The 57,671-nt window shown below is 70.8% G+C and carries 46 protein-coding genes and 1 pseudogene (1 of these 47 running past the window's edge); 31 read left to right on the top strand and 16 right to left on the bottom strand.

The window, feature by feature from the left end; translation table 11 throughout:
* From D7X96_RS05955 to D7X96_RS05925, 7 genes are all read left to right on the top strand, one after another.
* Positions 1-754 carry the 3' portion of a CPBP family intramembrane glutamic endopeptidase gene (locus tag D7X96_RS05955; protein WP_121769215.1) on the top strand. It extends 20 nt beyond the left edge of the window, so 754 of the gene's 774 nt are visible here — the last part of the coding sequence; the start codon falls outside the window, past its left edge; it ends in the stop codon at positions 752-754.
* Positions 755-804: 50 nt separating this feature from the next.
* Positions 805-2,469 carry a DUF262 domain-containing protein gene (locus tag D7X96_RS05950; RefSeq protein ID WP_120551179.1) on the top strand — a complete coding sequence of 555 codons (1,665 nt, stop codon included), beginning with the start codon at positions 805-807 and terminating at the stop codon, positions 2,467-2,469.
* Position 2,470: 1 nt separating this feature from the next.
* Positions 2,471-4,468 (top strand): HipA domain-containing protein, encoded by a 1,998-nt coding sequence (locus D7X96_RS40770; protein ID WP_244219461.1) that lies wholly within the window; start codon positions 2,471-2,473, stop codon positions 4,466-4,468.
* Positions 4,469-4,518: 50 nt separating this feature from the next.
* Entirely contained in the window at positions 4,519-6,369 is a 1,851-nt protein-coding gene (locus tag D7X96_RS05940; protein WP_121769214.1) for an OPT family oligopeptide transporter, read from the top strand.
* A 15-nt stretch (positions 6,370-6,384) separates the two neighbouring features.
* Positions 6,385-10,218 (top strand): serine/threonine-protein kinase, encoded by a 3,834-nt coding sequence (locus D7X96_RS05935; protein ID WP_121769213.1) that lies wholly within the window; start codon positions 6,385-6,387, stop codon positions 10,216-10,218.
* 118 nt (positions 10,219-10,336) lie between these two features.
* Positions 10,337-11,908, top strand: coding sequence for a hypothetical protein (locus tag D7X96_RS05930; RefSeq protein ID WP_121769212.1), 1,572 nt, complete (start codon positions 10,337-10,339; stop codon positions 11,906-11,908).
* Positions 11,909-11,911: 3 nt separating this feature from the next.
* Positions 11,912-13,327, top strand: coding sequence for a serine/threonine-protein kinase (locus D7X96_RS05925; RefSeq protein WP_121769211.1), 1,416 nt, complete (start codon positions 11,912-11,914; stop codon positions 13,325-13,327).
* Positions 13,328-13,334: 7 nt separating this feature from the next.
* On the opposite strand, the gene D7X96_RS05920 is transcribed toward D7X96_RS05925, so the two are convergent.
* From D7X96_RS05920 to D7X96_RS05900, 5 genes are all read right to left on the bottom strand, one after another.
* Complete coding sequence (locus D7X96_RS05920; RefSeq protein ID WP_244219460.1) at positions 13,335-14,750, bottom strand: sigma 54-interacting transcriptional regulator; 1,416 nt, start codon at positions 14,748-14,750, stop codon at positions 13,335-13,337.
* A 93-nt stretch (positions 14,751-14,843) separates the two neighbouring features.
* Positions 14,844-15,641: a ZIP family metal transporter gene (locus D7X96_RS05915; RefSeq protein WP_121723708.1), complete on the bottom strand. Its 798-nt coding sequence runs from the start codon at positions 15,639-15,641 to the stop codon at positions 14,844-14,846.
* An 84-nt stretch (positions 15,642-15,725) separates the two neighbouring features.
* Positions 15,726-16,691 carry a HEAT repeat domain-containing protein gene (locus D7X96_RS05910; RefSeq protein ID WP_121769209.1) on the bottom strand — a complete coding sequence of 322 codons (966 nt, stop codon included), beginning with the start codon at positions 16,689-16,691 and terminating at the stop codon, positions 15,726-15,728.
* The gene (locus D7X96_RS05905; RefSeq protein WP_121769208.1) at positions 16,691-17,848 is read right to left on the bottom strand and encodes a HEAT repeat domain-containing protein; all 1,158 of its coding nucleotides are present in this window, start codon (positions 17,846-17,848) and stop codon (positions 16,691-16,693) included. Before D7X96_RS05905 ends, D7X96_RS05910 begins: the two co-directional genes overlap by 1 nt.
* A 77-nt stretch (positions 17,849-17,925) precedes the next feature.
* Positions 17,926-18,471 carry a M23 family metallopeptidase gene (locus D7X96_RS05900; RefSeq protein ID WP_121769207.1) on the bottom strand — a complete coding sequence of 182 codons (546 nt, stop codon included), beginning with the start codon at positions 18,469-18,471 and terminating at the stop codon, positions 17,926-17,928.
* A 278-nt stretch (positions 18,472-18,749) separates the two neighbouring features.
* Between D7X96_RS05900 and D7X96_RS05895 the strand changes: the two genes are divergently transcribed.
* The 5 genes from D7X96_RS05895 (at position 18,750) to D7X96_RS05875 (ending at position 24,809) form a co-directional block, all read left to right on the top strand.
* A complete protein-coding gene (locus D7X96_RS05895; RefSeq protein WP_121769206.1) occupies positions 18,750-20,264 on the top strand; it encodes a M91 family zinc metallopeptidase in 1,515 nt (504 codons plus the stop codon).
* 10 nt (positions 20,265-20,274) lie between these two features.
* Positions 20,275-20,931 carry a hypothetical protein gene (locus tag D7X96_RS05890; RefSeq protein WP_120548640.1) on the top strand — a complete coding sequence of 219 codons (657 nt, stop codon included), beginning with the start codon at positions 20,275-20,277 and terminating at the stop codon, positions 20,929-20,931.
* Between the two features lie 120 nt (positions 20,932-21,051).
* Complete coding sequence (locus tag D7X96_RS05885; protein ID WP_233609911.1) at positions 21,052-21,771, top strand: spermidine synthase; 720 nt, start codon at positions 21,052-21,054, stop codon at positions 21,769-21,771.
* Between the two features lie 109 nt (positions 21,772-21,880).
* Positions 21,881-23,080 (top strand): NAD(P)H-dependent flavin oxidoreductase, encoded by a 1,200-nt coding sequence (locus D7X96_RS05880; protein WP_121769205.1) that lies wholly within the window; start codon positions 21,881-21,883, stop codon positions 23,078-23,080.
* A gap of 1,015 nt (positions 23,081-24,095) precedes the next feature.
* Entirely contained in the window at positions 24,096-24,809 is a 714-nt protein-coding gene (locus D7X96_RS05875; protein WP_147468248.1) for a hypothetical protein, read from the top strand.
* Between the two features lie 229 nt (positions 24,810-25,038).
* On the opposite strand, the gene D7X96_RS05870 is transcribed toward D7X96_RS05875, so the two are convergent.
* Entirely contained in the window at positions 25,039-26,790 is a 1,752-nt protein-coding gene (locus D7X96_RS05870) for a serine/threonine-protein kinase (protein ID WP_244219459.1), read from the bottom strand.
* A 310-nt stretch (positions 26,791-27,100) separates the two neighbouring features.
* Here D7X96_RS05870 and D7X96_RS05865 point away from each other — a divergent pair, with 310 nt between their 5' ends.
* The 4 genes from D7X96_RS05865 to D7X96_RS05850 all read left to right on the top strand — a co-directional run bounded on the left by D7X96_RS05865 (position 27,101) and on the right by D7X96_RS05850 (position 33,138).
* Complete coding sequence (locus tag D7X96_RS05865; RefSeq protein WP_121769202.1) at positions 27,101-29,461, top strand: GMC oxidoreductase; 2,361 nt, start codon at positions 27,101-27,103, stop codon at positions 29,459-29,461.
* Positions 29,462-29,475: 14 nt separating this feature from the next.
* Positions 29,476-31,023, top strand: a complete 1,548-nt coding sequence (locus D7X96_RS05860; RefSeq protein WP_199747197.1) for a GMC family oxidoreductase N-terminal domain-containing protein — start codon at positions 29,476-29,478, stop codon at positions 31,021-31,023.
* A complete protein-coding gene (locus D7X96_RS05855; protein WP_121769201.1) occupies positions 31,013-32,119 on the top strand; it encodes an alpha/beta fold hydrolase in 1,107 nt (368 codons plus the stop codon). The genes D7X96_RS05860 and D7X96_RS05855 overlap by 11 nt, the downstream gene beginning before the upstream one ends.
* 113 nt (positions 32,120-32,232) lie before the next feature.
* On the top strand, positions 32,233-33,138 hold the full coding sequence (locus D7X96_RS05850) for an NADP-dependent oxidoreductase (protein WP_120548620.1): 906 nt from the start codon (positions 32,233-32,235) through the stop codon (positions 33,136-33,138).
* A 9-nt stretch (positions 33,139-33,147) separates the two neighbouring features.
* Here the strand turns inward: D7X96_RS05850 and D7X96_RS05845 are convergent, their stop codons facing one another.
* Complete coding sequence (locus tag D7X96_RS05845; RefSeq protein WP_244219458.1) at positions 33,148-34,629, bottom strand: RluA family pseudouridine synthase; 1,482 nt, start codon at positions 34,627-34,629, stop codon at positions 33,148-33,150.
* Between the two features lie 276 nt (positions 34,630-34,905).
* Between D7X96_RS05845 and D7X96_RS05840 the strand changes: the two genes are divergently transcribed.
* Together D7X96_RS05840 and D7X96_RS05835 are read left to right on the top strand one after the other, a co-directional pair.
* Entirely contained in the window at positions 34,906-36,522 is a 1,617-nt protein-coding gene (locus D7X96_RS05840; protein WP_121769199.1) for an LVIVD repeat-containing protein, read from the top strand.
* 70 nt (positions 36,523-36,592) lie between these two features.
* The gene (locus tag D7X96_RS05835) at positions 36,593-37,420 is read left to right on the top strand and encodes a hypothetical protein (RefSeq protein WP_147468247.1); all 828 of its coding nucleotides are present in this window, start codon (positions 36,593-36,595) and stop codon (positions 37,418-37,420) included.
* Here the strand turns inward: D7X96_RS05835 and D7X96_RS41395 are convergent.
* Complete coding sequence (locus tag D7X96_RS41395; protein WP_255425037.1) at positions 37,417-37,542, bottom strand: hypothetical protein; 126 nt, start codon at positions 37,540-37,542, stop codon at positions 37,417-37,419. The genes D7X96_RS05835 and D7X96_RS41395 overlap by 4 nt on opposite strands.
* 34 nt (positions 37,543-37,576) lie before the next feature.
* On the opposite strand from D7X96_RS41395, the gene D7X96_RS05830 reads away from it, so the two are divergent.
* The 3 genes from D7X96_RS05830 (at position 37,577) to D7X96_RS05820 (ending at position 39,668) form a co-directional block, all read left to right on the top strand.
* Complete coding sequence (locus tag D7X96_RS05830) at positions 37,577-37,777, top strand: hypothetical protein (protein ID WP_121769198.1); 201 nt, start codon at positions 37,577-37,579, stop codon at positions 37,775-37,777.
* 19 nt (positions 37,778-37,796) lie between these two features.
* On the top strand, positions 37,797-38,495 hold the full coding sequence (locus D7X96_RS05825; RefSeq protein ID WP_120548615.1) for a hypothetical protein: 699 nt from the start codon (positions 37,797-37,799) through the stop codon (positions 38,493-38,495).
* Positions 38,496-38,636: 141 nt separating this feature from the next.
* Positions 38,637-39,668: a hypothetical protein gene (locus D7X96_RS05820; protein WP_120548614.1), complete on the top strand. Its 1,032-nt coding sequence runs from the start codon at positions 38,637-38,639 to the stop codon at positions 39,666-39,668.
* On the opposite strand, the gene D7X96_RS05815 is transcribed toward D7X96_RS05820, so the two are convergent.
* The 3 genes from D7X96_RS05815 to D7X96_RS05805 all read right to left on the bottom strand — a co-directional run bounded on the left by D7X96_RS05815 (position 39,643) and on the right by D7X96_RS05805 (position 43,662).
* Positions 39,643-41,823, bottom strand: a complete 2,181-nt coding sequence (locus D7X96_RS05815) for an FUSC family protein (RefSeq protein ID WP_244219457.1) — start codon at positions 41,821-41,823, stop codon at positions 39,643-39,645. The two genes, D7X96_RS05820 and D7X96_RS05815, sit on opposite strands and share 26 nt — an antisense overlap.
* A 62-nt stretch (positions 41,824-41,885) precedes the next feature.
* Entirely contained in the window at positions 41,886-42,965 is a 1,080-nt protein-coding gene (locus D7X96_RS05810; protein WP_120548613.1) for a hypothetical protein, read from the bottom strand.
* 136 nt (positions 42,966-43,101) lie between these two features.
* On the bottom strand, positions 43,102-43,662 hold the full coding sequence (locus tag D7X96_RS05805) for a DUF2378 family protein (protein ID WP_120548636.1): 561 nt from the start codon (positions 43,660-43,662) through the stop codon (positions 43,102-43,104).
* A 236-nt stretch (positions 43,663-43,898) separates the two neighbouring features.
* On the opposite strand from D7X96_RS05805, the gene D7X96_RS05800 reads away from it, so the two are divergent.
* The 3 genes from D7X96_RS05800 (at position 43,899) to D7X96_RS05790 (ending at position 47,128) form a co-directional block, all read left to right on the top strand.
* Positions 43,899-45,341 carry a hypothetical protein gene (locus tag D7X96_RS05800; RefSeq protein ID WP_120548612.1) on the top strand — a complete coding sequence of 481 codons (1,443 nt, stop codon included), beginning with the start codon at positions 43,899-43,901 and terminating at the stop codon, positions 45,339-45,341.
* 24 nt (positions 45,342-45,365) lie between these two features.
* Positions 45,366-46,250: an ATP adenylyltransferase family protein gene (locus tag D7X96_RS05795; protein ID WP_120548611.1), complete on the top strand. Its 885-nt coding sequence runs from the start codon at positions 45,366-45,368 to the stop codon at positions 46,248-46,250.
* A 65-nt stretch (positions 46,251-46,315) separates the two neighbouring features.
* On the top strand, positions 46,316-47,128 hold the full coding sequence (locus tag D7X96_RS05790; RefSeq protein WP_121725061.1) for an SAM-dependent methyltransferase: 813 nt from the start codon (positions 46,316-46,318) through the stop codon (positions 47,126-47,128).
* On the opposite strand, the gene D7X96_RS05785 is transcribed toward D7X96_RS05790, so the two are convergent.
* Both D7X96_RS05785 and D7X96_RS05780 read right to left on the bottom strand, forming a co-directional pair.
* Positions 47,109-48,323 carry an MFS transporter gene (locus D7X96_RS05785; RefSeq protein WP_121725060.1) on the bottom strand — a complete coding sequence of 405 codons (1,215 nt, stop codon included), beginning with the start codon at positions 48,321-48,323 and terminating at the stop codon, positions 47,109-47,111. The genes D7X96_RS05790 and D7X96_RS05785 overlap by 20 nt on opposite strands.
* A 13-nt stretch (positions 48,324-48,336) precedes the next feature.
* Positions 48,337-48,864: a hypothetical protein gene (locus D7X96_RS05780; protein WP_121725059.1), complete on the bottom strand. Its 528-nt coding sequence runs from the start codon at positions 48,862-48,864 to the stop codon at positions 48,337-48,339.
* 146 nt (positions 48,865-49,010) lie between these two features.
* Here D7X96_RS05780 and D7X96_RS05775 point away from each other — a divergent pair, with 146 nt between their 5' ends.
* From D7X96_RS05775 to D7X96_RS05760, 4 genes are all read left to right on the top strand, one after another.
* Entirely contained in the window at positions 49,011-49,523 is a 513-nt protein-coding gene (locus D7X96_RS05775; protein ID WP_121769197.1) for a sigma-70 family RNA polymerase sigma factor, read from the top strand.
* Entirely contained in the window at positions 49,516-50,235 is a 720-nt protein-coding gene (locus D7X96_RS05770; protein ID WP_120548607.1) for a hypothetical protein, read from the top strand. Before D7X96_RS05775 ends, D7X96_RS05770 begins: the two co-directional genes overlap by 8 nt.
* Positions 50,232-51,770 (top strand): caspase family protein, encoded by a 1,539-nt coding sequence (locus tag D7X96_RS05765; protein ID WP_121769196.1) that lies wholly within the window; start codon positions 50,232-50,234, stop codon positions 51,768-51,770. Before D7X96_RS05770 ends, D7X96_RS05765 begins: the two co-directional genes overlap by 4 nt.
* A 147-nt stretch (positions 51,771-51,917) precedes the next feature.
* Entirely contained in the window at positions 51,918-52,415 is a 498-nt protein-coding gene (locus tag D7X96_RS05760; protein ID WP_121769195.1) for an FmdE family protein, read from the top strand.
* On the opposite strand, the gene D7X96_RS05755 is transcribed toward D7X96_RS05760, so the two are convergent.
* Complete coding sequence (locus tag D7X96_RS05755) at positions 52,416-52,793, bottom strand: DUF1304 domain-containing protein (protein ID WP_121769194.1); 378 nt, start codon at positions 52,791-52,793, stop codon at positions 52,416-52,418.
* A gap of 92 nt (positions 52,794-52,885) precedes the next feature.
* On the opposite strand from D7X96_RS05755, the gene D7X96_RS05750 reads away from it, so the two are divergent.
* The 3 genes from D7X96_RS05750 to D7X96_RS05740 all read left to right on the top strand — a co-directional run bounded on the left by D7X96_RS05750 (position 52,886) and on the right by D7X96_RS05740 (position 56,350).
* Positions 52,886-53,479, top strand: coding sequence for a TetR/AcrR family transcriptional regulator (locus tag D7X96_RS05750; RefSeq protein ID WP_121769193.1), 594 nt, complete (start codon positions 52,886-52,888; stop codon positions 53,477-53,479).
* 88 nt (positions 53,480-53,567) lie between these two features.
* Complete coding sequence (dbpA, locus tag D7X96_RS05745) at positions 53,568-54,953, top strand: ATP-dependent RNA helicase DbpA (protein ID WP_120548602.1); 1,386 nt, start codon at positions 53,568-53,570, stop codon at positions 54,951-54,953.
* Positions 54,954-55,003: 50 nt separating this feature from the next.
* Positions 55,004-56,350 (top strand): Fic family protein, encoded by a 1,347-nt coding sequence (locus D7X96_RS05740; protein ID WP_120548601.1) that lies wholly within the window; start codon positions 55,004-55,006, stop codon positions 56,348-56,350.
* A gap of 6 nt (positions 56,351-56,356) precedes the next feature.
* On the opposite strand, the gene D7X96_RS05735 is transcribed toward D7X96_RS05740, so the two are convergent.
* Entirely contained in the window at positions 56,357-57,040 is a 684-nt protein-coding gene (locus D7X96_RS05735; protein ID WP_233610292.1) for an abortive infection system antitoxin AbiGi family protein, read from the bottom strand.
* Positions 57,041-57,168: 128 nt separating this feature from the next.
* A pseudogene (locus D7X96_RS05730) lies at positions 57,169-57,671 on the bottom strand (APC family permease); the annotation flags it as partial.

Raw genomic sequence — 57,671 nt, 5'->3', positions numbered from 1 at the left:
GTTGTCGCCCCCGCGTGTCGCGCTGCACTGCGCGCTCGCGTTCGCCGTGCTGTACGCCTGCTACGAAGCGCCGGAGGGCATTGGCGGGCGGCTGTTGGGGAGCTTCGCGGTGACGGCGGTGCTGATGATCCTCTTCCACGCGGTGGCCTGGGGCGTGGGGCGGTGGCTGGGCTATCGCAATGGCTTCCATGCGTATGCGTTGGAGTGGCGTGGCTCCGCGCTCGCGCGGGCATTGGCGCTGATGCTGGTGCTCAAGCCGGTGTCCGTGCTGGCCGGTGTGGCATTGGGTTGGATGCGCGTGCAGCCTTTGACGAATCCCCAGATGGGGACGGCGCTGCTGGTGGCGGTGCTGGGCGCGGCGGTGTCCACGTTCGTGCCGTCGGTGGCGGAGGACATCGTCGCGCGGGGCTTCTGGTACCGGGCGTGGCCGGTGGCGGGGCAGGGCGCGGGCTACGTGGTCCTGTCCGCGGGCGTGTTCGTGCTCACGCACGTGTACCGGTTGGGCAATGGTCCACTGGAGTGGCTGATGTTGTTCTGCACGGGCCTGGCGTATGCGGCGGCGGTGGCTCGCACGGGCTCGCTGTGGGGCGCCGTGGGGCTGCACTGGGGATGGAACCTGGCGAACGCGCTGCTGGACCTGCAACTGGACGTCAACGCGGTGGGGCAGGGGGGCCGCGTGCTGTCCGCCGTGACGGGGTTGGTGGCGCTGGGGTTGGTGGTGCTGCTGCCGAAGCGACGGGCCGCCTCCGTGTAGGTGGCGGGTTGCCGGGCTTCGGGTTACAGACCACGGGGAGGAGGCTCGCGATGCCCGCTCCCCTGACGCGGCGCCCGGAGACGAAGTCGTTCAGCATCGAGGACCTGCTCGACCGCGTGCGGCGCGGCGAGGTGCGCATCCCCGACTTCCAGCGCCCGCTGCGGTGGACCGCCGAGGACGTGCGCGACCTGCTGGACAGCGTGTACCGGGGCTATCCCATCGGGACTTTGTTGTTCTGGCGCCGGGAGGCTCCTGCCGCCAACGTCAGCTTCGGCCCCGTGCGCATCGACGCGCCCTCCACGAGTCAGGGTCTGTGGGCCGTGGATGGACAGCAGCGCGTGACGGCGCTCGCGGGCGTGCTGCTGCATCCGTCCTATGGCGACGAGGCCGGACGCGATGACTTCCATCTGTATTTCGACCTGGAGACGGAGGAGCTGCATGCGCCTCCCGCGACGGGTGCGCCTCCTCCGCACTGGCTGCCCATGAACGAGGTGCTGGACAGCGAGTCGCTGCTCCACTGGCTCAACCGCTACCCGGGCCGCGAGGCGCACCCGGAGCACCTGCGCGCCGCCATCCGCCTGGGCAAGGCCATCCGCGAGTACCAGGTGCCCGCGTACGTCGTGGACACGGAGGACGAGAAGGTCCTGCGCATCATCTTCAAGCGTCTCAACACCGCAGGCCGGCCGCTCACGGATGAAGAGGTATTCAACGCGCTGTACGTGGGCTCGCGCTCGCTCAGCCTGGAGTCGGTGACGGAAGGGCTGCGGGAGCTGGGCTTCGGCGGCATCCCGGAGCCGCTGCTGCTGCGCGCCGTGCTGGCCGTGCGCGGGCTGGACTTCACCCGGGGCTATCAGGAACAGCTCAGCCAGGACGACGAGCTCACGGAGACCGTCCGCCGCACGGACCGGGCGCTCCGGGACGCCATCGTGTTCCTCAAGCGCGATGCGTTCATCCCGCACCTCAAGCTCCTGCCCGCTCCGGAGAACTCGCTGGTCCTGCTGACCCGGTTCTTCCAGCTGCACCCTGAACCGTCACCGCGTTCGCGCGAGCTGTTGTCCCGCTGGTTCTGGCGCCACATCGTCTTCGGCGGCTGGGAGCTCAAGCCGCCGGAGGCCCTTCAGGTCTTCGCCGCCATCCGCTCCGACGAGGAGCGCTCCATCCAGGCGCTGTTGGGGCAGGTGCCACCGCCGCTCATCCGCTGGTGGATGGAGACGGGGATGCCCGTCATCCCCAATGCCCCCGTGGGCATCCCGCTGGTCCTGCGCATCGCGATGCTGTCCCTCCAACCGCGCCACCTGCTGACAGGCGCGGTGCTGGACCCCGCCGAGTTGCTGGAGCAGCCGGGCGAGGGCTTCCATCCCATCCTCCCCCCTGGGGACATGCGATGGTTCATGCCTGGAATCGTGGACCGCCGCATGGTCCGACGCGTGGTGGAGGGGACCTTCGGCTTCCTCTTCCACCCCCCGGTGCCGGGACGCCCGTTCTTCCAGGTGCTCGGAGCCCAGCCGCCGCTGGCGGAGGAGATCCTCCACAGCCACGGGCTCACCTCGCAGGCCGTGGACGCACTGAGGCGCACGGACGGGTTCGGCTTCCTCTCCCTGCGCCAGGCGGTGCTGGAGCCCGTGCTGCGCCAGTTCATGGAGGCCCGCACGCGCTGGGACGACTCGGACCGGCCTTCGCTCCAGTCGATGATCATCGACGACGATGAGGACTGACATGGAACCCACGCTGCCCGTGTCCACCACCGGCATCCTCGACGTCCTCATTGGTGACGTGCACGTCGGCACGCTCACGCTGCTCGCGGACGAGCGCATCGAGTTCAGCCTCTCCGAGGACTACCGCCAGCGCTACCCGCGCCCCGTGCTGGGACAGTTCTTCGAGGACGACCTGTCGCGCCGCCACACCAGCCGCATGCGGCTGCCGCCGTTCTTCTCCAACCTGCTGCCCGAAGGCCCGCTGCGAGACCTCATCTCCGAGCGTCAGCACATCGCCCGGCAGCGCGAGTTCTTCTTCATCGCCCACCTGGGCGCGGACCTCTCCGGCGCCGTCATCGTCCGCCCCGCGGGCGAGCTCGCCGGCCACGACGCCCCGCTCGTGGACGTCCCCGCTGAACCCGTGTCGGACGGAGAGCCGCTGCGCTTCTCGCTCGCGGGCGTGCAGCTCAAGTTCTCCATGCTCCGGCGCGACCGGGGCATGACGCTGCCCATGGGCGGCCTGGGCGGTGACTGGATCGTCAAGCTCCCGGACAACCGCTACGACCGCGTCCCGGAGAACGAGCTGTCCGTGATGACGTGGGCGCGCGCCACCGGCATCGACGTGCCGGAGCTTCAATTGCTCCCGGTCGCGGACCTGCACGGACTCCCGGAGGGCATCACCCTGCGCGAGGACATGGCGTACGCCATCCGCCGCTTCGACCGGCCGTCCCCCGGCCGCCGCGTGCACATGGAGGACCTGGCGCAGGTGCTGGGGCTGTACTCCGATGAGAAGTACAAGAAGTACAACTACGAGACCATCGCCAACGTGCTGCTGAAGGTCTCGGGGCTGGACGCGCTCCAGGAGTTCCTGCGGCGGCTGGTGTTCATCATCGCGTGCGGCAACGGCGACGCGCACCACAAGAACTGGTCGCTCTACTACCCGGACGGCACGCGCCCCACGCTGTCCCCCGCGTACGACTTCGTCTCCACCATCCAGTACATGCCGCAGGACCAGCTCGCGCTGAACCTGGCGAAGTCCAAGCGCTTCGAGGACGTGTCGCTCCAGAGCTTCGAGCGGCTGGCGAGCAAGCTGGGCCTGGGCGACGAGGACGTCCTCCCGGTGGTGAAGGGCGCCGTGGAGGTCGCGCTCGATACGTGGACCACGCTGCGCGCGGACCTGCCCATGCCGGAGCTCTTCAAGCAGCGCATCGAGGAGCACTGGAAGCGCGTCCCGCTGCTCCAGGGCAACGTGAAGCGCAGCTCCGGCGAGCTGCGCCAGACGGTCAACGCCTTCTTCACCCTCTACAACGAGCTGCCCCGCCTGGGGCCCGGCAGCGACGCCTGCACCCGCGAGGCCCTGCGGCGCCTGTCCCCGCTGCCGCCCTCGCCGCGCGTGCTGGACCTGGGCGCGGGCACCGGACGGCAGTCGCTGGTGCTCGCGCGGAAGCTGGGCACGCGCGTCACCGCCGTGGACCTGCACCGGCCCTATCTCGACCGGCTGGAGCGCGAGGCCCGCGAGCAGGGACTGGCGGACGCCATCGTCACGCGCCAGGAGGACATGAGCGCGCTGTCGCTGCCGCCGGCCTCCGTGGACCTGCTCTGGTCCGAAGGCGCCATCTACGTCGTGGGCTTCGAGCAGGGCCTGCGCCAGTGGCGGCCGCTGCTCGCGCCCGGGGGCTTGATGGCCGTCACCGAGTGCACCTGGCTCACCGACGTCCGTCCTCCGGAGGCCGTGCGCTTCTGGTCCTCCGGATATCCGTCCATGGGCAACCTCGCCCAGAACCGCGCCACCGCGGAGGCCGCGGGCTTCACGGTGCTGGACACCTTCACGCTGCCCGCGTCCGCGTGGTGGGACGACTACTACACGCCGCTCCTCCAGCGCATCGAGCGGCTGCGCCCCACGGCGGACGCGGCGCTGCGCGAGGTCATCGCGGCGGCGGAACAGGAAATCAACCTGTACCGCCGCCACGGGGACAGCTACGGCTACGTCTTCTACCTGCTGCGTTCGCGCGGGGCGTGACGCCTCCCGTGGTGGCGCGGAAGGGGACGAACGGGGAGGATGGGCGGCCCATGTCGGCCCCCGCTTCCCGTGCCGTCCCCGCCGGGGACTCGCCCACCGACGCCTCGCTGACGCTGCTGAGCATCCCCGGCACGACGCAGGCGGAGGTGGACACCTACTGGCTCACGCACGTGTACCAGGGGGACCGGTTGCCCCAGCTCACCCTGCGCGCGGTGGCGCTGGGCGCGGGGCTGGGCGTGCTCACCTGTGCCACCAACCTCTACGCGGGGTTGAAGACGGGCGTGGCGTTCGGCGTGGCCGTCACCGCCGCGCTGCTCGCGTCCGCGGCGCATGGGGCGCTGCGGCGCCTGGGCCCTCGTGCCGCCGGAGAGCCGCTGTCCCTTCTGGAGCTGGGGTGCGCGCAGACGGTGGCGTCGTCGGCGGGGTACGCGACGGGTGGGGCGCTCGTGTCGGTGCAGGGGGCGTGGCTGTTGACGACGGGGCACCACCTGCCCGGGGTGACGCTGCTGGCGTGGACGTTCCTGCTGTCCGCGCTGGGGGTGATGTTCGCGGTGCCGCTCAAGCGGCAGCTGGTGGACCGGGAGCAGCTTCCGTTCGCGTCCGGGACGGCGGCGGCGGCGACGGCGCGTGCGCTGCACTCGGGCGGTGAGGCGGCGGGGCCCCGGCTGCGGATGCTGGGATTGGGCGGGATGATCGCGGGGGCGCTGACGCTCGCGCGTGATGGCTTCGGGCGCTTGCCTTATGCGTTCGCGTTTCCCGGGTCGCTGGGTGGGGTGTCGCTGGAGCGGCTGGGGTTCGCGCTGGAGACGGGGTTGATGCCGGTGGGCGGCGGCGCGCTCCTGGGCGTGCGGGTGACGGCGTCCATGTGGCTGGGAGCGCTCGTCGTCCATGGCGTCGTCGCGCCCCGGTTGATGGCGGCGGGCGTGGTGGCTCCGGAGGGGGATTTCCTCGCGTGGGCGCTGTGGCCGGGCGCCGCGGCGCTCACCACCGCGTCGCTGTTGCAGTTCGCGCTCCAGGCCCGCGTGTGGGGCCGGGCGCTGCGAGGGCTTCGCGGGCCTCGCCAGGCGCCGCATCCCATTGAAGCGCTCCAGGTGCCGGGGCGGTGGTGGGTGGCGGGGATGCTGGTGTTGACGCCCGCGACGGTGGCGCTGGCGCGAGTGGGCTTCGACGTGCCGGTGCCGCACGCGCTGCTCGCGGTGGCGTTGTCGTTCGTGCTGTGCCTCATCTCCTGTCGAGTCACCGGGGAGACGGACGTGAGCCCCGTGGGCGCGTTGGGGCAGGTGACGCAGCTCACGTATGGCGTGCTGCTGCCCGGGGACGTGCGGGCGAACCTGGCGACGGCGGGCATCACGGTCAACGCGGCGTCGTCGTCCGCGGATCTGCTCACGGACCTGAAGGCGGGGCACCTGTTGGGCGCGAATCCTCGCCGCGTGTTCGTGGCGCAGCTGGTGGGGTGTGTCGTGGGGGCGCTGGTGGTGGTGCCGCTGTTCTACCTGCTGGTGCCGGAGCCGTCGGTGCTGGGCTCGGAGCGCTTTCCGGCACCGGCCGCGACGGTGACGGCGGGCGTGGCGCGGGTGCTGGCGTCGGGGCTGGATGCCGTCTCCGCGGACTTGCGCCTGGCGATGGCGTGGGCCGCTGGAGCGGCGGCGATCCTCACGCTGGGGGAGCAGGCGTTGCCGGAGCGCTTCCGCCGCTGGATGCCCTCCGCGGTGGGCATGGGGCTCGCTTGTCTGCTGCCGGCCTCCACGTGCCTGGGGTTCTTCCTGGGCGGGCTGGGGTGGGAGCTGGCGCGGCGGTGGCGGCCCTCGTCGGAAGGGCCGGGTGTGACGCTGGCGGCCGGGCTCATCGCGGGCGAGGGGCTGGTGGGGGTGGGCATCGTCCTGGCGCGAGCGCTCTGGTAGCCTTCGGGGCTCCCCATGCGCTGTCCGGTCTGTCACCGCCGCCTCGCTCCCGGCGTGGCGTGTCCCGTGAATGGCGTCGTCGCCGGGGCCGGTTTCCCCCTGGAGCCGCTGGCGATCCCCGACGTCCCCGGCCTGTCCGGTGCCGCGCTGCTGGGCGTGGGAGGGTTCGCCCACGTCTTCACCGCGGTGAGGGAGGCGGATGGGCGTGAGGTCGCGCTCAAGGTGGGGCTGGGCGCGCACCATGCGCGCTTCGCCCACGAGGCGGAGGCGCTCCGGCGCGTAGGGCCGCCCACGGTGCCCGAGGTGCTGGAGGAGGGGCGCGTCGGGGGCAGGCCGTTCCTGGTGCAGGAGCTGCTGCGAGGGCAGACGCTCGCGGCGTGGATGGCGGCGCTGCCGGGTTCAGGCGCGGCGTCCGTGGCGCGGGTGCGGGAACTGCTGACGGGGCTGTGTCCGGCGGTAGCGCGCGTGCACGCGGCCGGTGTCGCGCACCGGGACCTCAAGCCGGAGAACATCTTCCTGCGCGAAGGTGGCGCGCTGAGCCTGCTGGACTTCGGGCTCGCGCGGTGGGGGGACGCGGGGCCGGCGGAGGAGGCGGGGAACCGCGCGGGCACGACGGTCTACATGGCGCCGGAGCAGTGCCTGGACGCGCGCGAGGCGGGCCCGGCGGCGGACATCTACGCGCTGGGTGTCCTGCTGTTCGAATTGCTCACGGGCACGCCGCCGTTCCATGGCACGCCGGACGAGGTGCGTGAAGGTCACGTGAGCCAGCGTCCGCCGCGCGTATCGGAACGGGCGCGGGTGCCTGCGGCGCTGGACGCGGTGGTGGCGCGGTGTCTGGCCAAGGCGCCTGCGGAGCGGTACGCGAGCGCGGCGGAGGTGTTGGCTGCTTTCGAGGCCGCGTGCGCGGAAGGGCCCGCGCTACCGGTGGTGGGGGCGAAGGACGCGCGGCCTGCGCAGGCGCTGGCGACGTTCGCGGGCTCGAGGCCGGTGGCGCTGCTGGGACTGCGCACGGCCGCGTCGGTGGAGGGACTGGCGGCCACGCTGGAGCCGTTCGGCGGGGTGCTGGCGCGTGTCGCGGCAGGGGGCTACCTGCTCGTCTTCTGTGAGTCGTTGTCCGCGGAAGCGAACGTGCGCGCGGGCGCGCTCGCGGCACGGCGGTTGGTGGAGTCGGGAGAGGCCTCGGCGGTGCTGCACGTCGCGGTGTTGTACGTGCATCCCGGCACCACGTTGCCGCGCATCGCGGGTGCCGCGCTGGAGCGGCCGGAGACATGGTGGGGAAGGGGGCTCGCGCAAGGCGAAGTGCGGGTGACACCGGAGGCGGTCGTACGGCTTGAGCCCGGGTGGATCGAGCCTGCTCCCCGGCAGGACGACAGTGTGGCCGCAGAGGATGCACGTCCGGCGTCACCCCAATCCGTGGACGACGCGCTTGAGCCTGGTGCGTTCTTCCGGCTGCGCCTCCAGGACGAGGAGGGCTCGCGAGCCGACGGCGCGCCTCCTCCGTTCGTGGGCCGCGAGGCGCTGCTGGATGCACTGGTCGCGGACGCGGCGCGGAGCCTGTCGTCGCTGGAGCCGGGCCTGGGTGTGCTCACCGGCGAGGTGGGCCATGGCAAGACGCGGCTCCTCAAGGGGCTCGCGTTCCGGTTGGAGTCCGCGGGCCATGCCCGGGTCGTCCGCCTGCGCGCTCCGCCTCCGGATGCGTCGGTGTCCAACTCCCTCCTGGATGCACTGCGCGCCGTCGTGGGCCGTCCTTCCGCGGAGCCGCGCATCCTGGCCGACGCGCTGCTCGCCCAGGCCCGGGAAGCTCCGCTCGTGCTGTTGCTGGACGATGCGCACCTCGCGGATCCCTTGAGCCTGGACGTGCTGGAGCGCGCCACGCTCGCGGGGCCTCGGGCTCCTCTGTGGATCTGCGTCGCTGGACGCCCGTCGCTGCTGGGCCTGCGCCCCCACCTGGGCGAGCGCAGCGCCCAGGCCTCGCGCCACCTGTTGCCGCCCCTGCCTCCAGAGGCCAGCCGCGCGGTGCTGATCCACCTGCTGCGCCCGGCGGAGCACATCCCGGAGCCCGTGCTCGCGCGCCTGGAACTGCTGGCGCAGGGCGTGCCCCTGTCCCTCGTCGAACTGGCTCGCGCGCTCCGTGCCGCAGGCGCCCTGCGTTCATCGCCGGGTGGCGGGTGGTACGTCGCACCGGATGCGCTGCTGGACGTCTCCGTCACGCCGCTCTTTGAACGGCTGGCCCCACGCGTGCTCGCGGGCCTTCCAGAAGCCCACCGCGTGCTCGCGAGGCTGTGCGCGGTGCTCGGCACGGAGGTGGACGTGGCTCGGGTGGACTCGGCCCTGCGCCACCTGGCCTCCGGACCGGAGCTGTCACGCGCCGCGGCCCTGGACGCGGGCGCCGGCCTGCAACGCCTGGCTCGCGCGGGCCTCCTGCGTCCCACCAGCCCGGGCCGCTTCGCCTTCCGGCACCCGCTCCTGCGCGAGGCCCTGGAGGCCCTGCTGCCCTCCGCGCCCCGCCGCGCGCTGCACGCCGCCGCGCTCAAGGCCAGCGTGGGCGACGACGTGGCCGAACGCCGCCGCCGGGCCCACCACGCGGCCGTGTGTGGCGCCCACCAGGAGGCCTCGCGCGACTACCTGGCGCTGGCGGAGGAGGCCCGCGCCGGTCACCTGCCCGTCGAAGCCGAACAGCACTACACGCGCGCGCTCGCGCTGTTGCCGGAGTCCGACGACGCGCGCCGGGCCCAGGCGCTCGCGGGACGGGGCAAGGTGCGCCACCGACTCCAGCGCTTCAGGGAAAGCCTCGCGGACCTGTCCGCCGCGCGCGCCCTGGCCCGCACCCGGGGCGACGCGGCCCTCGAAGTGGACCTGCTCCTGGAAGAAGCCACCGCGCGCGACTGGATGGAGGATTCGGACGGCTCCGCCGCCTGCACCCGCGAAGCGCTCGACGCCATCGAGTCCCTGGACGCGCCGCGCCTGTCCATCCGCTGTGGCCTGGCCCGGGGCCGTCTGCACGTGCGCCAGGGCGAATGGGCCGCCGCGGCCCGCGTGCTCACCTCCACCGCCGAAGGCGCCGAGCGCGCCCGGGACCACGAGACGCTGGTCGTGTCACTGGCGCTGCTCGGCTCCGCGCTCACGTTCCTGGACCGCGCCCCGGAGGCCGCCGCGCGCTTCGACGAAGCGCTGGAGCGCTGCGAGGCCGCGGGCGACGGACTGCACAAGGCCGCTGTGCTGAGCAACCGCGTCCTGCTGTGGCTCCGCCAGGGCGACGTGTCCCGCATGGAAGCGGACCTGCGCCGCGCCATGGCCCTGGGCCGCGAGCTGGCCCACGCGCAGATGGAGCGCTGGGCCACGTTCAACCTGGCCGAAGTGCTCTACATGCAGGGCCGCCTGGACGAAGCGCTCCCGCTCGCGCAGCGCGCGCATGAGCTGGGCGTGCGCTTCTTCCGCGAACACCCCGTGCCCGTGGATGCGCTGCTCCTCGCCCGCATCCAGGCCGCCGCGGGAGACGAGGCCGCGGCCGCACGGCAGCTCGCCTGGATCTCCGAGCGCTGCCCGCCGGAGTCCCTGCCGCCCACCGCCATCATGCGGCGCCTGGTGGAGCTCCAGGTCCGTCAGCAGGTCACGGGCGCGTTCGAAGCGACGGACTGGGTCGCGCTCCATGCGGAAGCGGACGCGCTGGCGTCGCCGGACGAGAAGGCGGAGATCCTCCTGCAGGCCACCGGCATCGCGCGCCGCACCGGCGCGATGGACGAAGCGCGCGCGTGGCTCGAACGCGCCGCACCCGTCGTGGCGGAGGCGCCACTGTGGTCTACGCGTTTCCACGCACTGCGTGCCGCGCTCACACGCTCCGCGCTGTAACGGGAAACGCTACTCGGCGCCGCGCCCGTAACCTTTCGCGCTACAGGGAGACAAGAAGGCCACGCCTGGGGTTTCCTTTCCTCCCATTTCCAAATCCTGCCCAAGGAGTGTTCGCGCGATGGCCTCCTCCCTCCTCCGAGTCCCCTGGTGTTTCCTCTTGCTGGCGCTGACCGGCTGCGAGTCCGCGCTCCCCGACGACACCCGCGCCGACCCCAGCGCCGACGTGGTGCTCGGAACGAGTGAGTCGGACATCCGCATCGCCAACTCGCTCACGACGCGCGAGCTGGTGCTCAACGCCATCGCCGCGAACCACGACGCCAACGAGGCCCTGGCCACGAACTCGCTGGAGTCGCTCTTCGACCCCGACGTGATGGAGAGCGGCCCGCAGAGCGCGCTCGTCAACCACCAGCTCCGCGACCCGTACGCGCAGCGCTTCATGGCGTACCTGGTGGGCTGTGCGCTGGACCCAGGGGAGAAGCTCGCATGGGTCAATCCCTTGCAGCCGGCCGGTTCTCAGGACAGCGAATGGGAGGGCTCCGCGGGCCTCTGCCCGTGGTGGCGCACGGGCACGCCGGGCGATGAGTGCCTCAAGCGCGTGACGGCGTGCCTCCTGGCGCGCAACAACCTGCTGGGCTACCGCGTGGAGCTGTCGATGCGCGGCGAGCTCCACGATGCCGAGCACGCCATCGCGCAGCCGTTCGCGCTGGACTCGTGGACGGTGCCGCTGGACCACGTGCCGCCCTCGCAAGGGCCGCTGAGCAGCGCGGTGGAGTGCGGCAGCCAGACGGTGGGCTCGGGACGGGACTGCGGCTGGACGATGCACTCGGTGGGCTGGTGCCCCGCGGGTCAGACCGTCAGCGTGGGCGCGGGGGGGCCGCCAGGCTGCTCCTCCGGGGCGCCGCTGGGCTCCAGCTCGGGCGCGCGCATGATGCTGCGCGTGTGCCGGGGCATCGCCGGGTGTGACGCGGGCGACGCGCGGCACGTGGACTCCAGCCAGGGCTGCGCGCTCGGCTCCACGTACCCGCTGCCCTCGCTGGGGACGGACCCCACCGTGACGTTCGCCTGCCCGGCGAACGGCGGGTACTTCACGGTGATGACCGCGCCCTGGGACAGCAGCGCGGAGGGCACGGCGAACGTGGCCTGGTCCTCGGCGGTGCAGGCGCCCCTCTCCGAGCGCGCCGTGTACCGCGTCCGCGAAGGCGCCTTCTACGGCAACCTCTTCGGCCGCGACGCGCTCCGCGACGACATCAACGTGACGGTGACGCTGGCGACGGGGTCGAAGGACCGCTACGTCGTCAACCGGCCGCGCACCCGCCAGGCGAAGCCCATCTTCAAGGACCTCTACGCCTGCTACGACCCGGGTTGGGTGCACGGCATGGCGTACGCGACCTACCGCGTGTGCGCGCTGCCCGGCACGAACGAGGACTGCGCGGCGCAGGTGACCGGACCCTGCTGGGACACGAATCCGCAGGCCACGCACCAGTGCGAGACGCAGGACGGGCCGCTGTTGAACGGCGACGGCGACTTCGAGCGGTGCCGCGACCTGAACAACACCGTCTGGGGCGAGCCTGTCACCGTCTACCTCAACGGCGCGTGCGACCTGGTGGATGAGCAGCACCGCGACCTGTGCAAGCGCTACTCGGAGCCTCCGCCGCCGCAGGACACCGGCCGGGGCAAGGAAAAGCGCTAGTCCATGGCGGGCAACGGAGAAGAAGCCCTCTACGGCGAGGAGCTGCGCCCCGGCGCGCTCGTGGGCGAGTGGGTCGTGGACCACGTCCAGGTGCACGGCCCCGTCTCCGCGTTGTACCGGGCGCGCCACGCGCGCTCGGGAGTGCCCGCCGCGCTGAAGGTGCTGCACCCGCAGGTGGCCGCGGCGGCGGTGGCGCTCAGGCGCTTTCGTCGCGAGGCGGCCACGCTGCAGCGGCTGCACCACCCGCACATCGTCACGGTGCTGGGGTACGGCGAGCTTGCGGACGGCCGGCCCTTCATCGCCATGGAGTGGCTGGAGGGGCAGGACCTGGCGGCGGAGCTGGCCACGCGAGGCCCGCTGTCTCCGCGCGAGGTGCTGGAGGTGATGGAGCAGGTGGGCGCGGCGCTGCGGGTGGCGCACGCGGCGGGCGTGGTGCACCGCGACCTGAAGGTGCAGAACGTGGTGCGGCTCGCGCCCGGCCGGGGGGGCCCCGCCGTGAAGCTGGTGGACTTCGGCGTGGCGAAGGGGCTGGTGCCGGGAACTCCGGGAAGCTCCTCCCTCACGCACACCGGCGTGGTGCTGGGCACGCCGCTGTCCATGGCGCCGGAGCAGATCCGCGGCGAGGTGCCCGACGCGCGCACCGACCTGTACGCCGCGGGCGTGCTCCTCTTCCAGCTGCTCACGGGGATGCCCCCGTTCCAGGGCACCACGCGCCACGAGGTGGAGCAGCAGCACCTGCACGCGCCGCCGCCGCGCCCGGGCGAACACGCGCCGGTGTCCGCCGCATTGGACGCGGTGGTGCTCCGGTGTCTGCGCAAGGCGCGCGAGGACCGCTACCCGGACGTGGACGCGCTCCTGGAGGACCTGCGGGGCGCGGTGCTGGGCGGCGCGGCGCCGGTGGAGGTGCCGCGCGCGGTGGGGCTCTACGTGGAGGCGCGGCTGCCGGGAGAGCCCAACCCGGAGGCGATGGAGGACCTGGACGCGGGCCTGGAGCGCGCGAGCACCCTGGCGCGCGAGGCCGGCCTGGAGGTGCGGCTGATGGGCGGCGCGTGCCTGCTCGCCGTGGCCAGCCTGCCGGATGACGTGCGCCGCGAACGCGAGCTGCGCGCGCGCGTGCTGGACGTGGGGCTCGCGCTGACGGGGAAGGACCCTGCCGCCGTGCACCTCCACGTCACCGTGCACGTGGACCGGCTGACGTCACGCGAGGAGCCCCACGGCTGGACGGACGGCGCGGCCTCCGCGTGGGACGCGGCGGGCGGGGAAGGGGGCCTGCTGCACCTGTCCGGCTGGGTGCGCGACGGGGGCGAAGACGCCACGCCCGTCGTCACCGGCCCGGCGCTGCGGGGACTGGAGGCGGACTTCGCCGCCAGCCCCGTACCGGACGCGCCGGGGCGCTGGCGGCTCTCCTCCCGGCGCTGAAAACCGCCTACGGCTTGATGCCGTGCCTGCGCAGCAGCCGGTAGAAGTGCACGCGGTCCATGCCGGCGGTGACGGCGGCCTGGGCCACCTTGCCCTGGTGCTTCTCCAGGAGCGCCCGCAGGTACCTGCGCTCGAAGTCGTCCACCACGCGCCGGCGCTGCTCCGCGTACGGCCGGGACAGATCCAGTTCCAGCGGGCTGCCCTCCGGACGCGAGTCCTCCTCCGCCAGCGGCAGCGCGTCCTCGAACACCAGGCAGCGCTCCAGGTGATTGCGCAATTCGCGCACGTTGCCCGGCCACGCCGCGTGCCTCAGCCGCGACAGGAACTCCGGCGTGCGCAGCGCGCCCGTGCGCTCCGGATCCGCGCCCAGGGACCCCAGGATGCCCGACACCAGCATGGACAGGTCCTCCGGCCGCTGGCGCAGCGAAGGCATGGCGATCCGGAGCACCGCGAGCCGGAAGAACAGGTCGGAGCGGAAGCGGCCCGCGTTCACCTCCGCGCGCAGGTCGCGGTGCGTGGCCGCGATGAGCCGCACGTCCACGGGCTGGTACGTGTTGCTGCCCACCCGGCGGATCTCCCGGTTCTCCAGCACGCGCAGCAGCTTCGGCTGCAGCTCCGGGGGCAGCTCGCCAATCTCGTCCAGGAAGACGGTGCCGCCGTCGGCCTCCTCGAAGACGCCCGCGCGCCGGCTCACCGCGCCGGTGAAGGAGCCCTTCTCATGGCCGAACAGCTCGCTCTCCAGGATGTGCGCGGGGATGGCGCCGCAGTCCACCACCAGGAACGCCGCGTCCTTGCGCCGGCTGGCCTGGTGGATGGCGAGCGCCGCCTGGCTCTTGCCCGTGCCCGTCTCGCCCTCCAGGAGCACCGTGACGTCGCGCGCGGAGGCCCGCTCCATCATCGCGAAGCAGCCGCGCATGGCCACGGACGTGCCCACCAGCGTGCCGAAGCGCGTCAGCTCCGACAGGGGCAGCCGGTTGCTCTCCGCGCTGAAGTCGAACCGCAGCACCACGCGGCCCAGGCGCAGCAGGCTGCCGCTGCGCAGAATGCCCTCCACCACCTGCACGCCGTCCACGATGACGCCGTTGAGGCTGTCCAGGTCCTTCACCTGCGGGCCCTTGGGCCCGATTCGCACCTCGCAGTGGAAGCGCGACACGGTGGAGTCCTCCACCGCGAAGTCGTTGAGCGGATGCGAGCCCACCGAACAGGTGTCCGCCGTGGACTCCCACACCGTGCCCGCGCCCGGGCCCTCCACCACGGACAGGCGGAAGCGGCGCACCGTGGGCAGGTCCCCCGGACGGCGGGCCTGCTCGTACGGCAGCGTCACGTGGAGCGCGGCATCCGCCCCGTCTTCGTCCGGGCGGGCGCCCTTGTCCTTCGACTCCCCGGGGGGCCCGTCGATGCGGGTTCGATCCGACACAGACATGCCCCTGAAACTACCACGTCCGGGCCACCCGGGGCTGCGGCAGCCGGGTGTCCTCCAGGACACAGACGCGGCACGCACGCATCCGGAGGGACGTCAGCTCAGCGTCACGTCCAGGAACATCATCAGCACGAAGCCCACCATCAGCCCGGCGGTGGCCTCCTTCGCGTACTCCTGGCGGTGGCTTTCGGGGATCATCTCGTCGCTGACGACGTACAGCATGGAGCCGCCCGCGAACGCGAGCGCCCACGGCAGCACGCCTGACGCGAACGACGTGGCGAAGAAGCCCACCAGCGCGGCCACGCCCTCCACCAGCCCGGTGTAGAGCGCCACCAGCACCGCCTGCTTGCGGCTGTACGCCACGCCCATCAGCGCCAGCGCGACGACGAAGCCCTCCGGGATGTCCTGCAGCCCGATGCCCACGAGGATGGGCGCGGCGATGGCCATGGAGCGGCTGCCCACGCCGGTGCCCACCGCCAGCCCCTCCGGGAAGTTGTGCAGCGCGATGGCCAGCACGAACAGCCAGATGCGCTTCAAGTTCGCCGCCTGCGCGTTGCCCTCCTGGCCCTTGATGAAGTGCTCGTGCGGGATGAAGCGGTTGCACAGGTGCAGGAACAGGCCGCCCACCAGCATGCTGCCGCCCACCACCAGCGCGGGGAAGAAGCGCGACGTGGAGCGCTCCTCGGCCAGGTGGATGGCGGGCACGACGAGCGAGAAGGCCGTGGCCGCGAGCATCACGCCCGCGCTGAAGCCCATCAGCACGTCCTTGGTGCGCTGGGTGATGCCGCCCATGGCCAGGGCGGGCACGGCGCCCAGGCTGGTGGAGAGGACGGTGACGGCGCTGCCAACGAGCGCCAGGGCGAGGGTGGACGAGCCGAAACCGCTGTCGGACATGGCCCCCCCAACCTGTCCCACTCCCCACCGCCCGGCCACCTTTTTGGGCGAAGCCGGGCGCGAGGGCTGCCCGCCAGCACGCACTCAGGGCGACAGGCGCTGCTTCTCCCGCAGGATGAGGTGCCACTCCTGGAGGTTCTTCTGGAGCGCGGACAGCCACGCGTCGAGCTCCGGATCCAGGCGCTTGTCCACGCCGCGCAGCGACTCCAGGACCGGGCGGGACTGGGCCTGGCCCAGCCGCGCGATGCCCTCCAGCGACGCCTTGCGCACCGCCAGGTCGCTGTCGCTCCGGTACAGCGAGGTGAGCGAGCGGCGCGCGCCCGCGGACTCGGAGCCCGGCACGCCGCCCAGCGCCTTGGCCGCCGCCGCGCGCAGGCCCGCGTCCTCCGAGCGCAGCTGCCCGGTGAGCTTGCGCACCACCTCCGGGCTCGCGGCCTCCATGGAGACCTCACCCAGCAGGCGCGACGCCACCGCCGGGTCGCCCGAGGCCGCGGCGACCTTCACCGCCGCTTCGGCCAGCTCCGGGTTGTGGCCGAAGTAGATGCCGGAGCTCTCCGTCACCAGGTTCTCCACCACGGCCTTGCGGACCTCCGGGGAGCTGTCGCGCACCAGCTGCTCGTAGGTGACGACGTCGCCGTTCTTCGCCATGAACTCCACGGACGGCGAACCCTGGAGCGCGCGCACGGCGGCGGCGCGCAGGCCGGGGTCCGCGTCCTGGCTCGCGCGGGAGAGCAGCGGCTGGAGCAGCTCCGGCTTCTGCGCGTTGCTCGCCTTGGTGGCCAGCGCGGCGCCCACGGCCTCCAGCACGGCGGGGTCGCGCTCCTCGCTCACCGCGCGGCCCAGGGCCTCCGGCGGCATCGCGATGGCGGCCTCCTTCAGGCGCAGCCGCGCGTACTTCCGGTACGCGGGCGAGCCCGTCTTCATGGCCACGCGCACCTCGTCCAGCATGCCCTCCACCGTGCAGGCCGTCTTGGTGGGGACGGGGAGGGGGGCGCCCTGCGCCAGCGCCAGGCCGGGCAGCAGTGACAGCCAAAGCAATCGCGGGCCCATCAGTGCGGCGCTCCTTCCTCGACCACGCAGTCGTGGTGTTCCTTCTTGCCCATCCAGATGCGCGCGAAGTCCGTCGTGCCGCTGGCGTACAGCGCCTTGAAGTCCAGGTAGTCCTGCCGCAGGCGCGGGTCCTTGCGCGCGAACTCCTCCACCAGGGGCAGCGCATCCGCGCCGGCCGCGCGCACCGCGAAGCGCAGGAAGGCCCAGCGCACGCACAAATCGTGTTCGCCATCGAAGGCGGCGCGGTACGCGGCCAGGGCCTTCTGAGGGTCTTCCGTGACGGCGAGCCGGAAGGCGGCCATCTCGCGCACGTCGCGCTCCTTGTCGGTGCGCATCACCTTCGCCAGCGTGTCGATGGAGTCCGAGTCGAGCAGCGGGTTGGAGTACGACGGCATCTCCAGCGCGAGCAGCCGCACCGCCGTGTCGTCCGACGTGGTGCCGATGTCCAGCAGGTCCTTCCAGTACGGCGCATAGGTGCCGGTGCGCTCGTAGTCCTCCTTCATGACCCGGCCCAGCGTGCGCGTGGCCACCCACGCGGCGGAGTCCGCGGACTCATCCAGCGCGATGGCCTTGATGCGGCCGCGCGTCTCCGGCGTGAAGTGGTGCTGCGTCTCCAGCGCGTCCAGGACGGCCGCGCGGTCCTGCGTGAACAGCGACTTGTTCTCCGCCACCGCCAGCAGCTTCTCCGTCACGCGCGGATGGCGCACGGCGGGCGCGGCCTTCAGGGCCTCCAGGTAGATGGCCGGCTCCGGAGGCGCGGCGTTCACCGCCCACGCCACCAGTTGCAGCGCCCGGTCCGGATCCTTGCCCACGAGCTCCGTCAGGCGCTCCTGGAGGTAGGCCACCAGCGCGGTGTCACGCGCCTGGATGGCGGAGGCCACGGCGGCGTGCAGGGACTCCAGCGTCGCGGATTGGTCCAGCGCGGCCAGGCCGTCCCAGCAGCCGGGGAGGGGAATCTCCTCGCGCGGTCCGGCATGCGCGGCCGGCGGAGGCGCGACGGCCGCGTTGCTTGCCGTGGCCGTGGAGGGAGTCGCCGCGACGGGCGGCGGAGGACCGGCGTCATCGGCCCTGTCCGCGCCTCGCCACCACACGACGCCCAGGGCGACGAGGAGGACGAGGCCGGCGAGCGCGACCTTGAAGAGGGGACGGGAGGTCATGTCGAAAGAAGGCTCACGCGGGAGAGGAAAGGCCGGGCGGGGCACGCACGGCCCCCGCCCGGAAGGACACGCACGGGCTACAGCGTGGGAACGCCCAGCCGGTTGTTGCAGTAGGCGTTGGTGCCGCAAGTGGTGCCGACGCTGGTGTACCAGGCCGACTTGCGCGTGCCGTACTGGCGGTTGTCCGCGTGCACGTGCGGGCCGGTGGCGTTGCCCGTGCCGCCCACCAGGCCCAGCGCGCAGCGGTCACACGTCTTCGTGCCGGCGCTGACGTTGGCGTAGATGTGCAGCTGGCGGAAGTCCCAGCCGTTCGCGCCGGACACCACGTAGTAGTTGCCCGCGCCGCCGTTGCAGGTGGAGCCGTAGCAGGCCGCCGCGCAGCCGCCGTAGTAGTAATAGGAGTAGTTGCCCACCAGCATGCCGCGGTGGTTCCACTCGCCGCAGGTGCCGTTCCCGATATCCAGCGCCGTGTGGCTGCTCCCGGTGCAGCCGTAATACGTGGTCGAGTTCACGTAGGCCGCCGTGTCGCAGATGGGGCCGTTCGCCGTGGCCGCCACTCCCGGTCCAGCCCACGCCGCGGCGGCCAGCGCCACCCCGGCGGACAGCAACGTCTTCAGCTTCATGCGGTGCTCCCTCCCGTCATCCGCCTCCGTTGCCCCGCGAATGGCGGGAGGGGCGGTGAAGCCGTAATACACGAAAGAGCCGTTCGGATCCTGGAAATCGAGAATTGAGAAACACAACGATTCCAAGGGCTTCCGTGCCGCGCCGTGTCGTTTCCGGGAGTGCGACGCAACTGGCCGCGAACGTTGACGACAATCTGGAATGTCGGCGTTCGGCCGACCCTGGCGCCCCGGCGCCGGGACCTTACGGCCGGGTGTCCCCGTCACCTGGGAGAAGCGACATGACCACGATTGGAAAGCCCGGCGCCCGCCCCTCGTCCCCTGTGTCCTCGCAGCCGGTGAAGGCGCCCGCCACGTCCGCGAAGCCCAACGCGGTGAAGGCCGCCGTCACGCAGCGGATGTCGGACGGCTTCGACTCGGGGCCCCGCGCGGGCGCGCGTCCCCAGCTTTCGGAGGTCCGCACCACGGAGACCGCGCTGAAGAAGGACAAGGGCGGCGGCTTCCTGTCCGGTATCGGTTCGGCCGTGGGTTCGGCCATCGGCGGCATCGCCAAGGGCGTGCAGAAGGCGCTCGCACCGCAGGTGAGCACGAACGCGGACGGCCGCACGGTGGTGGACCTGGGCGTGGGCAACAACACCGCGACGGTGTCCCAGGGCAAGGACGGCGGGCTGACCATCAAGTCCGGCAGCGACACCGTGACGCTGACGGCGGAGCAGGCCAAGGGCGTCATCATCAACGGCGGCGCGGGCAACGACTCCATCACCGTGGACGCCAGCGTCACCCAGGACATCACGCTGGATGGCGGTGAGGGCGACGACAAGCTCACCGGTGGCAAGGGCAACGACACGCTCATCGGCGGCGCGGGCAACGACACCGTCATCGGTGGCGAAGGGAAGGACACGCTGCAGGGCCAGGACGGCGACGACTACCTGGAGGGCGGCGCGGGCGATGACCGCATCCTGGGCGGCGACGGACGCGACGTGCTCTACGGCCTGGACGGCAACGACTACGTGTCCGGCGGCAAGGGCCGGGACTACATCGACGGTGGCGCGGGCAACGACCGGGCCCACGGCGGCGAGGGCGACGACCAGGTCATCGGCGGGCGCGGCAACGACACGCTGAGCGGCGGCCGGGGCAACGACGCGGTGGCGGGCGGCGAGGGCACGGACAAGGTCGCGGGCGGCACGGGCACGGACAAGCTCTACGTCGAGGAGAACGAGACCACCGCCGACTCGGAGAAGGCCGAGCGCGAGATCGTCGACATGTCGAACGCGGACCAGCGCGGCTCCTCCGTCTCCGTGACGGGCAGCGCGGAGTTCCAGGCGCGCGTGCAGTCGGACCTGGACGCGATGCGCTCGCTGCCCTCGGGCCAGGAGCTGCTGGGCACGCTGGACAAGAGCGGCAAGAAGACGGTCATCCGCGAGACGTCCGGCGGCAACAGCGCGGGCGGCACGAACTTCAACGACGGCTTCATGAACGCGGACGGCACGCCGGGCAAGGGCACGGACGCGCAGGTGAACTACAACACCACGCGCATCTCGCTGGGCGGCGAGGAGTGGATGAACCGCCCGCCCGTCGTCGGCCTGTTCCACGAGCTGGTGCACGCGTCGGACATGAACAACGGCACGCTGGCGCTGGGCTCCAAGAACGGCACGCGCAACCTGGAGCCCTCCGCGGTGGGCCTGCCCATCGACCTGGACCAGGACCCGTCCACGCCGGACGTGGTGCAGCCCGGCCGTCCCGGAGAGAACGTCCTGCGCGACGATCTGAACCTGCCCACGCGTCCGCGCTACTAGGATGCGGGGGATGAGGAACTTCCGCCGCGCGGGTGCCATCATGGCGCTGGCGCTCATCGTGGGGTGTGCGCGGGCGCCGGAGCGGCCCGTGGCAACCCCAGCGGACCCAGGAGGACAGCGCGTGGCCCAGGCGGACGTGGAGCTGAAGGTGGAATCGGTGGCGCGCGAGGCGGACACGCTCGCCGTCACCTACGCGGTGCACAACCGGACGCCGAAGGCCGTGCTGCTGCTGGACGGCCTGTGGGACGTGGGCTTCAGCGGCCACCTCACGCTGGCGCCCGAGCGGGCCTACGTGGACCTGTCCGGCGGCAAGGTGGTGCTGTCGCGGCTGCTCTTGCCGGTGCCGGAGGACCTGGCGGTGGAGGCCCCGGAGGTGCCCGCGGTCACCCGCGTGGAGCCGGGCGCCACGGCGAACCGCCGCGCGGTGGTGCCGCTGCCCCTGCGCACCGCGCTGCCGTACCCCACGGGCCCGGAGGAGACGCGGGAGCTGTCCGCCGTGCGCGAGGTGTCCCTGCGCGTGGGCTACCTGCCGGACGCGGACGCCATCGCGCTGAGCCAGGGGAAGGACTCGCAGGGCACGCCCATCCAGACGCCGCAGTACGGGCCGGCCGTGACGGCGCAGCGGGTGCTGGACAGCGGGCCCCTGCCGGTGACGGGCGCGAAGTAGGGAGCCCGGGCCCTGGCGGTCGAGGACGAATGCGATGACGGCGCCGGGCCCGTCATCGTCACCGAGGACGCGGAAGGACGCCGCTCCCTGCGCTTTGGCGACGGGGGCGCGCGCCAGAGCGTGGTGTGGCCCGGCGAGCCGCTGCGGCTGGAGCTGCCGTACACCCGCATGTCCATGGTGGCGCTGGCCTTCGTCCCCCGGCCGGAGAACATCCTCGCCATCGGGTTGGGTGGCGGCGCCATCCCCATGTTCCTGCGCGCGGTGCTGCCGGACACGCACATCGACGTGGTGGAGTTGGACGCGGCGGTGGTGGACGCCGCGAAGATGTATTGCGGCTTCCAGGAGGACGCGCTCCTGCGAACGCACGTGGCGGACGGGCGGGCGTTCATCGAAGAGGACGGGCCGCCCTACGACCTCATCTTCCTGGATGCGTACGGGGCGGAGCAGATTCCCGGCCACCTGGCCACGCGCGAGTTCCTGGGCGCGGTGCGCTCGAGGCTGTCCCGGGGCGGCGCGGTGGTGAGCAACGTCTGGGAGTCGGCGGCGAACCCGCACTTCGATGCGATGGTGCGCACCTACCAGGTGAGCTTCCACGGGCTGTCCGTGTTCGAGGTGCCCACCAGTACCAACCGCATCCTGGTGGGGCTGGAGGGGCCGCTGCGGCTGACGCGCGAGGCGCTGGTGGAGCGGGCCCGTCAGGTGGAGCGGGAGCGGAAGCTGCCGTTCCGGTTGAGCCCCCTGGTCTCGCGGCGTTACCGGCCCCTGACACGGAGGCTGGGCCGGGGGCGGGTGTTGACGGACGCGATGCTGGGACCCGGGGGCCTCATCCCGGAGGAGTGAGGCCGCTCTGCTGGCCAGTGAGCACGGCCCCGCCCGGCCGCGGCTGACTCGGGGGGCGGCGCTGCTAATCTTGAAGGCTCGGTACGTCAGCATCCAATCGGGAGACGCGATGAACGGCGCGAACGACGGACGACCCGGCCAGCCCTCCGGCACCTCCGAGGACGAGGCGCCGCTGGCGGACGGCGAGTCCGATGCCGCGGGCCTGGAAGATGGCCCGAAGCCGAAGCCCATCTACGTCCTGGAAGGCAACACGCTGCGGACGCGGCTGACGCGCGAGCTGGGCATCCACTATCCCTTCGTCGGAGCGGGGATGGCGTTCGTGTCCTTGCCGCCGCTGGTGGTGGCGGTGTCGGAGGCGGGCGGCCTGGGAATGCTGGGCACGGCGCCGGAGCCGCCGGGCGTGCTGGAGACGCGGCTGAAGGCCATCCAGGCGGGCACGCGGCGGCCCTATGGCGTGGACTTCATCATGGACCGGCTGGAGCCACACGGCTTCACGACGCGGGACCACGTGGACACCTGCATCGCGGCGAAGGTGCCGGTGGTGGTGTTCCACTGGGACCTGCCGCCGCGCGAGTGGATTCAAGCGCTGCAGGCGGCGGGGACGCGGGTCTGGGTGCAGGCAGGCACGGTGGAGCTGGCGAGGCAGGCCCTGGACGCCGGTGCACAGGGGCTCATCGCGCAGGGGCGGCAGGCGGGCGGGCGCAACCTGGGCAGCACGCCGACGTTGGCGTTGGTGAAGGAGTTCCGGGGGCTGTCGGACGCGGTGCCGGTGCTGGCGGCGGGAGGCATCGCGGATGGCCTGAGCGCGGCGCGAGCGCTGCATCACGGCGCGGACGGCGTCTGGGTGGGCACGCGGCTGGTGGCGTCGGTGGAGGCGTACGCGCATCCGCTCTACAAGCAGCGGCTGGTGGACGGGGACGCGGGGGACACGGCGATGACGACGCTGTTCGGCCCGGAGTGGCCGGGCAAGCGCATGCGGGTGATCCGCAACCGCGTGGTGCGCGAGTGGGCAGGGCGCGAGTCGAGCGCGCCGCGGACGGAAGCGTCAGAACCCATCGGGACGACGCGGCTGTTCCCGGGCGTGCTGGACGTGACGTACGTGATGCCGAAGTTCAGCTCCTTCCTGCCCACGCCGGACACGCAGGGAGACCTGGAGGAGATGAGCCTCCCGGCGGGAGGCGCGAGCATGGCGCGCATCGACACCGTGCAGCCCGCCGGGCAGATCGTCGTGGAGATGATGGAGCGGGCCCGGCGGCTCCTGGAGTCGCCGGAGGGGCTGGATGAGGCGGACGAGGAGGACCGGGGTTAGATGGCAGAGACGCTCTCTCCAATTCGAGTCGAGCCCTCTTTCATTAGTCGGAAAACGTCCAGGTTCGTGCCCGGGTCCACTCGCAATTCAGTCATCCGGATGTGCTGTATCCTTGGTCAGTCACCCAGCATCGTAGTGGCATCTACCGCAGGCCAACTACATGGGCATGGCGTGCCCTCTGTCAGCAGCGTGCCGTAACAGATAGCTCGCATCTCCGAATGGCGCCTCTCGAGCGGAAGCGAAATCTGGGGCTTCCACCCCCTGTCCAAGGTACAGCATTAATATTTCTTCAAGAGAGCTTGCTAAATCTGCGGTGAGTTGAGCCCGCTCTAGATCACCCCGATGACTGAACTGTTCACCGCGTCGCTGTGCGTGGACTACAAAGATACGGATGTATCGCTCTAGTGCGATCGGCACCAGTTGCGTCCGTGAGATTAATGAGGACGTCCACGAGCCCAAGATAAAGACCACTATGGGCGCCCACCATGCGTGCATGAGCGCAACTCCCAAAGCTACGAATCTGAAGATATTGACCCCTGCTACAAGGGTGCTTGGCCAACCGTCAGTAACTGCATTTTGGAGGCCGTTCGGCATGGCTTTGCTGACAATTGGATCGACAAGAACCTTTCCCAGCCATAGGCCGGTGCAATGAAGTCTTAGGCAAAATGGCGCCATTGATGCGCCCGTGACCGCCATCGCCAGTGAAATAACGAGCCACATGGTCTCTCGAGTGAATCGGCTTTGAGGTGGACTTCCTCAAGCATATTGGAAACGAGGGACCAGCGCATCTTGACGCAGAGGTAGCGGACGGCTTTGGCAGATGGATACCGGTACTTTGAATAGCCGGAGGAAGTTGTGGGGTCCAAGGAGTTCTTCGCTAAACCCCCGAGACGACCGCAACTCTCCCTTCAACCAACGATGCGATTACTGCGGCGTGAGCCTCTCCGAGGCAGGTTTACCAACGGTATGATAGCCTTCTCTGCGGATGTCCGTGCTGTGCCCATTGGGGGAGTCAATGTTAGAAGGTGTCAAGTCTGTGCTTTTGTCTGCTGCCAAGACGCTTATCAATTCTTTGCTTGTTGCTGTCGTGGCAATTGGTGCCATTGGTTGGGTCTATAAGGGCTTTAGGCCAAATCCGCTCGCAGGAGGCGATTTGGCTATTGCGCTGGCTAAGCAGAGTATGCAAACAGGCGTTGAGGACTTCGCTGGTATGGCGAAGCGATACTTGAATATACCGGAAGAAGATCGGCTGGATGGTATCGCGCAGTCGCGGTTCCGCGAGGTCCGAGGAATTCTTGCTGTAAAGGGCTGGAGCGCGAAGGAGTTGGGCGAGGGGCTCTACTTGGTCAGCTTTGAGTGGTCCAATCCCTCTGGTGCGGGAGATGTGGGGATTTTCTTTGAGGTCGATACAAAGAATCGGTTCGCCCGCCCCATTGTCCCCGATGATGAACTCTCACTGAAGTACGGGATCCTGACGAAGGAGGAGTTCGAGAAAGCTGAAGCGCTCACGCGCGATGTGATCAAACGAAAGTACCCCGAGGCCGCCATGGAGTATGCCAATCATCTTCTGACCGTGAGTGGGAAGTCCGGCGGTGATTACGATCCGAACGAGGTGGCACAATCCGTTCATCGAAGCCTCAAGGAAGCTTTCGAGCACCGTCAGGATCAGTTCCTCCGCGTGAAGATGGTTAAGGGAACCGCAGTGGGCGAATACTCTGCGAAGTACTAGCGCAGGGAGTAGCCGGCTGATGGAAAGGCATCACTGGCACGCCGCCGCGAGACCATAAGGAACATCGTTGCTCGTTGCCTGGAGAAGTAGGGTGACAATATGAGGCGCCAGGATTCGAGCTGGCGCTTCAATCCATTTGCCAGCCCCGACAGACTGAAACAAGGAGACGGCGAGTGGGTAGGTAACGGTTACTTCAAAGGACAATCGTGGCGCGGGAGCTTCGTTGGCTTCATTGCGGGAAGCGCGTCGTCAGTCGCTCCTGCCACGCATCCAGCGCCTGGTTCACGGTCATGCGCTCGGTGGCGGTGGTGGCGTTCGCCGCGGACTTGTAGATGTCCACCAGCTGCTTCGTGAGCTCCGGCGCGACGTCCTGGTTCTGCGTGCGCTTGCGCAGCTCCGCCACCAGCTTGTCCATGCGCTGGGCCAGGCGCTGCTCGGAGGCATTGCCCTGGGGCAGGTTGGGGAGCCTGGGAATCACGAGCGCCGGAACGCGGGGCGGCTCCTTGGGAGCAGCGGCGACGGTGACAATCGTCGGAGGCGCGTCGTGCAGCGCGATGCGCTGGGTCAGCTCCTTCTCGATGTCATCCAGCGCGCCATGGATGCGCGTGCGCTCGGAGTCTGTCTTTGCCTCGGCGGCGGCGCGGTACTGCTGGAGCAGCCTGCCGCGCAGCGCTCCGTCTCCATCCACGTCCTTCGCCCGCGCGAGTAGCAGCTTGAACAGCCCCGCCTGCCGCTGCTCCATCTTCTTCTCGGAGGGCGTCTCCGCCGGCAGGGGCGGCAGCTTCGTGGACTTCGCCAGGGTCGCTGTCGCGGTCTCCGTCTGCGCTTCTTCCTCGATGACCTCGGGTGGCGCCTCGACAGGGACCGGCGGCGGCTCCACGGGCAGCGTCTCCACTAGCACCGGCGCGGAAGGTCGCGGCTGCACAATCACTTGCGGCTGCTCCGCCTTCTCCGAATGCGCCCCCCATCCATAACCCACCCCCAGCAGCGCCAGCCCTGCGACCGCCGCCAGCGCAATGGACATCCCGCTCCGGCGAACCTGCGGCGCGACGGCCGTGGGCACCTGCGGTACAGCCCGTGACTCCGGCGGTGCTTCCTCGGACGGCGCGGGCGGTCGCGCCAACCCGCGGAGCTTCAGCCGCACGGCCGTCGCGGTCGCGGGCCGCTTCGTGGGCTCCTTCTGCATCAGCTGGAACACCAGCTCATCGAGCTCCGGCGGAATCCCCTCCACCCGCGACGACACCCGGGGAGGGACCTGCTCGACGTGCGCGAACATCACCTGCACGTTGTCACCCGGGAACGGCCGCGTGCCCGTGAGCATCTGGAACGCCATCACTCCCAGCGCGTACAGGTCCGCGGCCGGGCCCACCTCTTCGCCGCGGATCTGCTCCGGGGCCATGAAGTCCGGCGTCCCCAGCGTGGAGCCATCCGCCCGCGCCAGCGCCTCGGGCCCCTGCATCACCTTGGCGATGCCGAAGTCCACCAGCTTGATCAGCGGCGTCGCGTCCGGCTGCTCCACCAGGAACACGTTCGCGGGCTTCAAATCCCGGTGCACCACGCCCGCCCGGTGCGCGGCCGCCAGCGCGGCCAGGACCTGCACCAGCACCCAGGCACAGGTCCCCACGTCCATGCGGGGCTGCTCGCGCAGCCGGTCCGCGAGCGACTGGCCCTGGAGCAGCTCCATCACCACGTACGGCCGGCTGTCCGGCAGCGTCCCGAAGTTGAAGATGTCCAGCACGCCCGGATGCCGGATGGCGTTCACCGCCCGCGCCTCCACCAGCAGCCGCTGCTCCTGCTCCGGGGACACCCGCTCCGCGCGCATCACCTTGATGGCCGCGTGCTTGCCAATCAGCGGGTGCTCCGCCCGGTAGACGACCCCCATCCCTCCAGCGCCCACGCGCTCGTGGATGACGAACTCGCCAATCTTCGACCCCACCAGCGGATCCACGGCCGGTGTCGCCGGAAGCTCCTCGTCCGTCATCACCTCCGGTATCCCCGTCTCTGGCTGTCGTACGCGTTCATGGAAGAAAAACCCGGTGTGCGCCGATGCTACCGGGCCAGCGCCATGACGTCGCGCGTCCAAGCCGGCCATTTGCCCGCCCGCTCGCCAATCAATCCTCGCTGATCAGAGAATCCCGCTCTCCCGAGCGAGAAATGCTGATCCGCGGAGGGGGTCCGGCCTCAAGGAAACCGGGTGGACCCGTTGTAGAGTCAGGTCCGTCCTTTCCTGGACGTTCCCGGGTCGCGCTTCCGGATCCCTGCTCCCCAGGGACCGCACCCGGAGGGGGAACATGGCACCGGCATACGACGCCCTGGTCATCGGCACGGGGTTTGGCGGCGCGGTGGCGGCCTGTCGGCTCGCGCAGGCGGGTTTGTCCGTGCGCGTGCTCGAACGCGGGCTGCGCTACCCGAAGGGCAGCTTTCCCCGCGACTTCGAGGACCCTCGCAACGGCTGGCTGTGGCAGCACCGGCAGGGGCTCTTCGACATCAAGCTGCTCAAGGGCATGAGCGTCGTGCAGGCCGCGGGGTACGGCGGCGGCTCGCTCATCTACGCCAACGTGCACCTGCGCCCGCCTCCGGACGTCTTCGCCTCCGGGTGGCCGGAGGGCTACGGCCGGGAGTCGTTGGATCCGTACTACGACCTGGTCGCGCACATGCTGGACGTGCAGCCCATCACGGCGTCCGCGCGCGGCCTGCCGCCCAAGACCCAGAAGATGCAGGAGGTGGCGAAGAAGCTGGGCCGCGAGGCGCAGTTCTTCTACCCGAACCTCGCCGTGCGCTTCGGCCCCGCGGGCGAGCCGATGCCCAACAAGTTCGGCGTGCTCCAGGAGGGCTGCAACTACTGCGGCGAGTGCGACATCGGCTGCAACCGCCGCGCGAAGAACACCCTGGACCTGAACTACCTGGCCGTCGCGGAGCAGCGCGGCGCGGAGGTCACCACCCAGGCGGAAGTCACGCGCATCGAGCCCCTGTCGCCGGGCTACCGCGTCACCTTCACGGACCACGCCCACGCCGGCATGCAGCGCACCGTGGACGCCCGCCGCGTCTTCCTGTGCGCGGGCGCGGTGAACACCACGGAGCTGCTGCTTCGCAACCGCGACGTGCACGGCACGCTGCCGGACCTGAGCGCTCGGCTGGGGTCCCGCTATTCCGCCAACGGGGACTTCCTCGCGTTCGCCTTCGACACGAAGGAACCGTGGGACCCGGCGGTGGGCCCCACCATCACCACCGGCATGGTGGTGGACGAAGGGCAGGGCAAGGACAAGACCTGGTTCCTCTTCCAGGAGGGCGGACACCCGGTGCAGGCGGCGGGGTTGATGGTGGCCATGGACCCCGACCGGGCCATGACGCTGCCGGCGGACCTGCTCCAGCGCGAGCTGGTGAAGGTGCTGCGCACGCGCTCCAGGGAGATGGCCGCCATCGAGAACGAGCGCGGCCGCTTCCAGGCCGTGTTCCTGGCCATGGGGCGGGACAAGTCCAACGGCCGGCTGACGCTGTCGCCCGTCACCCGCGAGCTCCAGGTGCAGTGGGACGTGCCCGCGAACCTGCCGCTGTACCGCACGCAGGAACAGCTGTGCGAGGACGTGGCCCGCGCGCTGGGCACGCGCGCCGCGTACAACCCGCTGTGGGAGCGGCTGCACCTGCCGGTGTCCGTGCACAACCTGGGCGGCTGCGCGATGGCGGAGGAGGCCGCGTACGGCGTGTTGGACGCGGGCGGGCAGGTGCATGGCTATCCCGGCCTGTATGTGATGGACGGCGCGGCGCTGCCGGTGGGCGTGGGCGTCAACCCGTCCTCCACCATCGCCGCGGTGGCCGAGCGCAACGTGGAGCAGGTCATCCGCCAGGTGAAGGACGCGCCGGGCTGGACGGCGCCGGAGCGCACGCCCGCGAAGACCGCGCCCGCGTATCCGCCCCGCGTCAGCATGCGGATGATGCCGGAGGTGGAGACGGTGTCCTCGCCGGTGGTGCCGGGGACGGATCCGCTGGGCGACGTGGTGATTCCGGCGGGCGGCACGGTCGCGTCCCCCACGCCGGTGGTGGGCCTGCGCTTCACGGAACGGATGAAGGGCTTCCTCCAGCCGAACCACCCGGCGCCGGAGGACTTCGCCGGGGCGGCGCGGGCGGGCCAGCGCGCGGGGAACACGGCGGAGTTCGTGGTCACCATCACGCTGCCCAACCTGGACCGCTTCCTCGCGCAGGAGTCCCACGGTGGCATCGTGCAGGGCACGCTGAACGTGCGCGGCTTCACGCCGCCCGGGGGCGCGCCGGTGGAGAACGGCGTCTTCAACCTCTTCGTGGGCACGGAGCGCTTCTACGAGCGGCGCATGCTGTACCTGCTGCCCTTCACCGGCGTGGACGGCCAGCCGTACCTCCTGGATGGCTACAAGGAGGTCAACGACGACGCGGGCTTCGACGTGTGGAGCGACACGTCCACGCTCTACACGGTGCTGCGCAAGGGGCACGAGCGCACCGGCGCCGTGGTCGCCACCGGCATCATCCGCCTGCACCTGCCGGACTTCCTCCAGCAGCTCACCACGTTCTCCGTGCTGGGCACGTCCTCGCCGCTGAAGCAGGCGGACGCGATGCGGCGCTTCGGCGGCATGTTCATGGGCACGCTCTGGGATGTCTTCGCCCGCGCGAAGTTCGACTGAAGGGGGAACACACCATGGGCATGGCGAAGCGGTACGACGTGGTGGTGGTGGGCTCCGGCTTCGGCGGTTCCATCAATGCGCTGCGGCTGGCGCAGGCGGGCAGGTCCGTGGCGGTGCTGGAGCGGGGCCGCCGCTACAACCCCGGCCAGTTCCCCCGCGACGTCACGCGCGCGGATGAGCTGCTCTGGAACCCCCCGGTGCGCCCGGAGGCGCGGGGGCTCTACGACGTGCGCTTCCTGTCCGGCATCGGCACGGTGACGGCGAGCGGCGTGGGCGGCGGGTCGCTCATCTACGCGAACGTCCACGTGCGGCCGGACCCCATCGTCTTCGACCATCCGCGCTGGCCCCGGGGCTTTTCCCGCGAGGCGTTGGACACGTACTACGACAAGGTCGCGCACGAGCTGGACGTGAAGCCGTTCCCGGCATCCGAGCCGCTGAGGAAGCGAGACCTGTTCCAGCAGGCCGCGAAGCGCATGGGCCGCCAGACGTTCGACCCGGACGAGGCCGTCTCCTGGACGGAGCCCTCCGCCCCGGGCCGCAAGGCGTGTCAGCGCTGCGCGGAGTGCGAGTTCGGCTGCCAGCACGGCGCGAAGAACACGCTGGACCTCACCTACCTGGCGCGCGCGGAGAAGCTGGGCGCCACCGTGTGGCCGGGCCTGTCCGTGTCCCACGTGCAGCGCGTGGCGGGCGGCTACCGGGTGCACTTCCAGGACCTGGCCACCGGGGAGAAGTCCTCCGTGGAAGGCAGCCGCGTGGTGCTGTCCGCCGGGGCGCTGGGCACGGTGGAAATCCTGCTGCGCAGCCGCGACCGGGCCCGCACGCTGCCCCTGGTGAGCGATTGGCTGGGCAAGGGGTACTCCGGCAACGGCGACTTCCTGGGCTCGATGCAGGGCAGCCGCGAGGAGATTTTCCCGTGGCAGGGCCCGGACGTGGCCACGGTGATGCGCTTCTTCGACGCCGCGCCGCGCTTCACCCTGGTGACGGCCACGTTCAACCAGCCGGCGACGGCGGTGCTCGCCGGCATGGGGCAGCCGCAGCTGGGGCCGCTGGGTGGGATTGGCTCCCCGCTGTGGCCCAAGCTGTGGCCGCTGATGCATGGCGCGTTCCGCAAGGGGCTGTTCAGCAAGCCGCTGGGCACCCGCGTGGACCCCGCGCGCACGAGCAACCTGTTCGCCATTGGCCAGGACAACGCCAACGGGCACATGGTGCTCAAGGGCGACCGGCTGGACATCGAGTGGGACTACGCGAACGAGAACGTGGTGCTGGTGAACCGGATGACGGCCGCGATGCGTGAGCTGGCGTCGCAGTACGGCGGGACGTTCGCGCCGCTCGTGACGTGGGAGCTGTTCCGCCGGCCGTTCACGGTGCACTCGCTGGGCGGGGCGCACCTGGCGGAGTCGCCGGCCCGCGGCGTGGTGTCGACGGAGGGCGAAGTGTTCAACTACCCCGGACTGTACGTGGCGGATGGCTCCGTCATCCCCACGTCCATCGGTTTCCATCCGGTGATGACCATCAGCGCGGTGGCCGAGCGCATCGCGGAGGCGGTGGCCCATGGCTTTTGATTACCGAAGCGGCGCGGCAGTGTCCCGGACGCTGTCCCAGGACGTGAAGCTCCAGGGCCTGCCCGTGGCGGAGCGGTACGACTTCCTCGCGGGCGACGGCGTGCCCCTGAGGCTCACCCGCTACGTGGGCGGCACGAAGGGGCCGGTGCTGCTGGTGCACGGCGCGGGCGTGTGGAGCGGCATGTTCATGCTGCCCACGCTGAAGGAGAACTTCGTCCAGTACCTGGTGCGCCACGGCTACGACACGTGGCTCTTGGACTGGCGCGCCAGCGTGCAGCTGCCCCTGCGTCAGTTCACCCTGGACGACGCGGCGGACCACGACATGCCGGCGGCGGTGCGGCGCGTGCGCGAAATCACCGGCGCGGACTCCGTGCAGGCGGTGGTGCACTGCGCGGGCTCCGCGGCGTTCTTCATGTCCATGGCCGCCGGGCACCTGGACGACGTGCGCACCGTGGTGGCGTCCCAGGTGGCGCTGCACCACCACACGCCGGCCTCCACGCGCTTCAAGGCGCTCCTGCGCGTGCCGGAGCTGCTGGACGCGGGCCTGGATTCGCTCACGCCGGATGACGCGTCCCGCACGCCGCTGTTCCAGGCGGCCTTCACGAAGGTGTCGAGCTTCCTGCGGATGGAGTGTGACAGCCCGGTGTGTCACCGGCTGTCGTTCATGTACGGCCGGCTGTACCGGCACGCGCGGTTGAACCCGGAGACGCACTCCCGGCTGGAGGAGCAGTTCGGCCGGTGCAACCTGCTGACGTTCCGCCACCTGGGACAGATGTCGCGCGGCGGCCACGCGGTGAAGTTCGACCACGGCCGCGCGGAGAACCTGCGGCGCTACGGGCAGGCCCGGCCGCCGGACTACCTGGACCCGCAGCCCTTCCAGCGTCCCATCACGTTCGTCTCCAGCGAGCAGAACCGCACGTACCTGCCGTCCTCCACGCAAGCCACCTTCCAGTGGCTGCGCGAGGCCAATGGCGCCCGCTGGTACCAGCGCCGCATGCTGCCGGGCTACGGCCACCTGGACACCTTCATGGGCAGCACCGCCTCGGAGGACACGTACCCGGTGCTGCGCGAGGCGCTGGAGTTCCAGCCCCGCTGACCGGCCGCCGCCGACCAGGGGAGCAGGAGGCCGCGCGTCCGGCCGCGGACGATGGCGGCCTCACCGCGGGTGCATACCGTTGGGCCGACAGTGGATTCCCTCTGGAGGCCCGGATGAAAGCAGTCGTGCTCAAAGGCTATGGGGACGTGGACGTGCTCGCGGTGCAGGACATGCCCGAGCCGAAGGTGGGGCCGGGCGAGGTGAAGGTCCGCGTCACCGCCGCGAGCATCAACCCGGTGGACTGGAAGATCCGCCGGGGTGACATGAAGGGGCGGATGGATTTGAAGTTCCCCACCATCCTCGGGCGCGACGTGGCCGGTGAGGTGGTGGAGGTGGGCACGGGCGTGGAGGCCTTCGAGCCGGGCGACCGCGTGATGGGCCTGGTGAACGCGGGCTACGCGGAGACGGTGGTCGCGCCCACGGAGGCCTGGGCGAAGGTGCCCGACACCCTGGACCTGCGGGACGCCGCGGCGCTGCCGCTGGTGACGCTGACGGGCACGCAGCTCATCGAGGAGCACGTGCGGCCCTCGCAGGGGGACACGGTGCTCGTCACGGGCGCGCTGGGCGCGGTGGGGCGCTCGGCCGTCTTCGCGGCGCGGGCGCGGGGCGCGCGAATCTGGGCGGGCGTGCGCAAGAAGCAGGTGGAGGAGGCCCAGAGCCTCAACGTGGACGGGGTCGTCGCGCTGGATGATCCGAAGGACCTCGCGAAGCTGCCCACGCTGGACGCGGTGGCGGACACGGTGGGCGGAGAGGCCGTGGCCGCGGTGCTCGACAAGGTGAAGCATGGTGGGACGGTGGGCACCGTGGTGGGCGAGCCGAAGGGCGCGAAGGAGAAGGGCCTCGTCGTGCGCAGCTTCATGGCGCATCCCGATGCGCACCGGCTTGAACAGCTTGCCGTGAGCGCGGCGAAGGGCGACCTGGTGATTCCCATCAGCCGGACCTTCAAGCTGGATGACGCGCGTGAGGCCCAGAAGCTCGCGGAGCAGGGCGGCGTGGGCAAGGTGCTGCTCGTCAACTGAGGCGGGCGTTCAGAAGGGGGCGGCGCGGGTGAAGGACACGCGCTGCCCCGTCGCCGGGTGCACGAAGGACAGGGTCTCCGCGTGCAGGTGCAGGCGGAGGCCCGCGTGTCCGTACAGCGGGTCTCCCAGGATGGGCGCGCCCAGGCCCTTCGGGTGTGCCGCGTGGACGCGGAGTTGGTGCGTGCGGCCGGTGCGCGGATGGAAGGCCACGCGCGTGTGGCCCGCCGCGCGGTGGAGGACCTCCCAGCCGGTGACCGCGGGCTTGCCGTGCACGGGGTCGACGATCTGCCGGGGACGGTCGTCCAGGTCCACGCGCAGGGGCAGGGTGATGGTGCCCGAGTCGCCCTGCACGGGACCGTCGATGAGCGCCACGTAGCGCTTGTCCACGTCGCGGTGGAGGAACTGGCGCTGGAGGGAAGCGTGCGTGCGGCTGTCCAGCGCGGCGACGAGCAACCCGGACGTGTCCAGGTCCAGCCGGTGCGCGAGCAGCGGTCCCGTGGCCTGGGGGTAGCGGGCCCGCAGGCGGGTGAGCACCGAGTCCAGCAGGGCGGCCTCCCGGCCCGGCACGGACAGCAGGCCGCAGGGCTTGTCGATGACGACGAGCCACGCGTCCTCGAAGACGATGGACAGCTCTGGCGTCGGCGCCGGTGGTGGGACGAAGACGCGGGGGGCGGAGACGGTCAGGCCTTCCAGCATGAACGGGAGCAGGGGGCCGCACTTGTCGCGGCACGCCGGATAGAAGGCGCCCTGGATGCGGCCTCCGGACGCGGGCGGCGTGCCCCACCAGAACTCCGCGAGCGCCACGGGGTGGAGTCCGTGCGCGAAGGCATGGGCGAGCAGCTTCGCTCCCGCGCAGTCACCGGCACCGGATGGGGGCTCCGCGCCGCCGTAGAGCGAGCGCAGGGGGCGCGTTTCTCCGCGGGCGTTGGTGATGGCGTAGGTGTCGTGGAACTGCTTCATGAAGCCGCGCGAGACGATGCGCCGCAGCCGGTCCAGCGCGCGCACGCGGCGCTCCGCCTTCGCGCGGGCGGGGGCGAGAATGCGCCGGGCCTCTTCCTGGGCCGCGTCCCACCGGCGCTTCTCCGCCTTGTCGCCCCGGCTCTCCTGGTCGAGCGCGTGCAGCGCCTGGGCGCGTTCGGCGTCCGTGAGCCCTTGCGTGGCCATGATGGCGGCGCGGCGTTCGTGCCGCTGGCGCCGCCGGCCGTCGTGGCGCAGGCGCATGGCTTCGCGCTCCGTGGCCTCACGGGACTGACGGGCGTCATCGTCCTCACGCAGGCGGCGCAGTTCATCGGAAGCGCTCCACGCCTCGGCGCGGGCGAGCAGGGCCTTCACCGTGGCATCGGCCACCGGCTCCACGCGGGCGCGTGCCTCGCGGTCGAACACAGGGGGGACGAAGCCTGGGACGTCCCAGCGGCCCGCGAGCATCGCGGAGAAGGCGCGCAGCACGCCGAACGTTCCATCCGGCTGCCGCACCACGAGCACGCCGAACATCTTCCCGCCGTCTGGGCCCTGGAGGACGTCGCTCGGTAGTCCCGGAGCGATGGAACCTTCACGGAGCTCGGCTTGCAGTGCCTCCGCGGCCCGGCGCGCGAGGGCATGTGGGCCCAGGGCGTCGAAGGGGCTGGGGAACGCACCCGGCACTTCATCCGTCGCCGGTTCGAGGGGAGTGACAAGCGGGACCACGGCGCCGGAGTAGCACGAAACGAGGTGAGGGGATGGGCGGGGTGGGAACGTTAGGCTGGGAGCCCTTCTCTTGCGAGGTCTCCCATGACAAGTCCTCTGCGGACGCTGTTGGTCATCCTGGCGCTCCAGCTCCTCCCCGGATGTGAGGACACGCCCCCAAAATCCTCCTTCGACGCGGGGACCCCGGACGCGGGCCCCTTTGTCTGGGATGGCACGTACACCGAGCTGGAGGAGCACGGAGACTGGGTGGATCGGGGACCCTTCGCGCCGTGCGGCTTCGATTCGCGGGACGCGTCCAGCAGCGCCTGCGAGGAGCTGTCCCGCTTCGACGTCTCGAATTGCGACCCGGCGGCGCTCGCCATGCTTCCCCAGGAGGGCATCTATCTGGCCAACACCCGGGATGAGAGACGCCTGGCTGACGGGGGCACCCTCATCAGCACCGGCCCCGTCGGCTTCCAGCTCCGGAGTGACGGAGGCACGAGCACGTTGTTCGACGAGCCGCTCCGCTTCCGGGACACGCAGGACGGGCGCTTCTCCCTCATCGGGACCAACACGCGCACGAGCCTCACCATGACCCTGGTGGGCTGTCAGAGGCCCGCGCCGGACGTCATTACCGGCTGCTTCGCCTCCTGTCGCCGGGGGAAGTTGTCGCAGCAGGGCACCTTCGAGGCCCACCGCGTCGCCAGCTGGGCGGGCGAGCCCGAGTCCTCCGGAGGGCTGACGCTGCTCTCGGAGCGCCAGGCCGCGCAGGGGCAGCCCGTGGATGTCTATGTCACCCTGGGCCACGCCTACGTCGTCTCGCTGCCCTACCAGGGCCGCGAAGGAGGGCTCACCGTCTTCGACGTGCGCGACCCGAGGAATCCCATCCTCACGGCCTCGATCAGCCTGCCCGGGGACAGCTTCTGGAATGGTGTCTGGGCCTGGGGAAACGCCCTCTACGTGGCCAGCAGCGTCAGGGGCGTCCACGTCTACGACCTCTCCAATCCCGCCCTGCCTGTCTTCGTGCGAAGCCTGCCGACGGGGACCTATGGCGCGCACACGGTGCTCGTCGACGGCGGGCGGCTCTACGCCATGGTCCCCAACACCGGCACCTATGTCTACGACGTGTCCCAGCCGCTGGCTCCGGTGCTGCGAACCCTCATCACCATCCCCGGGGACTTCGACTCCGGGGGGCCGCATGACGCGTTCGTGTATGAGAACCGCCTGTACATCAGCAACGCCTTCGGCGGCTACGGGGTGATGGATGTCACCAACCTGGATGACGTGCGCTACCTGGGCCTGTACCCGCGCCCGGATCTCGGCTTCGCGCATCACAGCGCGGTGGGGACCTTCGCCGGCCGCACCCTCGCCTTCGAAGGGGGAGAGTTCCACAGCTCCCACCTGCGCGTGCTCGACGTCACCGACCCGGCCCGCATCGTGAAGCTGGGCGAGTTCCGGATGCGGCCCGTCACGTCCATCCACAACCTCATCCTGCACGGTACCCGGCTCTACGTGGCCTGGTACCACGAGGGCCTGCGGGTACTGGACGTGTCCAATCCCACGCGGCCCACGCAGGTGGCGCATTACAACACCTTCCGCGAGAGCGACCCCTACCGGGGCGACAGCATCTTCGAAGGCGTCTATGGCGTCCGTGTCCCCGGCGACGGGCACGTGTATGTGGTGGACTCGTCGCGGGGGCTGCTCGTCTTCAACGAGCTGTGAGCGAGTTCCGGCCCTGAAGGCATGTCAGGCTGGCTGTCATTGCCTGGCCATGTCAGGCTCTCGGGTCCGTATGCACCTTTCATCCGCGATGCTGCTCTTGACCGTCCTCGCGACGCCCCCGGCGGCCGCCGAGGCGCCACCGTCCCCCAGCAAGGCCGCCTGTCCATCGGCGCTGCGCGTCGTGGTGGATCCCCAGGAGCTGAAGAAGCAGGTGCGCGCCGCGACGACGACCGCCGGGTTGCGCAAGCTCCTCCACCCGCTGGGATTGGACTCCGCGTGGGAGCAGCTGGAGTGCTTGAAGGAGGAGGGGCCGGCGTCCGCGCAGCTCGACGTCTTCCGTGCACGCATCCTGTCCGCGGACACGCAGGACGTCGTCCTCCAGGCCCGGGGACAGCTGTGTGAGGGGAACAAGCTGCTGGCGGGGGTGGTGCTTCATCCGCTCAGCGCCAAGAACACCTTCTGCGCCATCCCGATGGAGTTCCTGCCGGGCTCGGCCGAGGGTGAATCCCTTCGCGTGGTGTTCTCCTTCGAGAACCTCACCGACCCGGTGCGGCAGGTCTTCCGGGTCGAGATGACAGAGACGGACGCGCGCAACGAAGACGAGACGCTGTCGTACTGGGAGGCGCAGGAGGGCAGGTTGCGCTCCATCTTCACGATCAAGTCGACAAGCCACATGGGCTTCGTCCACGGCGGGACCGACGTGAAGGTCACCCCGGTGGGCGACACGTTTCCTCGCGTCCTTGAGATCAAGGAGTCCAGCACGAACTGCGGCAGGTTCACCGACATGCCCTCGGGCGAGAGCGTCTATGACTCCAGTTGCACCGACGCCGCGAATGAGGCGCGCATGTGCTACCGCCGCAAGTCGCCCGGTGAGCCGGGACGCTACGACAAATGCTAGGCCCCTGAGGACGCGGACTGGCTGGCGCGGAAGTAGAACGGACGCCCATCCGCTTCGCCGTGGCCCTGCACCGGGCAGGAGCCGCCAAAGTCACCGCTCCATCCGTTCCCTTCGAGCTTCACGGTACGCTCCGAAGTCCCTTGTGGTTGCCAATAGATGGATTTTTCGAAGAAGGCCGTCGACGTCTTGAGTGAGCTTCGTGGGCGAGGCCTGACCGTGGAACAGGCGTTGAATGAGATGCGGGGGATGAAGCTGGGGCTGATCAACGTCGTGAAGGCGCTTCGTGCCGTGGAGGGGATGGGTCTTCGCGATGCTGTTGACTTGATGGACTCGAGGGGGGACTCCAAAGAATTTTGATTCTAGGCTTCCCGCCTCCATGACAACTGCCCGCTCCTTCGCCACCGGCGTCCTGCTGTTGTCCGCGCTTCTCGCGTGGGAGGTGGACGCGCGCACCGCCATCCTGAAGGCAGGCGAGGGTTGGCAGCTGAGGGTGGACGGCCAGCCCTATGTGGCGAAGGGGGTCACCTTCAGCGGCTCGGGTGGGCCCGCCAACTTCGACAGGGATTGCGAGCAATTGAAGTCCCTGGGCGTCAATACGCTGCGCACCTGGGGCACGGGGGATGAGACTCCCTTGCTGCTTGATGCCGCGCACAAGCATGGCCTGCGTGTCCTCGTGGGCCTGTGGCTGCGGCCGGGCCGTGCGGGCATGCTGTCCGGCACCTCCAAGCGTCCGGCGTGGCACGCGGTGCGAGAGGCATACACAGGCGTGAAGCCAGAGCCCGCGCTGCCGGTACCGGTGCGCCTGGAGGTCCGGGGTGTGGAGAAGGAGTGGGCCAACGTGGCCTTCGACGTCACCTCCGCCACGCCGCTGGACGTGTCCTTCGCCTACAACTTCCGGGGCGCGGCGACCCGGGAGGAGCGCGACCGGGTGACGGTGCTGGAGTCCCGGAAGGGAACCACTCCCGGTATGTGGCTTGTGCGACTGCCCGCCGTGACGGGTGCCATCAAGCTGTATGGCCTGGCGAAGGACGGCGCGGGGAACCTGGTCGCCGCCACCACGTCCGTGGCTCCCTGAATTCTTGCGATAGAGTGCGCCGCCATGCGTTGGCATCTCTTCGTTCTTTCAATTGGGTTGGTGGCGTCTGGCTGCGCGCACCGCGAGCTCGTGGTCAAACTGCCGCCACCCGCCGCGAGCCATGGTCATCTGATCTTGGCCATGGGGTACTTCCTGGAGGACCCCCGCTCCTACGAGAAGGAGATCCAGAAGCCGAACCTCGGGTGGGGCGGCCACCAGGGGATGCCCACGGACACCCCTGTCCTGGAGTTGGATGCCAGCCAGGCTCCAGCGGTCTTCGACGAAGCCGTCGCGGCCCTGGCGGGCCAGCCCTCCGAGTCACAGGTCAGCCGGGCCGCCGGAGACATCGCGGCCGCATGTGACGCGGGCTACGAGAAGGCCTGCCAGTTCCTGAAGGAGCAGACCCGTCTTCCTGAAAGGATTGAAGGGACGGTGCTCCATCCTCAGGGCGCCGGCGCGGCTCCTGCCCGTGCCGAGTACGCAGTGGTCATCGTGAAATGCCGTATCGAAACGGATGAACGGGTCCGGGGCTGTCAGGCCATCGAGGATGGCTCGGGGCGGCCCTCCGAACGCCTCATCCCGCAACTGGAAGAGAGCCGGTACCGGCCCTGGTCCCTGGCGGGACACGCCGTGGCCACCCCATACACCTTCACGCTCAACCTCCGTCGTGGAGGCACGGGTGGGGACGACCTCCTCGTGGAGCAGAAGCTGGGCTGGGCGCGGATGCGGGTGGCCCATTTCCCCCAGAGCACCGGGGCGTGGATCAACCTTGCCATGCAGCTCGCCGTCCACACGCCGGAGGATCCGGACTATCCGAAGGTCCTGGCGCAGGCCTACGCCCTGGCGCCGCTTCAGAAGTGGCTCGCCACGGAGATGGCCTGGCAGCGCATCCAGCAGGGCCAGCACACCGCCGCCCTGATGGCGCTGCGCCCTGTGCTCCGGCGCTCCATGATGGGAAGCCGTCCCAACCCCTATGTGCTGGAGACCGCCGCCGCCGCGCACTTCGGGCTGAACCAGTGCACCGAGGCACTGGCCGAACAGCAGAAGGCCGTGGAGCTGCTGCCCGCGGAGTGGCCCGCGCCGGAACGGGAACGCTTCCAACGCAAGCTCCAGGACTACCGGTCCGCCTGCGCCGTGCCCAAGGACGTCAGCGCAGGGACGGGTCCTCGCTGATCCGCGCCACCGCGCCGTGCAGGATGCCCAGCTGCCGGGGCACGCGCTCCAGCAGCTTCCCCAGCACGGGGTCGTCGCTGGTTCGCGGCAGGGACAGGGCCGGCAGGGGCGGTGGCTCCCGCCTTTCCTGCAACGCCCGGGCGAGCAGCTCCAGGCTGTCACTGGCCCGCTGTGCCAGCTGCTGCGGCAGCACCGAGGTGGTCCTTCCCTCGAGGCGCCCCGTGCCCAGCGCCGTCACCGCCAGCGCGAACCTGCGCGCGTAGGTGAGCAGCGCCATGCCCGGCTCCAGGTGACCGGGCGGGCCCCGGTACTCCGTCATCAACCGCTGGAAGGAGGACTCCGCCTCCAGCAGCGCCTGGTCCAGCAGCCGGCGCTCCTCGTTCACCGCGGGCTCCGTGCCGCTGCGGTGCGTGGCCAGCTGTTGCAGGTACTTCCCGTCCGCGCGCAGGGCGGAGGCCGCCGCGTCCGGGAAGCGGCGCCGCTCCGGACTGGGCCACAGTGTCCATGAGCCCACCAGCGCCAGCGCCCCCGCGATGAGCACGCCCAGCGAGCGCTGCGACGCCACCGTCCAGTCCCCGGAGCTGAGCGTCGCCATCAGCAGGTAGTCCGGCGTGAGCAACACCTGGAACGCGCCGAAGTTCAGCGGCAGCATCGCCACGGAGATGGCCGTCAGCGCGCTGATGACGCCAATCATCATGGGCGGCGTGTGCACCAGCGTGGCGATGAGCGCCGCCAGGCTCGCGCCCACCAGCGTCCCCAGCGTGCGCTGGAGCACGCGCTCCTCCGTGCTGCCCGCGTAGGGCTGGAGGATGGAGATGACCACCAGGCTCACCCAGTGCGCGTCGCCCACCTGCAACGCCCGCGTCAGCCCCAGCGCCGCCGTGGCCACCATCCCCGTGCGCAGCGCGTGCCGCGCCACCACCGAGTCCGGGTGCAGGTGGTCGCGGATGGGCTGCCACAGGGAGAACCCCTGCTGCCGCCGGGTGCCGCCCACCGTGCCCCGGCCTCGCGGCGACACCGGGTCTCCGAAGAGCAGACCCGACGCCGTCTCGTGCGCCACGCCCGCGTATTCGCGCAGCCGGTCCAGCAGCGTGGCGACGTGCGTGGACAGCGGCCCCTCCGCGCCCTGACGCACCGGGGGCGCGGCCATCCTCGCGGGCTGCCGGCGGCGGGGCCTCAGCGCCAGCCGGGGCGGCTCACGCATGCCTTCGTTGCGGTCCTCCCGCAGCGCCCGCGACACCCACTGGTCCATCGCGTTGAAGGCCTCGCACAGCCGGATGACCCGCTCGCGCGTCGCGTGCAGGTGCGGATCCCTCCCCACCACCTGCATCGCCTCCGCCAGCGCGCTGAGCAGCGCCACCATGGGCTCCGCCAGCTCCACCAGCACCAGCAGGTGCTCGCCCCGCCTGGACTCGTCAGGCCGTCCGCGCCGCGTGGCCGCGAGCACGTCGCGCGCCCGCTCGATTTCCGGGCGGATGCCCGCATGGCGCTTGAGCCCCGCCGCCCACGACTCGGACGAGGCTCCGTCCCGCGTGGCGTTCCCCAGGTCCTCCGCCGCGATCGCGAGCGCCGCGTACACCCGCGCGACGGCCCGGCGCGCGGGACGGTAGGGCCTCAGCGGCCACAGGAGCAGCGACAGCCCCATCGCCCACAGGCCGCCCAACAGCAGCGCGGCGCCGCGCAGCACGGCCTCGCGCGTGGAGGCCGCGGGCGCGCCCAGCGACACGACGAAGATGACGGCGAGCTGTCCTCCCACGGAGCCCGCCGTCTCGCCGTAGCAGCGCGCGAAGTTCGCCGTGGTGACGCCCAGGAGCAGCAGCGTGGCGTCCAACCAGTACGTGCGGCCCGCGGGCGCGGCGAGCAGGCCGACCAGCGCCCCCAGCACCGTCACCGTCCCCATGACGCGCGCCCGCACGCGGTAGGAGCCGCCCTTGTCCGCGAGCGTGACGAGCAGCGCCGTGAGGCCCGCCCAGCCGGCCTGGGGCACGGTGAGCAGGAAGGACAGGCACAGGGGCAGGGCGGTGGCGACGGCGGCCCGGATGCCCGCCCACAGGGCCGGTCTCCCGGGCTCCACCCGGAGGAGCGACTGGAGGTGTCTCAGCAGCCGGTGATGGGGCATGGGGAGCGTCGGGCCGTCACCCCAGAGGGTGGCCACGGCCGCCCCCGTCCACACCCTCCCGAATGGCGTGGGCGGGCGGCCCGGCCTTCACCCCGGCGTCAGCCCGTGCCCAGGGCCGGCGCATCCTCGCCGGACGCGTCCTCGTCCGGGACCACGGTGCCGTCCCAGGGGATGTAGCGCACGCCCGGCATTGGATCCGGGCCGTGGAACTCCAGCGCGCCCACGGTGGAGGTGAGCTTGTGCGTGGCCTTCCATGCCGCGAAGGGATGCGGCCGGGAGAAGAGCTGCACCTCGCACCGGGCCACGTCGCTCTGCGCCACCAGCACGTCCCAGCCCGTGGGGTCGCGGTACGCGTAGCCCACCAGCGTGCGCGGGTCGCACCACGCGCGGCCCTCCACGGCCACGGTGGCGGACACGGCGCGGAAGGACAGCTCCCCGGACGCGGGTGACGTCACGCGGGTGAAGAGCATGTTGGGCATTTCGTGGAACGTGTGCTCGGTGCCCTGCGTGCGCAGGTAGATGGGCGAGACCTGGGGGTGGCCCCGCTTGCGCTTCGCGCGCACCGCCATGATCTCCAGCCGCGCGTCGTCGTCCTCGCGGAAGCGCGGGCAGTACAGCCACGTCAGCTCCTCCAGCCGCCGGTAGCCCCACAGGTGCTTCTGCAGGCCGGGCGCGCCCTTCACGTCGATGCGCTCACCGTCCACCGTCACGGTGCCGTCGAAGAGGACGTCGTCGTGCACGTGGGCGACCTGCGTGGGCAGGGGCAACAGCCCGGTGCCTCGCGGCTCGCGGCGCACCGGCCCCGGATGGCCGCCCTGGAAGCGCAGGTCCCACGCGATGGAGTGCCCGCCGCTGGCGACCTGCCCGTGACAGTGGCCGGGCGTCAGCTCCGAGTCCGCGATGCGCACTCCGCCGGAGCGCAGCGCGGTGAACTCGGAGGCCGGGTGGATGGCCTTGAGCGCCACCGCGGGCCGGTCCTGGGACGCGCAGTCGAACGCCGCCGCCCACAGCGTGGCGCGAGGCTCCCCTCCGCTGCCCGGCGCGGGCGTGAAGAGGGTGTAGCGCAACCACCAGGCGCGGTCGCCGCCCGGGTCGAGCACCACCAGGAACCAGATCTCGAAGAAACCCCGCTGTTGACCGTTCCAGCGCGGCAGGTTGGCGCGCTCGCTCGACGGCATTGGATGAATCCCCCTCTTCGCGCGGCCGTCCTCGGCCCGACCGCCGCGCGCAGGGGCTCACGCTCGCAGATGGGGCCCGGTGCGAGCAAGGGCCCTGGGGTCGCGGATCCGTGGCGACAGGGGGACGCTTCGCGGCTCAGGAACCCGGAGCGCCCCAGGACACGCGGTACGTGACGCTGTCGTCGTCGAACTGGACGACGTCCACCTGCGTGGCCGGGCCGCTGGCGGCGCGCACCGTGGCCAGCATCACGCCCTGCTTGAAGTAGCGCAGCTGGCCGGGCTCGTTGAGCCAGAGGTCCGCCTCGCGCTCGCCGCGCTCGGTGATGCGCACCTCGGTGTAGTTGTTGCCGGTGCGGAAGCTGTGCTGCGCGCGCATGAGCATCCGCTTGGGGCCGATGAGCCGCAGCACGCCCAGCAGCGCCCGGCCCACCATCGTGTCGCGGTAGCCGTCGATCATCCGCTCGCCGAGCATCCGCCACGCGACCGGATCCGGCTGGTCCGGGTGGAGCGTCTTCGCGGTGAGCGCCACGCAGCGCGTCCACGTGTCCAGCGAGTACGCGGGCTTCAGGGGCCGGTCCAGGTCCAGCCCCTCCTTGCGCAGCTGCTCCTTGAGGGCGAAGGGCACCTTCCCAGAGAGTCCCCGGACAAAGAGTCCTTCGACGATGGTCGGGAAAACGAGCTTCTCGGCGGTGGCCATGAGGTCCATTCCGCCCAGCACCGCGCGTTCTGGTCAAGACCTACCGCCCGGGTGGCGTCCGGCGCCCGAAAGCGCGCTCGCCCTCCGGGGCCATTCCGCCCCGTTCCGGCGCGGTGAAACATCACGTGTATCCATGGAATTCACGCGAAGTGCGTAATCGCTCACGGCCCTCGCCGGGCGCGGGCATCTGGTAGCGTCCGGGAGCCCTGGCTCCCCCTGGCGTGTCCCTGCATCCGATGACGTCCCGAGTCCTGACGTGCCTGCTGTTGTCCGTGCTGTGCGCGCTTCCGGCCCTGGGCGCCCGGCCGGTGCCCGCGACGGCCGCGGAGGGCATGGCGATGCTCCAGCGGATGGACACGGCGCGCGTGCAGGGCAGCCCCAGCACGCTGCGCACGGAGTTGGACGCGCAGCAGGCGAAGGCGCCGAAGGATCCGATGCCCCGGGTGTACCGGGCCTTCCTCGCGCTGCCCTCGGAGGAGAGCTTCAGCGAATTCAAGGCGCTGGCGGTGGTGTACCCGGAGAACCCGTGGCCGCACGTGGGCATGGGCCTGGTGTACGTGCGCTGGGGCATGCTGAAGGACGCGGCCGCGCCGCTGGAGACCGCGCGCAAGGGGGTGCCCGGCTTCGCGCCCGCGCTCTGGGTGGACGGCCTGCGGCTCCAGGCGGAGGGCAAGCCCGCGGAGGCGGAAGCCCGCTTGCGCGACGCGCTGTCGAAGCTGGACATCCCGCGCTTCCGCACGGATCTGGCGCTGCTATTGGCGGGCAGGCCCGGGGGCGCGGCCGAGGCGCGGGCGCTGCTGGTGCGCTCGGTGAAGGAGTGGCCCGAACAGCCGGAGGCGCTTCAAGTATTGTCGAAGCTTGCGCGCGAGGCCGGGGACGCGAAGGCGGGCGCGGAGGCCGGGGCGCTGCTCGTCGCGCTCCAGCCGCATGACCGCGAGGCGCACCGGCGGCAGGCGGAGGCGTGGCTCGCCGCCGGAGACAAGCCGCAGGCCGTGAAGATGCTGGAGCGCTACGCGACGCTCGGGGGCGCGGAGCCCGCGGTGCTGGCCCAGTGGGTGAAGCTCAACGTGGAGCTGAACCGCCCGGAGGACGAGGCGAAGGCCCTGGTGCGCCTGGCCGCCGCGACGCCGAAGGACCCCGAACCGCTGCTGCGGCTGGCGACGCTGGCGGAAGGAAAGCAGGACGTGGCCGCCATGGAGACGCGGCTGAACGAGGCGGCGGCGCTGGCCCCGGAGCGCGCGGACATCCAGGTGCGGCGGGCGCGGCTCTTCCTCAAGCTGGAGCGCTACTTCGAGTCCGTGGCGGCGTACCGCGCGGCGCTCGCCGCTCCGGAGCGCCCGGTACCCGAGGCCGCGGAGGAGTCCGCGCAGCTGAGCAAGAAGCTGCACCTGCCCGCGTCGCCCGCGAAGGGCACGGTGGAGCAGATCTACGACCGCGTGTCGCTGGGGCTCGTCGCGCTGTACCTGGAGCACCTGATGACCCAGCCGGAGCTCAAGGGCAACCTGAAGGTGCGCGTGGACCTGGACGCCACCGGCAAGGCCACGAACGTGGTGGTGCTCTACGACAGCCTCCAGGACGTGCTCATCACCCACCACGCGCACGTGGCCTTCATGGACGCGCAGTACCCGCCCGGCAGCGAGTCGCCGGTGTACCAGTACGTCTTCCGCCCTCCGCGCTGAGGCGGACATCCCAGGAGGCCACCCGTGAACGCCACGACGTTGCTGCCCGCTGCCCTGTGGCCCCGCACGCTGGACGTCACGCGCCGCGCGCTGGAGACCGGGGCGCTCCAGCCCATCGCCACGGACGCGCGCACGCTGCCCATCGCGAACACGACGTTCCAGGTGCGCGTGCTGGGGAAGGTGGCGCTCAAGGAGCGCAAGCGGCCTGCGCCGCCCCGAGGCTCGGAGCCCTCGGAGCCCTCGGAGCCCTTCAACCCGTTCGCGAACCCGGACCCGGACCTGGTGCTGGGGAATGTGCCGCCCGCGCACGTGTGCCTGCTCAACAAGTTCAACGTCGTGGAGCACCACCTGCTGCTGGTGACGCGGGCCTTCGAATCGCAGGACGCGCTGCTGACGCTCGCGGACTTCGACGCGCTCTCCACGTGCCTGGAGGGGCTGGACGGGCTGGCCTTCTACAACGCGGGCGAGACGGCCGGCGCCAGCCAGCGCCACAAGCACCTGCAGCTGGTGCCGCCCCTGGGGCCGGACGGTCTGCGCGCGCCGGTGGAGGGGCTCCTCCCCGCGCTGCCGGGGCCGGGCCGCGTCATCGCCACGGAGTCGCTGCCGTTCGCGCACCTGCTGGCGGGCCTGGGCCCCTGGGGCGCGCCGGGGCAGGGGGCTCGGATGCTGGCGGCGTATCAGCTGCTGCGGGCCGGGCTGGGGCTGGGCGAGCACGCGCCGTACAACCTGCTGGTCACCCGGGACTGGATGCTGCTCGTTCCGCGCAGCCGCGCGGAGGCCCTGGGCGTCAACGTCAACGCGCTGGGCTTCGCGGGCTCACTGCTGGTGCGCACGCCCGAGCAGTTCGACGCGGTGGCCGCGCTGGGGCCGCTGGAATTGCTGCGCCAGGTCGCGGGCGTCGCTCCGTAGGAGAGGTGCAACCGCGCGAGCGGACCGGCACAATGCCCGGGCATCAGTCTCACGGAGCGACCCCCATGGATGTGAACGAGCTGGCCCGCGTGCCGGGCGTGAACCCCCAGGTTCCCGACGCCGCACGCATCTACGACTACACGCTGGGCGGCACCCACAACTTCGAGGCCGACCGGCAGGCGGCGGAGTACATGTTCTCGCTGCTGCCCTCCACGCGGAAGTGGGTGCGGATGCTGCGCGGGTGCCTGCAGGCCGCGGCGAAGCGGCTGTCGTCGGAGGGCTTCACGCACTGGGTGGACTTCGCGTCCGGCCTGCCCACCAACGACCACGTGCACGGCGTGCTGCCGCCGGACGTGAAGGTGCTCTATTCGGACATCAACCCGCTGACCATGGCGCAGGCGCGCGTGCTGTTGGGGAACGACCCGCGCGTGCGCTACCTGGAGTGCGACATCCGCCAGGCGAAGTCCTTCCTGGAGCGCCCGGACGTGCGCGGCTTCCTGGGCGGCGAGCGCAAGGTGGCCCTGGGCGCCAACGGCATCACCGTGTTCCTCAAGGCGGAGGAGAACCGGAAGTTCTTCCGGGACCTCTACGACTGGGCCGCGCCGGGCTCCAGGCTCTTCACCACGTTCGAGACGAAGGACCCCGCGAAGACGACGCCCCAGTGGGAGCAGTTCGTGGGCATGTTCCACAAGATGGGGGAGAACTTCGAGCTGTTCTCCCTCCCGGAGTACCTGGAGCTGTGCCAGCCCTGGACGCCGGGGCCCGGTGGCGTGCAGACCGTGAGCCGGTTCCTCGGCCTGCCGGAGGACGCCATCACGGAAGAGGACCGTCAGGGCGTGGGCATCGAGTTCTACGCCGTCATCCTGGAGAAGAAGTAGCCGCCTTCGCGCGGTAGCGCAGTCCGATGAGCGCCGCGACGAAGCCCGCAGCGGCGCCCACGCCCAGCGCCTGACGCGGACCGAACGTGTCCGCGACCCACCCGACGACGGGCGCACCCAGCGGCGTGCCGCCCAGCGCGATGGCCAGGAGGATGGCGAGCACGCGCCCTCGCATGGCCGGGTCGGTGGACAGCTGCACCAGGCTGTTCGCGGTGGTGGTGAAGGTCTGCGCCGACACGCCGATGACGACGAGCATCACGGCGAACAGGGCATACGCCGGCATCACCGCCGCGAGCGTGAGCCCCGCGCCGAACACCGCGGCCCCCGTCACCAGCAGGCTGATGCGCGGCTGCGCGCGCCGGGCGGAGAGCAGCGCGCCCGTCACCGAGCCCATGGCCATGATGGACGTGAGCAGCCCATAGCCGCTGGCGCCCTGGCCGAAGACGCGCACGGCCATGGTGGAGATGAAGATGGGGAAGTTGAGGCCGAAGGTGCCGATGAGGAAGAACATGATCAGCACCGCCTTCAGGTCCGGCCGCTTCCAGACGTAGACGAAGCCCTCCAGCAGGGCGCCTCTTGAGTGGAGCGCCCGGTCCCTCACGTGCAGCTCATGCACGCGAAGCAGGCTCAGCGACCCGAGCACGGCGCCGAACGACGCCGCGTTGAGGACGAACATCCACCCGGAGCCCACGGCGGAGATGAGCACTCCCGCGATGGCGGGCCCCAGCATCCGCGCGGCGTGGAACGAGGTGGAGTTGAGGGCCACGGCGTTGGACAGGTCCTCCTCCCCCACGAGCTCCGACACGAACGTCTGGCGCGCGGGCGCGTCGAACGCGGTGACGCACCCGAGCAGGAACGCGAACACGTCCACGTGCCACAGCCGCACGTGCCCCCACAGCGTGAGCAGTCCCAGGCCCAGCGCCAGCGCGCCCAGGGACGCCTGCGTGGCGAACAGCAGCTTGCGCCGGTCCAGGTGGTCCGCCGCGTAGCCCGTCAGGGGAAGCAGCAGCAGCTGCGGCGCGAACTGGAGCGCCATCACGACGCCCACTGCGGTGGCGTTGTTGTCGGTGAGCTGGGTGAGGACGAGCCAGTCCTGGGCGGTGCGCTGCATCCACGTGCCCACGTTGGACACGATGGCTCCGGCCGCCCACGTCCGGAAGTTGTAGCCGCGCAGCGAACGGAACGTCCCCGTCATCCCGTCCGGTATCTCACCCGCACGACTCTCCCGCCAGCGCGCAGCGGCCGGACGCACAGGGCGTGAACGGAGGGTTGGAGCCGCAGCCCGAGGCGGCGCAGACGCAGGTGGTGACCCGGTGGGTGGCGGGGCTGCAGCAGGGCTCGTAGCCGTAGAAGGGCTGAGGGCCCGCGTCGATGCCGCCGTCCACGCCCGCGTCGGTACCGGCGTCACCGGGGAGGCCGCCGTCGGTGCTGGTGCCCGCGTCGATGCTGGTGCCCGCGTCTGCGCCGCTGGAGCCTCCGTCCATGGGCTCGCCGCCCGCGTCTTGCGTCGAGGGGCCCGGGCAGCTGTCGTTGCGCGACGCCGCGCAGGTGCCGGACGCGCAGGCTTTGAAGGAGGTGTTGCAGCCGTCGTCGCCGTCGCAGGGGCAGGTGTCCACCTGGTTGCGGACGCAGCAGACGGCCCAGGACACCTCGCCCAGCAGGTCCGGGTCCTCGTAGAGCGGATCGAAGCAGGCGCCCAGGAGCGCGAGGAGGCTGGCGAGGACGAGTCGTTTCACGGCGCTTGGGACACCCGCCGCGGCCGGTCTGGGACATGCCGGCGGGGTGCGACTAGTATCCCACACCCCATCGTGGAAGCGATGCGATGTCCCAGGCCACCGGGGCCGGGTGTCTCAAGGACGAAAAGGAAGGTCGGACCAGGCGGATGGGCAGCGGGCTCGATGCGGAGGAGCTCAGGCAGCTCTACGAGCGCTTCGCGCCCGTGGTGCACCGTCGCGCGCTCGCGCTGCTGGGCCGCGACGCGGATGCCTGGGACATCGTGCAGGAGGTCTTCGAGCGCATGCTGACGGCTGGCGCGCGGTTCCGACGGGAGGCCCGTCCCATGACGTACGTGTACCGCGTCACCACCAACCTGTGCCTCAACGCGCTGCGCTCGCGCCAGCTGCGGGAGCCGGCGCTGCTGGAGGCTCCGGAGGCCGCGGCGCTCACCCCTGGCCAGTGGGAGGCCGCGGACTTCATCCGCCACCTCGTGGGGCGGATGGGCGAGCGCGAACTGGAAGTGGCCACGCTGCACTTCTTCGACGGGCTGACGCAGGAGGAGATCGCCGGGATGCTGGACGTGTCGCGAAAGACCATCGTCCGCGACCTGGACTCCATCCGGAAGAAGGCGGCGGAGCTGGGGCGGCTGCCGGAGCCGCTGGAGGCGGAGCGTGGCTGAGCACCTGACGCGGCTGGAGATGGATGAGTGGCTGTCGGGACTGGACACGACGGGCCACGCGGAGCGGCACGTGGCCGCCTGTCCGGCCTGCGGGATGATCGCCGAAAGGATGCGGCAGGCGCGCGCGTCGAGCCTGGAGCAGCCGCGCGCGAAGGCGGTGCTGGCGAGGCTGGAGGAGAAGCGGGCGCATTCGGCGAAGCCGCGCTGGAGCTGGGCCGTGCCGCTGGTGGCTGCATTGGCGGCGGGGCTCGCGCTGATTGTCTACGTGCCGCGAGGCGCGGAGGACGGCGTGCGGTTGAAGGGGACCGTGGCGCTGCGGCTGCTGTCCGAGCAGGGCGCGCCGGTGATGGACGCAAGGCCCGGTGAGCACGTGACGCTGGCGGTGGGCACGGGGCCCTACCGGAACGTGCTGGTGCTGGCGGTGGATGAGGCGGGGACGGTGGATGCGCTCTGGCCGCCGGAAGGCCGGACGAGCGGCACGGTGGATCCGGGGGCGGAGGTGAAGCTGTCGCCGCCGCTGGAGGTGACGCCGGGCTCGGTGGCGTTGCACGCGTTCTTCGCGGATGCGCCGCTGGACGTGGCGCAGGCGCGCGATGCGCTCACGTCGCGAGTCGCGGAGTCCCGGGCGAAGGGGCAGGGCGCGCTGGATGTGGCGACGCCGGGGGACGTCGGGAAGGCCCAGGCGCGCACGTTGCTGAGGGTCGTGCCGTGAAGTGGGTGCTGGGGGCGCTCGCGGTGCTGCTCATGGTGCTGAGCCCTCTTCCGGGCGTCGCCGCGGAGGATGCTCCGCGCCGCTGGGCTCTGGTCGTGGGCGAGAATCAGGGCCTGTCCGGCGAGGAACGGCTGCGCTTCGCGGAGACGGACGCGCAGCGGATGCGCGAGGTGCTCCAGGAAGTGGGCGCCGTGCCGCCGGAGCGCACGATGGCGCTGCTGGGCACGGATGCCGCGAAGCTTCGTGAGGCCCTGGCGCGCTTCCGTGCGCGGCTGGCCGCGGAGGCTTCGCCGCGAGACTGGCTGCTGCTGTACGTGTCGTCACACGCGGGAGACGGCAGCCTGCATCTGCGCGGCACCGAGCTGCCAATGCGCGAGCTGGTGGACTTCCTCAAGGGAGCGCCAGTGGGCGTGGGGCTGCTCATCCTGGACTCGTGCCGCTCCGGCGTGGCCACTCGACTGAAGGGCCTGAAGCCCGTGGCCGCGCCCGTCACGATGGAGGCCTCGGACCTGGAGGGCCGGATTGTCATCAGCGCGTCGGGCGCTGATGAGTACGCGCAGGAGTCGGATGCGTTGCAGGGCTCCTTCTTCACGCACCACCTGGCAGTGGGGCTGCGTGGCGCGGCGGATGCTTCGCGCGATGGCCGCGTGACGTTGGAGGAGGCCTACCGCTACGCCTACGCACGGACGCTGGAGTCCACACTCGTGTCTCCAGGCGGCCTGCAGCGCCCCACATTCCGCATGGACCTGCGCGGACGCGGGGAGTTGATCCTCTCCGAGCCCCAGCATGCGCGGGGCCGATTGACGCTCGACGTGAAGGCGCCGGGCCGATGGTTGGTGATGGCGTCGGAGAGCGGCGCACTGGTGGCGGAGCTGGAGAAGGGCGAGGGCCCGACGACGCTGGCCGTGGCACCGGGTGCATACCGGCTGCTGCTGCGCGCGGACGAAGGGTATCTGGAGCGGTCGGTGCGCGTGCCGCTCGATGGCGCCGTGTCGGTGGGCGGCGAGCCTCTGGAGCAGGCCGCGCGGCTGAGGCTCGCGCGGAAAGGTGGACCGGGATCGGCGTTGATGGTCGCCGTCGGGCCGTCGCTGACGTCGGGCATCGTGGCGGGCCTGTCGTCGGTCGTGGGCCTGGACGTACGCCTGATGCGCGAAGGGTCGCTGTTGCCCGGCGTGGACACGTCGAACCTGGGGCTCGCGGTGCGGCGGGGAACGGGCCGCGGGGTGGACTTCCAGCAGACGGAGTTGGAGCTGCGGCTGGGCGCGGGGCCGCACTGGGACCTGGGCGCGTGGACGTTCAGCGGAGCACTGGAGGCGGGAGCCCTGGCCGTCTTCCAGTCACGCATCCCGGACGAGGACGCACGCTTCGGAGTGGAGCCGCTGGCGCTCGTCACCGGAGGCGTGCGCCTGGACGTGCGAAGCCGCCTGTCGATGCTCCTGACCGCCTCCGCCGGTGGCGTCATGGCGAAGCGCGACCGGGGCACCGCCCTGGTCCCCAGGGCCTCCGCGTCCCTGATGCTCGGGTACGCGCTCTGACCCTCCGGCCTGACGCGGCAAAAAAACCTGTCCGACAGTCGGACAGGTTCGTGGAGTGCACTGCCGGCAGCGCAGGGTTCATCGGTGGTCGCCAGTGGCGGTGGCTTCCAGGTAGAACGCCCAGCCCGTTCCTCTCCGGAGCCATCCATGACCCTGCGCCGTCATCTTCTGCTGTCCATCACGCTGGGCCTCACCCTGGGCTGCGCTGGCGCGAAGCCGGCTGCTGAACCGGGCGCACTGGAGCGGGTGGCGCTCGTGCATGGTGGCGCGGGGCCGTGGGCGGTGGCGGGCTACCGGATGGGCGATTACGCGCTCCAGCGGCTGGGCCTGCCCCGGGGCAGCTTCAAGCTGGAGGTCATCCACCACAGCCCGGCGCAGGTCCAGTACACCTGTGTCGCGGACGGCGCGGCGGCGGCCACTGGCGCCAGCCTGGGCAAACTCAATCTTTCACTGGTCACGACGCCCGCTCCGGAGGACGTCGCGACCACGTTCCGCAACTGCGACACCGGCCAGTCCCTCACGCTGCGCCCGTCCGCGTCCTTCGTGCATCGCTTCCGTGACGTCCCTCGCGAGAAGCTGGGCGAAGCGGGCCGGACCGTCCTCTCGCTCCCGGACGCCGACGTTTTCGAGCCCGTCACTCCCTGATCAAAGGACCACGAGCGCGATGGCCAGCGCCGGCAGCCCGCCCTGGACGATGCTGGCCGTGAGGAACTTCCGGTTGCTGCTCACCAGCACCACCGCTGCCGCCAGCATGCACGCGCAGCCGAACACCACGGCCGCCACGCCCGACGCCACCGCGCCCGTGTGCACCAGCACCACGCCCACCAGCACGCCCAGCGCGAGGAACAGGTTGTAGAAGCCCTGGTTGAACGCCATTCCCTTCATCACGTCCGCGTCCGCCTGCGACTTCAGCCCGAAGCGCCGCCACACCTTCGGCTTCGAGAAGACGATGCTCTCCATCACGAAGAACAACACGTGGATGAGCGCGGCGATGACCGCGAAGACCTGCGCCAGTAGCGGCATGGTGACTCCCCCTCCGGGGTTGGGATATTCTGAACCAGTCAGTTCCGAATTCATATTGAAACGGTCGGTTCAGAATTGTCAAGGAGGGTGACGTGGCGCGGACGCGTGCGTTCGACGAGACAGAGGCGGTGCGGGCGGCGCTGGGCGTGTTCTGGTCGCGCGGCTACGAGGCGACGTCGCTGTCGGACCTGGAGGCCGCGACGGGGCTGAACCGCTCCAGCCTGTACCAGACGTTCGACAGCAAGCGCGGGCTGTTCGCGCGGGCCATCACGCTGTACCTCCAGGAGGTCATCACGCCCCGCTTGGGTGTCTTCGCGAAGGGCGCTCCAGGCCTCGAGCAGGTGACCGGGTACTTCGAAGCGCTCGCCGCGACGATGGCCACCGCGCCGCAGGCGCTGACGCGGCGGGGCTGCCTGCTGGTGAATACGGCCACGGAGCTGGGCCCCCATGACGCGGAGGCGAAGCAGGCGGTGGAGGACTACCGGGCGCTCCTGCGGGGCCACCTGACGCGGGCGCTGGAGGGCGCGGCGCGGGCGGGCGTGGTGCCTCGCAAGACGGTGGCGCGGCGGGTGGAGCTGCTGGTGGGGGCGGTCATCGGGGTGCTCGTCACGGCGCGGGTGGACCCGGCGGCGGCGGCGAAGCTGGCCCAGGCCACGGCGAGCGAGGTGGCGGGCTGGGCGGGGTAGGCCCTGGCCGGGCTTGTCCGGCGTGTGAAGGCTGCTACAAGGGCGCGTTCTCCCGAGGCGCCCCGTGCCTCCGTCCCCCGAGGCTCCGATGGAATTCTCCGCGCTCGCGCTGTCGCCCCCGCTGCTCCAGGTGCTGGAGGAGCTGGAGTTCAAGACCGCCACCCCCATCCAGGCGCAGAGCATCCCGGTGCTGTTGCAGGGAAAAGACCTGGTGGGCCAGGCGCGCACGGGCAGCGGGAAGACGGCGGCGTTCGCGCTGCCCATCCTGCAGAAGGTGAAGCTCACGCAGGACCGGCGGCTCCAGGCGCTGGTGCTCTGCCCCACGCGCGAGCTGTGCGCGCAGGTGGCCGGAGAGATCCGCCGGCTGGCGCGGCGGATGCCGGGCGTGCAGGTGCTGGCGCTCGCGGGAGGCTCGCCCATCCGGCCGCAGGTGGAGGCGCTGGAGAAGGGCGCGCACATCGGCGTGGGGACGCCGGGGCGCATCATCGACCTGCTGGACCGCGAGGTGCTGGACACGCGGCACCTGGCCACGGTGGTGCTGGATGAAGCGGACCGGATGCTGGACATGGGCTTCCGGGAGGACATGGAGCGGGTGCTCGGGGCGACGCCCGCGAAGCGCCAGACGGTGCTCTTCTCCGCGACGTTCCCGGACGACATCGAGAAGCTGAGCCGCGCGTTCCAGAAGGACCCGGTGCGGGTGTCGCTGGCGCAGGAAGAGGCCGCGCCGGACATCCAGCAGGTGGCCTACGCCTGCCAGCCGGAGGAGAAGCAGTCGCTGCTCTTGCGGCTGTTGCGCCAGCACCAGCCGGCCTCCGCCATCGTGTTCTGCAACTTCAAGGCGGTGGTGGTGGAGCTGACGCGGGCCCTGGTGCAGGCGGGCGTGAGCGCGGACGGCTTGCAGGGAGACCTGGAGCAGTTCGACCGGGACCGGGTGATGGCGAAGTTCCGCAATCACAGCACGCGCGTGCTGGTGGCCACGGACGTGGCGGGCCGGGGCATCGACGTGGAGGCGCTGGACGCGGTGGTGAACTACGAGCTGCCGCAGCAGCCGGAAGCGTACGTGCATCGCATCGGCCGCACGGGGCGCGCGGGGCGGCGGGGGCTGGCGCTGTCGCTGGTGACGCGCTCGGACAGCCGCAAGGTGGAGGACATCGAGGCGACAACGGGCGTGAAGCTGGAGAAGGGAGACGTGGACGCGCTGGTGCCGGAGAACGTGCCGGGCGTGTCACTCATCTCTGGTTGGGAGACGCTGTCCATCTCCGCGGGGCGCAAGGACAAGATGCGGCCCGGGGACATCCTGGGCGCGCTGACGGGTGAGGCAGGCGGACTGAAGGCGGAGGACGTGGGCAAGATTGAGATCCACGACCATCACGCCTTCGTCGCCGTCTCCAAGCGCGTGGTGAAGGTCGCGTTCCAGCGGCTGAGCGAAGGCCGCATCAAGGGCCGCAAGCACCGCATCGAACGGGTGCGGTAGGGAACTACCAATCTGCTGCAAGATTAGTAGTAGATTGGTAGTTCAAGCCCATGCGACTCCCTGCGACGCCTCCTGACCTCCATGCGTTTGTCCAGCGGGTGGCTCAGGAGGGAACGGAGAGGCTTGTCGCTCTGCTGGAGCGCAAGCCGATAGGGCCGGAGGTGGACGGCCGCTACCTCCACTGGGATGAGCTTCGCCGTCATCCCGTCCCCGAGGGTATGACGCATGACGAGTGGTGGTACCGGCTCAAGACTGCTCGCGCCGCGCTTGGCTCCGATGTGCCGCTCCTCGACAAGGCAGGACGACCGTTTTCGTTCGTCCGCCCGAACGGCCTCCTATCCGGCCTGCACCAGATTGATTGGCAGCTTGGGAAGGGGCTGGAGCTGGCTGACCCTCAACTGGCCAATCCAGCTGTCCGGGATCGATACATCGTCGAATCGCTGATGGAGGAAGCCATCACTTCCAGTCAGCTGGAAGGGGCCTCCACGACGCGAAAGGTCGCGAAGCAGATGCTGGAGCAGGGACGTCCGCCTCGGACCAAGGACGAGCGGATGATCTTCAACAACTTCCAGGCGATGGAGTTGATGCGCCGGAATGCTCATGTCCCGCTGACGACGTCGCTGCTCCTGGAGCTTCACGAAACCATCACGCGTGACACGCTTGAGCCTGGCGAAGAGGGGCGCTTGCGGCGCGGCGATGAGCCCGTCACGGTCCAGGACCGGGCGAGTGGAGAGACCCTCCATGTCCCCCCTGACGCTCGTGAACTGCCCGGGCGATTGCGGCAGCTCTGTGCTTTCGCGAATGACTCCGGAGGGGCGGTCTTCATCCATCCAGTCGTACGCGCCATCGTGATCCACTTCATGCTCGCCTACGACCATCCCTTCGTGGATGGCAACGGGCGCACCGCGCGGGCCCTCTTCTACTGGAGCATGATCCGGCAGGGGTATTGGATCGCGGAGTTCCTCTCCATCTCGCGGATCATCCAGCGAGCCCAGATGCAATACAGCCGGGCGTTCCTGTTCACGGAGACGGACCACGGAGACCTCACCTACTTCCTCTTGCATCAGCTGGAGGTCATTCAACGCGCGACCGATGACCTCTACGCGTATCTGGAGCGGAAGGGGCGGGAAGCCAGGCAGGTGGATCTACTTCTCAAGGAAGGATCGGTTCTGAATCATCGGCAGCGAGAGCTGCTGGCGCACGCCCTCCACCATCCGGATGCCAGCTATGACATCCAGTCGCACCGGCGTCGGCACGGAGTCGTCTATCAAACCGCCCGGCAGGACCTGCTCGACCTTGAAGCCGCGGGGCTCTTGAAGAGGGACCAGGTCGGACGGGCCTTCTCCTTCTCTCCCGTGAGCAACCTCGAGAGGCGGCTCAAGAAGTACAAGCCCTGAAGCGGCTTACCCCTGCACGCTCTTGCGCTCGGTCGCGACCGGCGCCTGCGTGTGCTTCGCCAGCGCCTCCATGATCTGCCCGGCCTTCCAGCCTGGGTCCAACACGGGGCAGAAGTAGCCCGGGCCCGCGCGCTCCCTCACGGCCCAGGCGAAGAAGTCCCTGGCCACCGTGTGGACCTCTTCCGGCAGGAAGAGCGCCGCGACGTCGTACTCCGTGAAGCGCAGCAGGCCCGGGACGCGCCACTCGCGCTCCCAGTCGAAGCGGTAGCTGTAGGGCGCGTTGTGCGCGTCACCCTGGATGTCCACGAAGGGCGTCACCGCCCAAACGGGTTCCTTCTGCGGCTCCTTCGCCGCCAGGGCCTGATCCAACTGGTGCTTCATCGCCAGGTGCGCCGGTGAGCCGTACTGGACGTACCAGACCGGACCTCCGCCCTGCGACAGGATGAAGCTCTTGCGGAAGGCGATGCCGTACAGGCTCCGGCGCTGCACCAGCCTCGCGAGCTGATCCAACGGGATCTCGCTGAAGCACACCGAGCGGTGCAGGTTCGCCACCGCCGCTTCCCGCCGCGCGATGCCAAACCCCTCCGCGCCCGGGATGAGCGTGCGCGCCCCCAGGATGCTCATCATGTTCTGGTAGGCGTCGTGGTACGGGGGCCCGGGCTTCGTGAAGTGCACCACGAAGTCAGACATGTCCCGCCACTGCGCATTCGCCTGATACCCGAGCATCGCCTCGCGAGTCTTCCGGCCTGCTCCCCCCTTCGCAACACGACGTGCTGGGTTGTCCCCAGGCCTGCCCGCCCTCCTGACGTGCGAAAGCACTACGGCAGGCGGACGGGCGCTGGCTCCCTCGGCCGCGACAATCGCATCAGCGCCAGCCCCGCGAGCACCGCCACCGACGCGACCGCCGCCTCCCGGGCGCTCGCGCCAAAGGCCACCAGCGTCAGGCCCAGCACCAGCGTGGGCACCGCCAGCAGCGCGTGCACCGGCCGCAGGTTCCGCTCCCGCCGCAGCGACAGCACCGCGAGCGCCGCCGCCGTGACTCCAAATTGCATCAGCACCGCGATGGCGGACAGCGCGAAGAGCTCCGACAAATCTCCCAGGTTCACGAACCCCAGCACCAGCGCCCACGTCACCGCGAGCGCCCGCATGGGCACGCCCGACGCCGACATGCGCTCCAGCCCGAACAGCGAGCGCTCCCCGGCGGCCAGCGCGGACAGGTAGCGCGGCGTCGTCACCATCATCCCCACGCAGATGCCCAGCGCGGACACGCTCGTGCCCGCGCCCACCAGCCGCTCCAGCCCCGCGCGGGCCCGGTGCACGG

Source organism: Corallococcus interemptor, assembly GCF_003668875.1.
Lineage (GTDB): Bacteria > Myxococcota > Myxococcia > Myxococcales > Myxococcaceae > Corallococcus > Corallococcus interemptor.
This window is presented reverse-complemented; position numbering and strand designations above follow the sequence as displayed.

Bases quoted from the DNA above. Each gene is read 5' to 3' on its own strand.
- D7X96_RS05855 (WP_121769201.1), top strand. From the start codon at position 31,013: ATGGCTTTTGATTACCGAAGCGGCGCGGCAGTGTCCCGGACGCTGTCC.
- D7X96_RS05830 (WP_121769198.1), top strand. From the start codon at position 37,577: ATGGATTTTTCGAAGAAGGCCGTCGACGTCTTGAGTGAGCTTCGTGGG.
- D7X96_RS05910 (WP_121769209.1), bottom strand. From the start codon at position 16,691: ATGGGCCCGCGATTGCTTTGGCTGTCACTGCTGCCCGGCCTGGCGCTG.
- D7X96_RS05790 (WP_121725061.1), top strand. From the start codon at position 46,316: ATGGATGTGAACGAGCTGGCCCGCGTGCCGGGCGTGAACCCCCAGGTT.
- D7X96_RS05895 (WP_121769206.1), top strand. From the start codon at position 18,750: ATGACCACGATTGGAAAGCCCGGCGCCCGCCCCTCGTCCCCTGTGTCC.
- D7X96_RS05775 (WP_121769197.1), top strand. From the start codon at position 49,011: ATGGGCAGCGGGCTCGATGCGGAGGAGCTCAGGCAGCTCTACGAGCGC.
- D7X96_RS05805 (WP_120548636.1), bottom strand. From the start codon at position 43,662: ATGGCCACCGCCGAGAAGCTCGTTTTCCCGACCATCGTCGAAGGACTC.
- D7X96_RS05940 (WP_121769214.1), top strand. From the start codon at position 4,519: ATGTCGGCCCCCGCTTCCCGTGCCGTCCCCGCCGGGGACTCGCCCACC.
- D7X96_RS05930 (WP_121769212.1), top strand. From the start codon at position 10,337: ATGGCCTCCTCCCTCCTCCGAGTCCCCTGGTGTTTCCTCTTGCTGGCG.
- D7X96_RS05800 (WP_120548612.1), top strand. From the start codon at position 43,899: ATGACGTCCCGAGTCCTGACGTGCCTGCTGTTGTCCGTGCTGTGCGCG.
- D7X96_RS05755 (WP_121769194.1), bottom strand. From the start codon at position 52,793: ATGCCGCTACTGGCGCAGGTCTTCGCGGTCATCGCCGCGCTCATCCAC.
- D7X96_RS05890 (WP_120548640.1), top strand. From the start codon at position 20,275: ATGAGGAACTTCCGCCGCGCGGGTGCCATCATGGCGCTGGCGCTCATC.
- D7X96_RS05865 (WP_121769202.1), top strand. From the start codon at position 27,101: ATGGCACCGGCATACGACGCCCTGGTCATCGGCACGGGGTTTGGCGGC.
- D7X96_RS05850 (WP_120548620.1), top strand. From the start codon at position 32,233: ATGAAAGCAGTCGTGCTCAAAGGCTATGGGGACGTGGACGTGCTCGCG.
- D7X96_RS05820 (WP_120548614.1), top strand. From the start codon at position 38,637: ATGGGGTACTTCCTGGAGGACCCCCGCTCCTACGAGAAGGAGATCCAG.
- D7X96_RS05905 (WP_121769208.1), bottom strand. From the start codon at position 17,848: ATGACCTCCCGTCCCCTCTTCAAGGTCGCGCTCGCCGGCCTCGTCCTC.
- D7X96_RS05860 (WP_199747197.1), top strand. From the start codon at position 29,476: ATGGGCATGGCGAAGCGGTACGACGTGGTGGTGGTGGGCTCCGGCTTC.
- D7X96_RS05740 (WP_120548601.1), top strand. From the start codon at position 55,004: ATGCGACTCCCTGCGACGCCTCCTGACCTCCATGCGTTTGTCCAGCGG.
- D7X96_RS05875 (WP_147468248.1), top strand. From the start codon at position 24,096: ATGTTAGAAGGTGTCAAGTCTGTGCTTTTGTCTGCTGCCAAGACGCTT.
- D7X96_RS05880 (WP_121769205.1), top strand. From the start codon at position 21,881: ATGAACGGCGCGAACGACGGACGACCCGGCCAGCCCTCCGGCACCTCC.
- D7X96_RS05920 (WP_244219460.1), bottom strand. From the start codon at position 14,750: ATGTCTGTGTCGGATCGAACCCGCATCGACGGGCCCCCCGGGGAGTCG.
- D7X96_RS05835 (WP_147468247.1), top strand. From the start codon at position 36,593: ATGCACCTTTCATCCGCGATGCTGCTCTTGACCGTCCTCGCGACGCCC.
- D7X96_RS05915 (WP_121723708.1), bottom strand. From the start codon at position 15,641: ATGTCCGACAGCGGTTTCGGCTCGTCCACCCTCGCCCTGGCGCTCGTT.
- D7X96_RS40770 (WP_244219461.1), top strand. From the start codon at position 2,471: ATGGAACCCACGCTGCCCGTGTCCACCACCGGCATCCTCGACGTCCTC.
- D7X96_RS05825 (WP_120548615.1), top strand. From the start codon at position 37,797: ATGACAACTGCCCGCTCCTTCGCCACCGGCGTCCTGCTGTTGTCCGCG.
- D7X96_RS05935 (WP_121769213.1), top strand. From the start codon at position 6,385: ATGCGCTGTCCGGTCTGTCACCGCCGCCTCGCTCCCGGCGTGGCGTGT.
- D7X96_RS05810 (WP_120548613.1), bottom strand. From the start codon at position 42,965: ATGCCGTCGAGCGAGCGCGCCAACCTGCCGCGCTGGAACGGTCAACAG.
- D7X96_RS05760 (WP_121769195.1), top strand. From the start codon at position 51,918: ATGACCCTGCGCCGTCATCTTCTGCTGTCCATCACGCTGGGCCTCACC.
- D7X96_RS05900 (WP_121769207.1), bottom strand. From the start codon at position 18,471: ATGAAGCTGAAGACGTTGCTGTCCGCCGGGGTGGCGCTGGCCGCCGCG.
- D7X96_RS05845 (WP_244219458.1), bottom strand. From the start codon at position 34,629: ATGTTCGGCGTGCTCGTGGTGCGGCAGCCGGATGGAACGTTCGGCGTG.
- D7X96_RS05840 (WP_121769199.1), top strand. From the start codon at position 34,906: ATGACAAGTCCTCTGCGGACGCTGTTGGTCATCCTGGCGCTCCAGCTC.
- D7X96_RS05870 (WP_244219459.1), bottom strand. From the start codon at position 26,790: ATGACGGACGAGGAGCTTCCGGCGACACCGGCCGTGGATCCGCTGGTG.
- D7X96_RS05735 (WP_233610292.1), bottom strand. From the start codon at position 57,040: ATGTCTGACTTCGTGGTGCACTTCACGAAGCCCGGGCCCCCGTACCAC.
- D7X96_RS05785 (WP_121725060.1), bottom strand. From the start codon at position 48,323: ATGACGGGGACGTTCCGTTCGCTGCGCGGCTACAACTTCCGGACGTGG.
- D7X96_RS05925 (WP_121769211.1), top strand. From the start codon at position 11,912: ATGGCGGGCAACGGAGAAGAAGCCCTCTACGGCGAGGAGCTGCGCCCC.
- dbpA (WP_120548602.1), top strand. From the start codon at position 53,568: ATGGAATTCTCCGCGCTCGCGCTGTCGCCCCCGCTGCTCCAGGTGCTG.
- D7X96_RS05950 (WP_120551179.1), top strand. From the start codon at position 805: ATGCCCGCTCCCCTGACGCGGCGCCCGGAGACGAAGTCGTTCAGCATC.